50 protein-coding genes and 1 tRNA gene are annotated in these 57,220 nt (G+C 45.9%); 27 read left to right on the top strand and 24 right to left on the bottom strand.

Annotated elements, in window-relative coordinates; translation table 11 throughout:
• Positions 1–584: 584 nt before the first annotated feature.
• A complete protein-coding gene (locus QUB25_RS23240) occupies positions 585–1,421 on the top strand; it encodes an SDR family NAD(P)-dependent oxidoreductase (RefSeq protein ID WP_333186575.1) in 837 nt (278 codons plus the stop codon).
• A 587-nt stretch (positions 1,422–2,008) separates the two neighbouring features.
• Here QUB25_RS23240 and glgA read toward each other — a convergent pair.
• Positions 2,009–3,484 (bottom strand): glycogen synthase GlgA, encoded by a 1,476-nt coding sequence (glgA, locus tag QUB25_RS23235; protein WP_333186572.1) that lies wholly within the window; start codon positions 3,482–3,484, stop codon positions 2,009–2,011.
• A 541-nt stretch (positions 3,485–4,025) separates the two neighbouring features.
• On the opposite strand from glgA, the gene QUB25_RS23230 reads away from it, so the two are divergent.
• The 3 genes from QUB25_RS23230 to QUB25_RS23220 are packed head-to-tail and all read left to right on the top strand — an operon-like array spanning position 4,026 to position 8,199.
• A complete protein-coding gene (locus QUB25_RS23230) occupies positions 4,026–4,706 on the top strand; it encodes a sigma-70 family RNA polymerase sigma factor (RefSeq protein WP_333062488.1) in 681 nt (226 codons plus the stop codon).
• A 51-nt stretch (positions 4,707–4,757) separates the two neighbouring features.
• On the top strand, positions 4,758–5,750 hold the full coding sequence (locus QUB25_RS23225) for a DUF1822 family protein (protein ID WP_333186568.1): 993 nt from the start codon (positions 4,758–4,760) through the stop codon (positions 5,748–5,750).
• A gap of 58 nt (positions 5,751–5,808) precedes the next feature.
• Entirely contained in the window at positions 5,809–8,199 is a 2,391-nt protein-coding gene (locus tag QUB25_RS23220; RefSeq protein ID WP_333186565.1) for a CHASE2 domain-containing protein, read from the top strand.
• Positions 8,200–8,688: 489 nt separating this feature from the next.
• Here QUB25_RS23220 and QUB25_RS23215 read toward each other — a convergent pair whose 3' ends face one another.
• The 6 genes from QUB25_RS23215 to QUB25_RS23190 all read right to left on the bottom strand — a co-directional run bounded on the left by QUB25_RS23215 (position 8,689) and on the right by QUB25_RS23190 (position 16,704).
• Positions 8,689–9,441, bottom strand: coding sequence for a hypothetical protein (locus QUB25_RS23215; protein WP_333186562.1), 753 nt, complete (start codon positions 9,439–9,441; stop codon positions 8,689–8,691).
• 274 nt (positions 9,442–9,715) lie between these two features.
• Entirely contained in the window at positions 9,716–10,444 is a 729-nt protein-coding gene (locus tag QUB25_RS23210) for a response regulator transcription factor (protein ID WP_333186559.1), read from the bottom strand.
• A 234-nt stretch (positions 10,445–10,678) separates the two neighbouring features.
• Positions 10,679–11,407 carry a response regulator transcription factor gene (locus QUB25_RS23205; RefSeq protein ID WP_333186557.1) on the bottom strand — a complete coding sequence of 243 codons (729 nt, stop codon included), beginning with the start codon at positions 11,405–11,407 and terminating at the stop codon, positions 10,679–10,681.
• Between the two features lie 277 nt (positions 11,408–11,684).
• Positions 11,685–14,867 carry a CHAT domain-containing protein gene (locus QUB25_RS23200; RefSeq protein ID WP_333186554.1) on the bottom strand — a complete coding sequence of 1,061 codons (3,183 nt, stop codon included), beginning with the start codon at positions 14,865–14,867 and terminating at the stop codon, positions 11,685–11,687.
• Between the two features lie 124 nt (positions 14,868–14,991).
• Positions 14,992–15,798, bottom strand: a complete 807-nt coding sequence (locus tag QUB25_RS23195) for a DUF928 domain-containing protein (RefSeq protein WP_333186552.1) — start codon at positions 15,796–15,798, stop codon at positions 14,992–14,994.
• A 177-nt stretch (positions 15,799–15,975) separates the two neighbouring features.
• The gene (locus QUB25_RS23190) at positions 15,976–16,704 is read right to left on the bottom strand and encodes an AIM24 family protein (RefSeq protein ID WP_333074682.1); all 729 of its coding nucleotides are present in this window, start codon (positions 16,702–16,704) and stop codon (positions 15,976–15,978) included.
• A 180-nt stretch (positions 16,705–16,884) separates the two neighbouring features.
• On the opposite strand from QUB25_RS23190, the gene QUB25_RS23185 reads away from it, so the two are divergent.
• Positions 16,885–18,372, top strand: coding sequence for a glycosyl hydrolase family 57 (locus tag QUB25_RS23185; protein ID WP_333186549.1), 1,488 nt, complete (start codon positions 16,885–16,887; stop codon positions 18,370–18,372).
• Between the two features lie 147 nt (positions 18,373–18,519).
• Here QUB25_RS23185 and QUB25_RS23180 read toward each other — a convergent pair whose 3' ends face one another.
• Together QUB25_RS23180 and QUB25_RS23175 are read right to left on the bottom strand one after the other, a co-directional pair.
• Complete coding sequence (locus QUB25_RS23180; protein WP_006633230.1) at positions 18,520–18,819, bottom strand: hypothetical protein; 300 nt, start codon at positions 18,817–18,819, stop codon at positions 18,520–18,522.
• Positions 18,820–18,868: 49 nt separating this feature from the next.
• Positions 18,869–19,480 (bottom strand): DNA-3-methyladenine glycosylase, encoded by a 612-nt coding sequence (locus QUB25_RS23175; protein ID WP_333186547.1) that lies wholly within the window; start codon positions 19,478–19,480, stop codon positions 18,869–18,871.
• Positions 19,481–19,500: 20 nt separating this feature from the next.
• Here QUB25_RS23175 and QUB25_RS23170 point away from each other — a divergent pair, with 20 nt between their 5' ends.
• Positions 19,501–19,623 carry a hypothetical protein gene (locus QUB25_RS23170; RefSeq protein WP_006633228.1) on the top strand — a complete coding sequence of 41 codons (123 nt, stop codon included), beginning with the start codon at positions 19,501–19,503 and terminating at the stop codon, positions 19,621–19,623.
• A 99-nt stretch (positions 19,624–19,722) separates the two neighbouring features.
• Here QUB25_RS23170 and QUB25_RS23165 read toward each other — a convergent pair whose 3' ends face one another.
• Positions 19,723–20,241: a pentapeptide repeat-containing protein gene (locus QUB25_RS23165; RefSeq protein WP_333186545.1), complete on the bottom strand. Its 519-nt coding sequence runs from the start codon at positions 20,239–20,241 to the stop codon at positions 19,723–19,725.
• 512 nt (positions 20,242–20,753) lie between these two features.
• Between QUB25_RS23165 and QUB25_RS23160 the strand changes: the two genes are divergently transcribed.
• Positions 20,754–21,257, top strand: a complete 504-nt coding sequence (locus tag QUB25_RS23160) for a hypothetical protein (RefSeq protein ID WP_333186542.1) — start codon at positions 20,754–20,756, stop codon at positions 21,255–21,257.
• Between the two features lie 108 nt (positions 21,258–21,365).
• Positions 21,366–21,806, top strand: a complete 441-nt coding sequence (locus QUB25_RS23155) for a translation initiation factor (RefSeq protein WP_333186539.1) — start codon at positions 21,366–21,368, stop codon at positions 21,804–21,806.
• A gap of 88 nt (positions 21,807–21,894) precedes the next feature.
• Here the strand turns inward: QUB25_RS23155 and QUB25_RS23150 are convergent.
• Positions 21,895–21,979, bottom strand: a tRNA-Ser gene (locus QUB25_RS23150).
• A 34-nt stretch (positions 21,980–22,013) separates the two neighbouring features.
• The gene (locus QUB25_RS23145) at positions 22,014–22,931 is read right to left on the bottom strand and encodes a TIGR04168 family protein (RefSeq protein ID WP_333186536.1); all 918 of its coding nucleotides are present in this window, start codon (positions 22,929–22,931) and stop codon (positions 22,014–22,016) included.
• A 211-nt stretch (positions 22,932–23,142) separates the two neighbouring features.
• On the opposite strand from QUB25_RS23145, the gene nadA reads away from it, so the two are divergent.
• The 8 genes from nadA (at position 23,143) to QUB25_RS23105 (ending at position 29,646) form a co-directional block, all read left to right on the top strand.
• Positions 23,143–24,111: a quinolinate synthase NadA gene (nadA, locus tag QUB25_RS23140; protein ID WP_333186532.1), complete on the top strand. Its 969-nt coding sequence runs from the start codon at positions 23,143–23,145 to the stop codon at positions 24,109–24,111.
• A gap of 169 nt (positions 24,112–24,280) precedes the next feature.
• Positions 24,281–24,898, top strand: coding sequence for a TIGR04282 family arsenosugar biosynthesis glycosyltransferase (locus QUB25_RS23135; protein ID WP_333062465.1), 618 nt, complete (start codon positions 24,281–24,283; stop codon positions 24,896–24,898).
• A 412-nt stretch (positions 24,899–25,310) separates the two neighbouring features.
• The gene (locus QUB25_RS23130; RefSeq protein WP_333186529.1) at positions 25,311–26,027 is read left to right on the top strand and encodes a TIGR04283 family arsenosugar biosynthesis glycosyltransferase; all 717 of its coding nucleotides are present in this window, start codon (positions 25,311–25,313) and stop codon (positions 26,025–26,027) included.
• 113 nt (positions 26,028–26,140) lie between these two features.
• Positions 26,141–26,650 (top strand): photosystem I reaction center protein subunit XI, encoded by a 510-nt coding sequence (locus QUB25_RS23125; RefSeq protein WP_333062462.1) that lies wholly within the window; start codon positions 26,141–26,143, stop codon positions 26,648–26,650.
• 57 nt (positions 26,651–26,707) lie between these two features.
• On the top strand, positions 26,708–26,824 hold the full coding sequence (locus tag QUB25_RS23120; protein ID WP_293127047.1) for a photosystem I reaction center subunit VIII: 117 nt from the start codon (positions 26,708–26,710) through the stop codon (positions 26,822–26,824).
• 284 nt (positions 26,825–27,108) lie between these two features.
• Entirely contained in the window at positions 27,109–27,717 is a 609-nt protein-coding gene (locus QUB25_RS23115) for a hypothetical protein (RefSeq protein WP_445251979.1), read from the top strand.
• Between the two features lie 137 nt (positions 27,718–27,854).
• Positions 27,855–28,742: a hypothetical protein gene (locus QUB25_RS23110; protein ID WP_333186525.1), complete on the top strand. Its 888-nt coding sequence runs from the start codon at positions 27,855–27,857 to the stop codon at positions 28,740–28,742.
• A 187-nt stretch (positions 28,743–28,929) separates the two neighbouring features.
• Positions 28,930–29,646: a DUF2996 domain-containing protein gene (locus tag QUB25_RS23105; protein ID WP_333186522.1), complete on the top strand. Its 717-nt coding sequence runs from the start codon at positions 28,930–28,932 to the stop codon at positions 29,644–29,646.
• A 159-nt stretch (positions 29,647–29,805) separates the two neighbouring features.
• Here QUB25_RS23105 and QUB25_RS23100 read toward each other — a convergent pair whose 3' ends face one another.
• Positions 29,806–30,627 (bottom strand): alpha/beta fold hydrolase, encoded by an 822-nt coding sequence (locus QUB25_RS23100; RefSeq protein ID WP_333062456.1) that lies wholly within the window; start codon positions 30,625–30,627, stop codon positions 29,806–29,808.
• Positions 30,628–30,726: 99 nt separating this feature from the next.
• Positions 30,727–31,452 carry a lysophospholipid acyltransferase family protein gene (locus QUB25_RS23095; protein WP_333186519.1) on the bottom strand — a complete coding sequence of 242 codons (726 nt, stop codon included), beginning with the start codon at positions 31,450–31,452 and terminating at the stop codon, positions 30,727–30,729.
• Positions 31,453–31,869: 417 nt separating this feature from the next.
• Between QUB25_RS23095 and QUB25_RS23090 the strand changes: the two genes are divergently transcribed.
• Complete coding sequence (locus QUB25_RS23090; RefSeq protein ID WP_190741078.1) at positions 31,870–32,184, top strand: hypothetical protein; 315 nt, start codon at positions 31,870–31,872, stop codon at positions 32,182–32,184.
• A gap of 129 nt (positions 32,185–32,313) precedes the next feature.
• Positions 32,314–34,041, top strand: a complete 1,728-nt coding sequence (locus QUB25_RS23085) for a succinate dehydrogenase/fumarate reductase flavoprotein subunit (protein WP_333186516.1) — start codon at positions 32,314–32,316, stop codon at positions 34,039–34,041.
• A 146-nt stretch (positions 34,042–34,187) separates the two neighbouring features.
• On the opposite strand, the gene QUB25_RS23080 is transcribed toward QUB25_RS23085, so the two are convergent.
• The 5 genes from QUB25_RS23080 to QUB25_RS23060 all read right to left on the bottom strand — a co-directional run bounded on the left by QUB25_RS23080 (position 34,188) and on the right by QUB25_RS23060 (position 40,791).
• Positions 34,188–37,694, bottom strand: a complete 3,507-nt coding sequence (locus QUB25_RS23080) for an AAA-like domain-containing protein (RefSeq protein ID WP_333186512.1) — start codon at positions 37,692–37,694, stop codon at positions 34,188–34,190.
• Entirely contained in the window at positions 37,691–38,737 is a 1,047-nt protein-coding gene (locus QUB25_RS23075) for an AAA-like domain-containing protein (protein WP_333186510.1), read from the bottom strand. Before QUB25_RS23075 ends, QUB25_RS23080 begins: the two co-directional genes overlap by 4 nt.
• 32 nt (positions 38,738–38,769) lie before the next feature.
• Entirely contained in the window at positions 38,770–39,270 is a 501-nt protein-coding gene (locus tag QUB25_RS23070; protein ID WP_333186507.1) for a hypothetical protein, read from the bottom strand.
• A 65-nt stretch (positions 39,271–39,335) separates the two neighbouring features.
• Positions 39,336–39,512: a hypothetical protein gene (locus QUB25_RS23065; RefSeq protein ID WP_333186504.1), complete on the bottom strand. Its 177-nt coding sequence runs from the start codon at positions 39,510–39,512 to the stop codon at positions 39,336–39,338.
• A gap of 370 nt (positions 39,513–39,882) precedes the next feature.
• The gene (locus QUB25_RS23060) at positions 39,883–40,791 is read right to left on the bottom strand and encodes a tetratricopeptide repeat protein (protein WP_333074708.1); all 909 of its coding nucleotides are present in this window, start codon (positions 40,789–40,791) and stop codon (positions 39,883–39,885) included.
• A gap of 582 nt (positions 40,792–41,373) precedes the next feature.
• On the opposite strand from QUB25_RS23060, the gene QUB25_RS23055 reads away from it, so the two are divergent.
• Positions 41,374–42,621, top strand: coding sequence for a hypothetical protein (locus QUB25_RS23055; protein WP_333186501.1), 1,248 nt, complete (start codon positions 41,374–41,376; stop codon positions 42,619–42,621).
• 731 nt (positions 42,622–43,352) lie between these two features.
• Here QUB25_RS23055 and QUB25_RS23050 read toward each other — a convergent pair.
• Both QUB25_RS23050 and QUB25_RS23045 read right to left on the bottom strand, forming a co-directional pair.
• Positions 43,353–43,580, bottom strand: a complete 228-nt coding sequence (locus QUB25_RS23050) for a hypothetical protein (RefSeq protein ID WP_333186500.1) — start codon at positions 43,578–43,580, stop codon at positions 43,353–43,355.
• 17 nt (positions 43,581–43,597) lie between these two features.
• Complete coding sequence (locus QUB25_RS23045; RefSeq protein WP_333186498.1) at positions 43,598–48,508, bottom strand: CHAT domain-containing protein; 4,911 nt, start codon at positions 48,506–48,508, stop codon at positions 43,598–43,600.
• Positions 48,509–48,589: 81 nt separating this feature from the next.
• On the opposite strand from QUB25_RS23045, the gene rnhA reads away from it, so the two are divergent.
• The 5 genes from rnhA to blaOXA all read left to right on the top strand — a co-directional run bounded on the left by rnhA (position 48,590) and on the right by blaOXA (position 52,579).
• Positions 48,590–49,495 (top strand): ribonuclease HI, encoded by a 906-nt coding sequence (gene rnhA / locus QUB25_RS23040; protein WP_333186494.1) that lies wholly within the window; start codon positions 48,590–48,592, stop codon positions 49,493–49,495.
• Between the two features lie 246 nt (positions 49,496–49,741).
• Positions 49,742–50,530, top strand: a complete 789-nt coding sequence (locus QUB25_RS23035; RefSeq protein WP_333186491.1) for a HipA family kinase — start codon at positions 49,742–49,744, stop codon at positions 50,528–50,530.
• The gene (locus QUB25_RS23030) at positions 50,508–50,972 is read left to right on the top strand and encodes a DUF3037 domain-containing protein (protein ID WP_333186488.1); all 465 of its coding nucleotides are present in this window, start codon (positions 50,508–50,510) and stop codon (positions 50,970–50,972) included. Before QUB25_RS23035 ends, QUB25_RS23030 begins: the two co-directional genes overlap by 23 nt.
• Before the next feature lie 175 nt (positions 50,973–51,147).
• Positions 51,148–51,561, top strand: coding sequence for an MAPEG family protein (locus QUB25_RS23025; protein ID WP_333186485.1), 414 nt, complete (start codon positions 51,148–51,150; stop codon positions 51,559–51,561).
• Between the two features lie 145 nt (positions 51,562–51,706).
• Entirely contained in the window at positions 51,707–52,579 is an 873-nt protein-coding gene (blaOXA, locus tag QUB25_RS23020; RefSeq protein ID WP_333186482.1) for a class D beta-lactamase, read from the top strand.
• A 230-nt stretch (positions 52,580–52,809) separates the two neighbouring features.
• On the opposite strand, the gene tnpC is transcribed toward blaOXA, so the two are convergent.
• A complete protein-coding gene (gene tnpC, locus QUB25_RS23015; RefSeq protein WP_333186479.1) occupies positions 52,810–53,778 on the bottom strand; it encodes an IS66 family transposase in 969 nt (322 codons plus the stop codon).
• Between the two features lie 516 nt (positions 53,779–54,294).
• Positions 54,295–54,840 (bottom strand): dual specificity protein phosphatase family protein, encoded by a 546-nt coding sequence (locus QUB25_RS23010; RefSeq protein WP_333186476.1) that lies wholly within the window; start codon positions 54,838–54,840, stop codon positions 54,295–54,297.
• 76 nt (positions 54,841–54,916) lie between these two features.
• Here QUB25_RS23010 and QUB25_RS23005 point away from each other — a divergent pair, with 76 nt between their 5' ends.
• Genes QUB25_RS23005 through QUB25_RS22995 form a run of 3 tightly spaced genes read left to right on the top strand, consistent with a single transcriptional unit; the run spans position 54,917 to position 56,552 of the window.
• Positions 54,917–55,276, top strand: a complete 360-nt coding sequence (locus tag QUB25_RS23005; RefSeq protein WP_333186474.1) for an IS630 transposase-related protein — start codon at positions 54,917–54,919, stop codon at positions 55,274–55,276.
• Between the two features lie 52 nt (positions 55,277–55,328).
• Positions 55,329–55,862, top strand: a complete 534-nt coding sequence (locus QUB25_RS23000) for a transposase (RefSeq protein ID WP_333186471.1) — start codon at positions 55,329–55,331, stop codon at positions 55,860–55,862.
• A gap of 51 nt (positions 55,863–55,913) precedes the next feature.
• A complete protein-coding gene (locus QUB25_RS22995) occupies positions 55,914–56,552 on the top strand; it encodes a pentapeptide repeat-containing protein (RefSeq protein ID WP_333186468.1) in 639 nt (212 codons plus the stop codon).
• Between the two features lie 86 nt (positions 56,553–56,638).
• On the opposite strand, the gene QUB25_RS22990 is transcribed toward QUB25_RS22995, so the two are convergent.
• The gene (locus tag QUB25_RS22990; RefSeq protein ID WP_333186576.1) at positions 56,639–56,935 is read right to left on the bottom strand and encodes a DUF4915 domain-containing protein; all 297 of its coding nucleotides are present in this window, start codon (positions 56,933–56,935) and stop codon (positions 56,639–56,641) included.
• Positions 56,936–57,220 lie beyond the last annotated feature (285 nt).

The raw sequence follows: 57,220 nt of genomic DNA, 5'->3' as shown, positions 1-57,220 counted from the left end.
TTTTCTTTCTTATGTTTGGGTACTAATTTACAACACAGACACCTACTAACTGTAGCACTACTTTAGGAAATTGGTATTAGTGGTCGAGAATCGACTGCCTTGGCAATCTGAAGCGTATCAATTTAACTCCTGGACGTGTTGCCCAATCAATGTTGTCGATTTTAGTTGACATTGGTACTCCGGCTCAACTGCCTAAACATAGGGGAAAATCACCTGGTTGGGAAAAAGGAAAGGCACGTACTAAAGCACCGTACTATCCCACTGTTAAAAAACGGGTTTCTCGAGGCAAAAAATCTTCAAAATTACCTGTTTAATCTTCTACCTCTTGAGTTGTTGAGTAACAGCTTGCCTTCTAGTGAAAGGCAGCTACTTTTAGCTGCGACCATTGTTTAGTCTAAACTCCAGGAGTAATGAAAGATAGTTATAATCCAATACGGTTCAGTTAGTGCTAAAAAACCGATCGTGCGTAGGTTGGGTTGAGAAACGAACCCTCCGTTTCACTCCACCTAACATTTTCGTACAATTTTCCTTAACTGAACCGTCTTGAGTTATAATCGCTTTAAAGTCAGAAACATAAACTAAATATGAATCAAGAAAAATATTTAAAAAATCGTGTAGCTCTGGTGACAGGAGGAGCGTCAGGAATGGGTAAGGCGATCGCTTTAGCTTTTGCCCAAGCAGGTGCTAATGTAGTAATAGGTTCACTTTTAGCAAGTAATAATAGCTCAAAACCTGAAGAATTAGTTTATTTACCCGGTGCTGAGGAATTAGAAACTACAAAAAAGGAAATTGAGGAGCTAGGAGTTAGAGCGATAGCCACTAATCTTGATGTGTGTTCAATGGAGTCTGTACAGGCGTTTTACGATGTAACCATCAAAACATTCGGCAAAATAGATATTCTGGCTAATGCTGCGGGAATTAGTGCGGAGCAGACAATATGCGGTCATTCCGATCGGCTTTGGCAGAAAGTTATAGATGTTAATCTCAATGGGGTCTATCGCACCATCAAGCTTTGTCTGCCTGGTATGATCGAGCAACGATGGGGACGAATTATTAATATTGCTTCCACCGCAGCTTCAGTAGGTTCTCCATCTAATGGTGCTTATTGTGCTGCAAAAGCAGGAGTAGTAGGCTTGACTCGTTGTGTAGCCTTAGAAGGTGCTGCATATGGGGTATCTTGCAATGCGATTAGTCCTGGTTGGGTGGAAACCAAATTTGGTAAAAGTTGGATGACACATATTGCTGAAACAGTAGAGGAGCAAAATCCAGAGCAATACATTCAACAAACAAAAGAGACTAATCCTCAAAAGAGAATGATTCAACCTCAAGAAATTGGAGCGTTAGCTGCTTTTTTGTGCAGGGAAGAAGCTTTTGGGATAACGATGCAGGAGCTAACAGTATCAGCAGGAGCGCTTTGGTAACGACTCTTGTTTTAACTCTGATAATTAAGCAAACTGTAAATTTCAAGATAACTGCGTGCATATTGTACAACTCTTTGGGTCTGCCTGCCACCGCTATCTCAGGACTGACGCAACTGGCAGATGGTGATGAGAGCGAGCGCCAACCATGTCAAAATCAAACGGATTTGCACGATCCACCGACAAGCCGTGATCGCCATTACACCTTACCTTCAGCCACATAGGGAACCGACAAGTTGACAACCCTGCTCACACCCACATTCGGCACCCTGAACTGTCACATTACGAATTTTCGGAGTTTAGCGAAAGTGAACTGGCAATCACCAGTTCAATTACCCACTTGTGTATATAAAAAGTGACCCTTTTGGTTCACAAAATTCCGCAAAAACCGATTGTGGCAGTGGAGGGTGCGGAAATTGAGTTAAAGCATCTCGCGCTCCCAAAAACAAAGCAAGAGCCAACTCATGGCGATTCTCGTCACCGCCATGTATCCACTGTCAGACTTCTCGACCAGGTTCAACGGCCACCAAGACGCGGGCTAGCTGTGCACACCCTACAGTTAGTAACTTGTACACTGCTAGCCCTACTGATTATTTGTGTCGAATTAGCTCGTAAATTTCCACATAGTCTTTAGCTGGATATTTCCACGAATTGTCACAATTCATGCCTTGAAGCATGAGTTTTTCAAATTCATCATGATAGTCATACCACAATCCGATCGCCCGATCGAGCGCCGACTGTAAAGCCGAGTAGTCGGTTTGGTAAAACACGTAACCGTTGCGTTCTTCCGGGAGGTGGCGGGTGTCGTAATCTCGATCGAACACAGTATTCACCAAACCGCCCACTCCCCGCACCACAGGAACAGTACCGTACCTCAACCCGATCATCTGAGTCAGCCCGCAGGGTTCGTAATTACTGGGAACCACAATCATATCCCCACCGGCGTAAATTAAGTGCGACAGTTCCTCATTAAAACCTAGTTCTAAATGGCAGTCTGGATTGTCATTTAAAAACTGTCTTTCGTGCTGGAAATGCGCGTTAATTCCCGCTTCCGTCGCGGAACCCAAAAGCACGAATTGCGCTCCCTTACTCAGAGAGTAATAAATTGCATGGTGGACGAGATGAACACCTTTTTGGTCGTCCAAACGACCGATAAAGGTAATAATAGGCTTGTCAGCATCGCGCAGTAACAGCCGATCGCGCAAAGCTTTTTTAGTTTTGGCTTTTCCTGCCAAATCATCCTTAGTGTAGTGGTGCGGAATATAGCGATCGGTCTCGGGATTCCACACATCATAATCAATGCCGTTGAGCACCCCGCGAAACTTCTCTTGATACAAGTGCAAAGTGTGACCCAAACCGTAGCCAAACTCGCCGAGGTGAGCTTCCCAAGCGTGGTGCGGCGAAACCGTGGTGACAAAGTTCGAGTAAACAATGCCGCCTTTCATAAAGTTGATAGCAAAAGGGTTAAAGTTATCTCGGAGGCGATCGTAATCAAAATAATAATCCGGTCTGTGCAAACCCGTTGCTTGCAAAATATCGCTACCTCCCATGCCTTGATGTTTGAAATTGTGAATGGTATAGCAGACTCGCTGATATTCCATCCAATTGTATTTGTATATTTCAAACAGCAGGACTGGAACCAAACCAGTTTGCCAATCGTGACAGTGAATCACATCGGGACGCTTGTTGCTTCTGAGCAAAAATTCCAAAGCGGCTTTGCTGAAAAATGCAAACCGCATATTGTCGTCATTGCAGCCGTAATAACAGCCGCGATTAAAAAAGTTATCTTGAGAGCGAGGTTCGATGAAAAAACACAACTGCCCGTGCACCCAGCCGCACAAGACATCGCAGAGGATTTCGCCGCCGTACCAGGGCACAGCCAGATCCCGGTAGGCTTCGTGAAGTCCCCAAATGTGGTCGTACCTCATGCAGTCGTACTTCGGTAGAATAATCTCGACGCAGTGGCCGGAATTCTGCAACTCCCGGCTCAAGCCGTAAACTACGTCGCCCAAACCTCCTGCTTTGATAACGGGGGCGCACTCCGAGGCAATTTGTACTATGTACATTTTTTTTTCTCGCTCCTGGATGAATCAAAAAAATATTTTCTTAACTTGACAAAGTATATGAGTTCTCGGCAAATAAGCAAGTCGGCCATTGGGAATACAGGGAAATACGCACAGGTAGGGGATGTTAGGGCAGATTCGGGCGATCGGTGATATCGTTTCGGCTCAGATCTGAATTATTTAAACCGCAGACGAGGCATAGAACGCATCCGTGGGTTCAATCTCAAATCGATTTAATACCTCATTTGCTGGCATTTGTCAACTAAATATTTTAAAAATTTTTGCCTAATTTGCGCGAAATTTTATCGCACGATGCTGATAACTGATTGGCACAGAGCACCTGTTCGGCTGCCAAACATCCACAGGACTTACGCATTCAAGGGGGGTGTTACAAGGGTTTGAGATTCTTCATTTCACTTGCCAATGACACAATTACCTTGAAATGCGTCCAGGACTAATCAAATCAGGGATTCTATCTTGGAATTTAAACCAGCAAATGCCGTGTCCAGCATTCATCCAGAGACTCTTAAGGAGGCGCTCGCCGATGCCCGACACCAACGGTAAGGAAAACAATTTAAACCAACAACTGCAACAGCTAGTTGCTGAAGCCTGTTCGCATCCGCCCAAAAGCTTGATGCGGCGGGAAAAACTCAGCGAGATAGTGAGGCTGATTGTAAAATCCGGCAAACTTTGGCAAGAAGACACGCCTCATTACAACGATGCTTTACAGCAAACTTGGGTGTATTTTTGTCGCAATGTTTGCGAAGCGAACACCGCAAACAAACCTTACGATCGCAATCTGGGCAGCGTCATTACTTGGCTGGACAAATATCTCAAGATGCGGCTGAAAGACTTCACTATCGAACGAACGCAGGAAAAAGTTAGACGTGATTTACCGTTGATGTCAGAAGACTCAGCAGAAATTAACCTGATCAATAATATCGAAAACCCGCCGACTTATTCTGACAGTCCGCTAGCCATCCTAGAAGAGACAAAAAAATGGGTGCGGGCAGATCCGGAGGGGGAATTGAGAAGCGTTCACCTTAAAGAACGCCCCGATGTCACTTGCCAAATCTTAATTCTGAGGCGTCTTCCCCCGGAGACTCCCTGGAAAAACATTGCTCTTGAATTTAACTTGCCGCCGTCAACCGCCCCCAATTTTTATAAAAGAGAATGTCTGCCCCGCTTGCGAAATTTTGCCAAAAATCAAGGATATCTGGAATAAAGGCAGGACAAATCCTGTCCTAAAAAAAATCTGTCAAACAGGAAAACCGTGATGAATAACAGCACCGAAAATATCAGAGAAAAATCTATTACCCTGTCCATTACAGCCGCCGCCCTGCGGGTGGCACAGAAGTTTTCAAATCTTGACGGAGTGACATCCCCGGAAAAAAAAGAGCAAGTTTATTTCAACACTTTAGCTGTATGTGCAGTGAAAGATTACATGGAAATGATGGACATTCCCACCGACTTGAATGCCAGCGACAGTTGGAACGCGGCCATGCGCCTTTACACCGATGCAGCAGACTTGAAGTTAACTCAACTAGGTCATTTGGAATGCCGACCTCTGAAGTCTGGCAAGTTTTGTTACATTCCGCTGGAAATACCGGACGATCGCATTGGTTTAGTAGCAGTTGAAATCGATATAAAGCGACAAAAAGCTACTTTGTTGGGATTTATGAAAACTGCAAACGCTGGCGATTTAGCTATTGATAAATTGCAAAGTTTCGACAAACTTCTTCAACATTTGGATTGTCTGGAACGCCGCCAAAAAACAGTAAAAGTGCACCAGTGGCTGCACAATATTTTTGAGGCTGGTTGGCAGTCTATAGAAGATATTTTAGTGCCAAAAGAACCTCATTTAGTTTTTCGTTACAGCAGCGCAGTCGTGCGGGGCAAGATAATCCATCTGACAGCAGATACCTCGGAAAAAGCATCCGCAACCATCGATGCTTTTCAAGAAAAACCTAATTTCTGGAGGGGTGTAATAGAACCAGCCCCAGCGGTAGCTTTGCTGGTGGCGATCGAACCAACAACCGATACTGAAACTAATATTAAAGTACAGGTGCATCCCGCCGGCGGGGCAGACAGTTTGCCGCTCAATCTGACTCTGAAAGTCACCGACTGCGAGGGAAAAACTGTCATGGAAGCTTGCGCCGGCAGCGGTAACGGCTACATGACTCTAGAATTTGCCGCCGATCGCGGAGAATGTTTCAGCGTTGTGGTAAAACTGAAAGAACTCTGTTTTGCAGAGAATTTTGCCGCCTAAAGTGGCTCGCTTGCCATAAGTTGTTCAGCATGGAAATTGAACCTTTCGGGCGGGCAGGATGCCCAGCCCACAAGAATTTAATCGCGCCGTGACTGTAAAATTTAGATGCGCCTCGGCTTATCAGTTGTTAGCCATGCCGAAATTAGTTGTTTTGAAGCTAGATGATAACTTGATAAAAGGGGTGCGAGTTTCTCTGGAAATCGGCGCGGAAGGAGCTCGCCCCGCAGTGGAAATCCAAGCCTTCCTGCCTCCGAAACCAGAAATAGCGGAACACTACGATCGCTGGCAGTCAACCTACCGCAGTTTGGGAGATTTTCGCATTAAGCCGATCGAAATTAGCATTATGGGCTCTCGTGCAGAACAGTTGTCCAAATGCCGCTTGTTGCGGGAACAGTTAAGCCAGCAAATCAATAGCTGGCTCAACTCCGAACCGTTTCGCAAACTCAAAGAAACATTGCTCGAACAATTAATGCCGTCGGACACGATTCGATTTTTAATCAAAACTGATGACATCCATTTGCGGCGGCTGCCTTGGTACTGTTGGGATATTTTTGAGCGCTACCCGAAAGCCGAAATTGCTTTGAGTCGCGCAACTTCTATAAAACCGGCTATCGCCAACAGAAATCCCGCTAAAGGCCGCGTAAAAATTTTAGCAATTTTGGGGAACAGTCAAAAAATTGATATTGAGCAAGATCGAATTATACTTGCAGGATTGCCCTCAGCAGAAGTTACTTTTTTAGTAGAACCAAGTCGCCGCAAAATCGGCGATCAGCTTTGGGAAAAAAGCTGGGATATCTTATTTTTTGCAGGACACAGTTCTACCCACAGCGACGGCCGCTCGGGTAAATTTTATATTAATCAAACTGAGAGTTTAACAGTAGAAGAACTGAAACACGGTTTCAAGCTAGCGGTTAGCAGCGGCTTGCAGTTAGCCATTTTGAATTCCTGCGATGGATTGGGAATAGCGCGACAGCTTGAAGATTTGGGCATCCCGCAAACGATCGTAATGCGGGAACCGGTGTCCGATCGAGCGGCCCAAGATTTTTTAAAGTATTTTCTCCAAGCTTTTTGCACCGGGGAATCTTTGTATGTGGCAGTGCGTCTCGCGAGGCAAAGATTGGCAGAATTAGCGTCAGAAATTCCCGGCGCGGATTGGCTGCCGATAATTTGTCAAAATCCGGCATCCCAGCCGCCAACTTGGCAAGAGTTGCTGCACAAACCCGAGCAGGAAACTGTCAGCAATCCGCCATCTTTATCTCGGCTCCGCCGCTTTCAGATCGGGCTGTTGGCGATCGCAACTGCTGCTGTTTCTGTCATGGGAGCGCGATCGCTGGGCTTGCTCCAGATATGGGAATTACAAGCTTTTGACCAACTGATGCGGCTGCGGCCTGCAGAAAGCTCAGACTCGCGTTTGCTGGTGGTGGAAGCCACGGAAATGGATATCAACAAATACGGCTTTCCACTGCCGGATGCGACGATCGCAAAAGCAGTGGGAAAATTGGCACAGTATGGCGCGCAAACGATCGCCCTGGATATCTTCCGCGATCGCCCTTTACAACCCGGTTATGCAGCATTAGCCGCTCGCTTTCAGGGCGATCGAAATTTAATTGGTTTGTGCAGCGTCAAAGAAATCGGCAAACCCAACAAATACGGCATCAAACCGCCGCCCGCACTGCCAAAAGAGCGCCTCGGGTTCAGCGATGTGGTGACAGATGCCGACGGCATTCTCCGCCGCCACTTGCTGTTTATGCAGCCGCACAGCAGCGATCCTTGTACTACAGAGCACTCTTTGAGCGCGAGGGCTGCCCTCCATTACCTAGCAGCAAAAGGCATCCAACCGGAATCTCTTCCCAGAGATAAGATAAGGCTGGGTAATGCAGTTTTTGCACCGATTCACGGCAGTACAGGCGCTTATCAAAACTTGGACGATCGCGGTTTTCAAATAATACTCAATTACCGACAACCAAAAAATTTTGTTCACCGAGTCATGCTGACCGAACTGTTAGAAGAAAAAGTCAATCCCAATTTGATAAAAGACCGAATTATCTTTATTGGCGTGACGGCGCCGATTTCCAATCCAGATTATTTTTTGACGCCCTACAGTGCGGGAGAATCGCCTTCCCAGAAAATGCCGGGGGTGTTAATTCAATCGCAAATGTCGAGTCAAATTATCACCGCTGCTTTGGATGGGCGCCCGCTGCTGCAAATTGCTCCTGAATGGGCCCAAATGCTGTGGATTGTGGGTTGGGCAGCAGTTGGTAGCGCGATCGCAATTCTCAGCCGACGCAGGCTGCACGTGGTGTCGGGGGCGATCGCATCTACGGGGATTTCGTGCGGGGTTTGCTGGTTTTTGCTAATCGGGGGCTGGTGGGTGCCTTTGGTACCCTCAGCTTTGGCAATGGTAGCAGCGGGTGTAATTGCGATCGTTTTTACTTTTCGGTCGAAATGACAATAGGAATTGGCAATCGTTAGATGACATCGCCAACCAATAATCTCAAGCCATTCGAGAGATGTAGAGGTGGAGCATTTGGGCGACAATTCCTGTTTCCCACCTTTGATTTTATGCCCAAATGCTTCACGCTCCCCAGACTATTCACTTAGAAACTAAGTAGGTAGGCAAGATTAAACCGAATAATGTAACACTATGTAAACAGGTTTAAGTTAGCCAGTAGAGAGCATTTGGAGACTTTGCCCTCGTTTACATAGGGGCGTTTTTTGGCGCCGACTTACTTAGAAGAGATTTTGGTGAAAAACCCGGTTTCTGCGTAAGTCCGCAACCTTGAGAAATCGGGTCGATCGCGAGGCAGCATCTCATATTTGTAAAAACACTTCTTCTGGCTCCTTCCTTCTTCCTCTTTCCTCCTAGCTCCTAGCTCCTGGCTCCCAACTCCAATTTCTAGCTTGGCGGCAAAAGTGAAATCCTCCCGATCGCGATCGGCTATTTTTGGTTATTTTGCTGCTGCAGATAGTTGTTAATCGCTTTAGCGATTTTTGCTTGCTGGTATGGGTTCATCGTGCGGGGTAGGGAGATGCGAGAGCCTCCACAAACTAACAGTCTAACTTCGTACCAAATGTCATGATCCCGATCTTTTGTTCGCTCAACTTCCACGCCATAAATGTCGCACAGAGAGTATTCCATTACTTTACGTGCCAACAAACCCCGCTGTTTAACAGTCAAGGTGTTTAAAGTTTCATCGAAGCTGTAAGTTTCATTATTTCTCAAGACGATCACTGCGATTCCTGCGAGCAAAAATATGCCTCCTGTCCATCCCAACCAGCGATCGTCTTGGCTGAAGCGCAGCAAGCGATCTTTGGCATTTTTAACAAAAAAATTGATGTCAGAAGCCACAGCGTCTTGGGTTTTCCAATTAGTGGAGTTAGCAGTGAAAGGAACATTGCCAACAGAAGTCAAAAGTACAACTCTGGTTTTATAGCCGCATCTTTCAACTTTAGCTCCCTGCAAAGAAGCAAGCTCAATTTCTTTGATGTTCGACCCCAGTAAATTCGATCGCACAATCTGGCAATTTCCTTGTTTTGCCTGCAATCGCTGGCAGCTCAGGGTTGCTGCATGATAGTCAAAAGTCAGCGATATCAGTCCAACTGCCATGAATAAACAACTAGGGAGCCAAAAATCAAATATGCTTTGAGTCTGAATTATTAATTCACTTGCTGTTTGCTGGATTATTTTCATTTATCTCACCCTTTTATTCCAAAAATCAGGCTAAGTAGGTAGGCGCTGTAAAACACAATTATGTAAGCGATTGTAAAGTATCCAAATACCCTAAGCGTGCCTAAGTTAGCCCTGTTTACATACGGTTACATAGCTGTGTTTAAGGGAGCATCTCACTTTTGCAGCCAAGCTAGAAATTGGAGTTGGGAGTCAAAAGCCAGGAGGAAAGAGGAAGAAGGCAGGAGCCAGAAAAAGTGTTTTTACAAATATGAGATGCTCCCGTGTTTAATCCCGCTTACCTACTTACCTTGTTATTGCGATCGATCGGAGCGAAAGTGTAACCGTATCCGTGAGTAGCTTGAATAAAATTCGGAACAGCCGAATCGACTTTAGCCAGTTTCCTGCGAATCATACGGATATACACGTCCACCACTTGCTCGTCTCGTGCGTCATTGCATTTCCATCCCCAAACTTTTTCGATTAGCTGTTGGCGGCTCCAGGTTTTACCTGGATAAGTTGCCAAAAAATACAAGAGTTGATATTCTAAGGCCGTCAGAGCTAAAGTTTTCTCTTTTAATCTCACCTCCCTACTCATTAAATCTATCGCTAGTTCACCGAAGACAAGATTGCGCGGACTGACGGTTTTCATCTCCCTCAACAAGATTTCTATTTTAAGTGCCAAGTCCTCAAGACTGAACGGTTGGCCGATAAAATCATCAACACCTGCTTTTATGATTTTAATTCGAGCTTCTTCGCCTGTAACGCTGCTGAAAATCACGAGTAAAAAAACATTCTTCCGTTTCTGCATTTCTTTGCAAAGTTTAATGCCGATATTATCTGGCAAATTCCCATCCAAGATTACGAGGACTGGGTTGAATTCCTCAAAGATTTCTAAAGCTGTTTTTCCGTCTGCTGCAGATTGTACTTGATATGTCTCATTCTGATAGCCGTCGATGAAATTACGGACGGGGGCGTCATTCTCTACAACCAAAATTTTGGAAGTTTGATCGGTAGATATCGTCATAAATTTTGACTCTCTTGTTAATGGTTCAAACTTTAGAAAATCGAGTAGGTATGCTGTCTTTTGATTAGCCCCTCGATCTCCTATAGCGCGTGTTTTCTTTCCCCGTAGATGCCCCCTTAGCTTGCCCCTACTCAACCCCTACTCCCTTTAAAAAGGCGAGTATGGGGTGGGACAATAGCGAATTAACTGGTTCGCGCGCTCTATCTAGGAACCAGTCGTAATTATGATGATTGTTCAATTACCAACAACCCTGTCCCTGCGAGCGATCGGAGCGAAAGTGTAACCGTATCCCCGAACAGTTTGAATAAAATTCGGAACAGCGGCATCAACTTTAGCCATTTTCCTGCGAATTTGGCCGATATGCACGTCCACCACTCGCTCTTCTGCTCCATAATTGGATTTCCACCCCCAAACTTTTTCGATTAGCTGTTGGCGGCTGCAAGCTTTACCCGAATGAGTTGCCAAAAAACACAATATTTCAAATTCTAAGGTTGTCAGCGTTAGAAGTTGCTCCTTCAATCTCACCTCCCTACTCAGTAAATCGATCGCTAATTGGCCGAAGACAAGGTTGGGCGGGGTGACGGATCTCGCCCGCCTCAACAAGACTTCTACTCTAACTGCCAATTCTTCTAGACAGAAGGGTTTGCAGATAAAATCATCAGCACCTGCCTTCATGATTTTAATTCGATCTTCTTGGGCGGTGCGGCTGCTGAGAATCGCGACTAAAACATTAGTGCGCTTCTGCATTTCTTGGCAAAGCTTATAGCCGCTAATATCGGGTAAATTCCAATCCAAAATCACCAGGACTGGGTTAAATTCTTCAAAAATTTCGAGAGCAGTTTGGCCGTCGGCAGCAAATTGTACTTGATATGTTTGATTCAGAAAGCGGTAGATGAGAGTGCGGATAGAGTCGTCGTCTTCGACAACCAGAATTTTGGCTTTTCGATCGGCAGATATTGTCATAATTTTTGACTTTATTGTTAAGGGTGCAAAGTTAGGAAAGCGAGCAAGTGTATGAAAACAGTCTTTATTGTTTAGTCCGCTAGGAGTGGACTAAAGTTTGTGCAGTAGGGGCAATCCCCCCGCGGTTGCCTGGATTTCGATCGCAAGCGTGACTTTTGTGAAGAAATTAAATCGACACATGACTTATCGCTCCTAGCGCGATCGAGTTTATGTGGAGCTTTCAGCGAAAAAACTAATTTTTTCGCTGTTTTGGCAATTTTTTACAAAATTTAATCAATTATGTTTCGCCGATCAGTGTGAAAGCCGCCCAATCTCTGGGATTTGGATGCTGCTGCATTGTCTCCAGCATGGCGTTTCGCAAGGCTTGAGCTTTGTTGCCCGTTCGATCGAGATTTTGATAAAATTTCACCATCAAATCGGCTGTAGGAGCATCCGGCACCGCCCACAAAGACACAATGACACTGGGCGTACCAGCCGAAATTAAAGCGCGAGACAAACCGATAACGCCGTCGCCGGTAATCCGCCCCATGCCGGTATTGCACGCGCTCAAAACTACCAAATCCGCGTTGAGGTGCAGATCCAAAATTTCCTCAGCAGTCAGCAAACCGCTATCGGTGCGATCGGGTGCAAGGGCGATCGCGCTGCCGAGCCCGCGAATGTTATCGAGCAATCCGTGGGTGGCAAAATGGACGATGCGGGCGTTTGGCAAGCGCTGAAGTACAGCCGCTTTGGTAGCCGAATTGCCCGTCAGGGCTTGAGTTTGGAACAATTGGGCGATCGCGTTAGCTTCGGTTTCTGAATGCGGCAAAGCAGATAACCGCTGCAGGGGTTTTCCCGCTACAAGAGAAACTTCGGGCATAGTCGGATTTCCTACTATTAGAATGTCCCAAGCTAAATCGGAAATCTCTTGCCGTTTTTGGCGGGTTAATTCCAGAATTTGAATCGAAGGAGCGGTCAGGATAGTATGTTTTTCAATTAAGAATTTACCCGCAGCATCTTGCAAGGCCGGAAAGGGAACGAAAAACAGTTCGCCTTGAGGAATAAAGATAATCCTGGCTTGTGGATCTGTCGGCAACAAATCAGCAATCGGTTCAATTAGCAGTTGATGGAGTTTTTGCAAGCGCGGGTGATTGGTGCGACTCGATTGCACTTTTGCTGTTACATCAATTGCAGGTCGGGGAATAGTCAATCCTGCGGGCCAAGAGGATTGCCAGAGCGAGAGAATGCTGTGTGTTTCATCAACAGATATGACTTGCCAAGGTTCCCAATTAGGGGCATCGTCGTGGAGTTTAACTAAATCGCCTGGGCCAATTTTTAGAGTGGGATTGAAGTCGCGATTCCTGATGCCGATCGCCTCGCGAGAGTCGGAAACCAAGTCTTTGAGCGGAGTATGTTGATAATTGAGGTCAACTTGGCGAAAGGCAATTTCGCCCGTCGGCTGGATTACCCAAATAAACAGTTCTTCTAAAAAAGAAATCGAATATTCGATAAAAGTGGCATTTTGTGCTTTGGCAATTTCTTTAATTCGATCGATATTAGGTGGCTTAATATTGGGTATCGCATATAACTTTGCAGATAACCGAACACTCAGTAACTCTACAAAAGCCCGCGCGCGGGATCGCTCCGAAATTTCCAGCGCATGTTCGGTTTTTGACTGGGAAATCAGAACTTTTTCTAAGTGGCGATAAGTTCTTGCTTGGGTTTCAAAAATAGATACTTTAAAGTTATCGTGGTTGCCCAATTTTCCCCGAAGTGATTCCCAAATTTGAATCGCATCGCGGAGGAATGTTTCAGCTTCAGCAAACTGTCCAGAGTCAAAAAAAGCGAGTCCTAAATTGTTGAGAGTTGCGCCTTCTGATGCCATTTCGCCGATCGATCGCGCGATTTCTAAACTCTGCTGGCTGTATTCGATCGCCCGTTGGCACTGCCCCAAACAGCGGTAAGCATTGCCAAGATTTCGCCAGGAAGTCGCTTGTCCAGAGCGATCGCCGATTTCCTTCTGAATATCTAAAGACTGCTGGTAGTATTCGATCGCCCGCAAGTAATTCCCCAAATTACTGTAAGCATTGCCCAGAGTCACCAAGGAATTCGCTTCCCCATAACGGTTATTGATTTTCTTGTCAAGATTCAGGGATTTCTGAGAGTATTCGATCGCCCGTTGATTTTGCCCTAGGGAAACATATGTACGGCCCAAAGCGTTCAAGGATTCCGCTTCTCTATACCCAGAGTTAAGTTTTAGGACTATATCTAGAGACTGCTGCTGGCACTCGCTCGCCCGCTGGTATTCGCCCAGGGAATGATATGCACTCCCCAAATCGCGCCAGGAACTAGCTTCTCCATGAGAGTTGCCGGTTTCTCGCTGAATATTTAAGCACTGCTGGTGGCAATCAATTGCTTGCAAGTATTCCCCCAGGACATCGTAAATATTGCCCAAAGAGTGTAAAGAAGCAGCTTCCCCATCGCGGTTGCCAATGTCTCGCTGCATATTTAGGCACTGCTGATGATAATCAATTGCTTGGGAGTATTCCCCCAGGACATCGTAAATACTGCCTAGACTGTTCAGAGAATTTGCTTCTGCGTAGCGGTTGCCAGTGTCTCTATGAATATTTAGCGACTGCTGATAGTATGCGATCGCCTGCGAGTATATTTCCCGGAAACTCTTAGCGCTGTTCCAGAAGGAATCTTTCTGGCGGCGTACTCTTGCTGCTCTGTTAATAATTTTAACACTACTTTTATCACGAAGAGAAAACTGAATCGATCGGTAAATCAACAGTACATCTGCTGCCGACAGCGCCTGTTTGTAGAGCCGAATATCTCCAATGTTGCCCAGAAAAATGCCCCCTAAATCGTCCGATCGCCTGCCAATAGTTAAGGGAATACTATGGCTGAGGGAACCCTGTTGATATGTTGGGTTGAACCGGAAACCTACTTCCTTGCCATCGACATACCAGCGCCCTCCATCCGCTCGATCGCGATCCACAACAACCGCAACGTGATGCCATTGGTTGTTGCTGACAACGGGCAAAGATGGAATATCTTTTTCTCGCCGGTTGTAATAATAGTTTACCCAACTGCTGCCATCCGCTATTTGAAGGTTAATTTGGCCTTTATAAATAAAGAAAGACCAGCCCCGTAAACGGCCAGAATCTTCTTGAATACGCTGATCGATAATCTTGGAAATACCAAAATCTCCCGTGCGAATCCACGCACAAATAGAAAAGTCTTCTTTGCCTATCTCCAGTAAAGGAGTAACTGGGAAAGTAACGCAACCTCCAGTTAGCAGCAGGCTTTCGTGCGACCCGGTTTCTAATGGTTCAACAGCACGGGAAACACTGTCAATTAGGCGTGCCGGAGGGAGATCCGGGCGATTGCTCGCCAAGTTGCCTGCTTCATCAAATGACCAATGGGCGATTGGCTCTGTATTGAAAGTATCGTAGACGCTTAATATCGGGTATTTCATCGCTTAGTTGACTTAATTTTTGTGGAACAGGCTTTCCGGCCTGTTCCTGATGGGCGAGATCTCCTGCCCAACCCCTACTCTCCACAAAAAAAACTTACTCTTTGTGGAACAGGCATCTTACCTGTTAAAGTGGTGAAACTATCCCGTGCAAGCGGACAAACGGATGCTGCAATAAAGCCTCCCAGTCAGCATCCAAAGTCGCCAGAGAAGATATTTTCTCAAATCCAGATAACTCTGCTAGCGCTTCATACCGCAAATCATTTTCAGCATAAATTAGCAGCCTCTCCTCTAAAGTAGCTGCGTGTAATTGGCTCAACAGTTTGCCGCGCAGTGCAACTAATTCTGTGAGAGTTTCGTACCACAAACCGTGTTTAGCAAGCAGAAAAACGCGCTCCCTTAGAGATGCTTTTTCTAGCTGAACCAAAATTTCTGGTTTCATTGCCACCCGCTCAACCCACCCTTGGCGGGAGATTTTTCCGCAGAAAAAACACCACTGATACTTCTTGCCAATTTCCAGAGGAGGTGAATTTTCCGGCAAGGAAAAACTGGCAATTCCCGCTGCTTTTTCTAGCTCAAAAACTGTTCGGAAAACTACCTCTTGCTGTTCGTCCCGCAGCACAAACTCAAAGGGAATGTCATCGGGCAATGAAGTCGGCAAGTACAGCCAAAAAGTCGGATGTGCGATCGCTGTCAACCCTAAATTTGTAGCGGGAATCAAAGCTAAGAAGTTGTGAGGATCGCGGCTGCCTGCGTCTTTGCGATCGCCTGGTGCGCCGCGCGCGGGCGGATCGTAGGCGAGTACCTGTGGCAGCAAATTCGGTTCCCCCGATGATGAATCAGCGAGCATCGCTGCCAATCCAGGTTGAACCATTGTTAAAGCAACAAGCACATTAAGCGTTGCCTGCTGTAGGAGCAGTTTTGTTACATTCATAAAATATCCGCCAAGTAGAGGTGTAAAATCTCAGTTCGATCCAACTGCACCCTGAAAATAATCTTGCCAGATTTTTTATGCTAGCGTCTATAGTTTCGCGTAATTTTTTTAGTATATTTGCCCAATAAAATTCCGCGATCCCTGCTCCAGCAACCTCTACTTTAAAAATGAAACAACTCAACCTAAACCCATAGCATCATTTTCACATACTAATAATTTACCTTTCCCCTGATAATACCAAACATAACCCTCTCCACCCCCTTTCCCAAAATGACCTAATTTTCGATAATCTTCTTCAATCCCCTTGGTATATCCTTTAACCAAATCGCAATCAGCTATCAAAGTTTCACCTTGTCTGAGTTCGACAATCTTACCCGGTGAATTTGTAGCTGCTACAACAGTAGCTTTTTGCTCGCGCAAAGCTGTAACAGCAATCCTCCACCTACCGTCATTAGAAGCAGCCACTTGTCGGAATTTCAGTTTTTTAGCACCGATAACTACATTGTCCGAACAAAACTGAAATATACCGTCATCAAACTCCCACTGCTCCGCATCCGAAAGCTCGATCTGCGTATAATGCAGAAAATGCCCTTTTTGTCTCGGTTCCAGTTTTACAGTACCAGTCCCTTGATATACGGGAGCGTTGTAGTCCATTTCCGTTGTCAAAGATACCCACATATCTTTCAAACGGTTATCCGTTTTATAAACACCGGAAGTCAATTTTCCCATACACCAATGCAGCGCACCTTTTTGAATTATCACTCCCGAATTATTCAAGTTAATTTCCGCTTGCTGAACGAGGGGAATATTCTTAGTAGGATGGTAAAACTTATTGGTTTCAGGATTGATGTTATTTTGGATGTACCACAAATCCGTTGGTTCCAAAACCTTGATTTCGTATTTCATAATTTACCTCGCCTATTTACGTGAAATGTGTTAAACATTTGACCCGTGATTTGGAGATTCCGCGCTCCCGGACTTATCCTGTGAAATTTATCTTTTGCAGACATCCTCTGCTACTGTTAAATTATCAAGCTATATTAGCAATAGCAGACAGCGCCCCTCCACAATTGTTGAGAAAAATTTATGCCTGCGATCGCACAATCTCCCAATTTACAAGAAATCACCTCAGGATTGCCCAATATTTCCGGCTCCGAAGCAGAAATCCGTGCCGCAGCCAATAGCAACGAACCAATCTTTCTACCTACCACAAATCTCCGCCTCGAAAACATTCAAGCCGGATTCGCCTGCGCCCTCCATATGCACCAACCCACAATTCCTGCCGGTGCAAACGGCGAACTGATCTGCAATCTCCAGCATATGTTTGAACATCCCAACCAAGGAGATAACCACAATGCCGGAGTCTTTGCTTGGTGCTATTCTCGCATGGGAGAATTCATCCCCCAACTGATTGCTGAAGGCTGCAACCCGCGAATTATGCTCGACTATTCGGGTAACTTATTGTGGGGATTGCGCCAAATGGGGCGGGACGATATCTTTGATAATCTTAAGCGCATCACCTGCGAACCTCAATATCAACCCCACGTAGAATGGCTGGGGACAATGTGGAGTCACGCCGTTATTCCCTCAACTCCCATTCCCGACATCAAACTTCAAATTCAAGCATGGCAACATCATTTTGCGGCAATTTTTGGCTTGGATGCCCTGAAGCGTGTTAAAGGGTTTTCGCCCCCAGAAATGCACTTTCCCAATCACCCAGATACACTGTACGAATACATCAAAGCTTTGAAAGAATGCGGCTACCGCTGGCTGATGGTGCAGGAACATTCTGTAGAAAATCCCGACGGTTCGGGATTGTCGCAAGACCAAAAATATATTCCCAACCGTTTAGTAGCCCGCAATTCTCACGGCGAAACAATCAGCATCACGGCTTTGATTAAAACCCAAGGTTCAGATACGAAATTGGTGGGTCAAATGCAGCCGTATTACGAAGCGAAAGGACGCAATAAACAGCAAATTGGCAATGTCACAGTTCCTTCTTTAGTTACTCAAATTGCCGACGGCGAAAATGGCGGCGTCATGATGAATGAATTTCCCAGCGCCTTTGTCAAAGCTTGGCACGAAAACCGCGAACAAGGCGGCGGAAAATCCGGCGTTGTCGGTTTAAACGGCACTGAATATTTGGAGATAATTGAAGCGGCGGGAGTTAATCCTGAAGATTATCCTGTTTGTCAGGGAATTAACCAGCACAAAATCTGGCACCTAGTCAATCCTGATAATGCGACGCCGGAAAAAGTGGAAAGTGCGATCGCTCAACTCAAGCAAACCGACCATAATTTTCACATGGACGGTGCTTCTTGGACTAACGATTTGAGTTGGGTGAAAGGTTACGAAAATGTCTTGGAACCGATGAATCTACTCAGCGCTGCATTTCACAAAAAATACGACCCGCTGTTGCAGCAAGATGCTTCAGTTACCAAGCAATTTGAATATCAGCAAGCTTTGCTTTACAATTTGTTGGTGCAAACAAGCTGTTTCCGCTATTGGGGACAGGGAACTTGGACTGATTACGCGCGCGAACTTTACAACCGAGGCGCTGCTTTAATGAAGTAGGAGAATTTATCGTAGGGTGCCTCGGAAACAAACTGTTTGAGCCTCCTCAAATATCAGCGCTGAGGCACACTACATTTAGAAAACTTTATTGATAAAGAAAGAGAGGACTAAAGTCCTCACTACAAACACAGACTTACCAATTACTGTCTACATTTCCTGCATCAACCGCAAATAATTCTGCCGCATCTGTGTCATATTTTCCATCATTCTATTAGCCATATCTTTCTCCACATCGCTCATTTGTTGCCAAAATAAAGCCGATCGCCTCGCCATAATTGCTTCTTCCCACAGCATCTCCAAAAGTTGCGCCGCCATTGGATTTTCAGCATCGATAATCCCGCACAATTGCTCGAATGCCCGGTTGGCTTCGGTGTGAGTGCTAACATCCTGAACCAGGCTTAGGCATTTTTTGAGTTGTACGATCGGATTTTCAGAAGAGTAAGCCATAATTTCACTAAGATAAGCGACAAAATTTACACTGATACCTTTGACATTACTAGAGTTGTGACACAGCGGTAGAGTTCCCTACATACCACCGCCAAGGCAAATCAATTCCTTGAGAAATCCCGATCCGCGTAGTTTGCACAAAATTTATTGTACCCTCCTCCACAGCTTGCTGAAAGTGCTCGCTCCGGTGTTCCAACCGCAGCGGTTGGCCTGCACCCAAGGGAAAACCGCTTAAAGTTCGATCGATATCAAGCACCTTACACAGTTTCCCAGGCCCGGCGGCGAGGCGCGATCGCTTCTTATCGGGAATTCCAGCGTACCCCTTGAGAACCGCATCTACCTGCAAAGCTCGAATCAGCACAGCACTAGCAACTCCCTCTACATCGGTCACAACATTAAAACAGTGATACATCCCGTAGATTAAGTAAACGTAGCTCATACCCGCAGGCCCGAACATCACCTCATTGCGAGAAGTGCGCTGTCGGTAAGCGTGACAAGCGGGGTCTCCCGGGCCGTAAGCTTCGGTTTCGACAATAATTCCCCGAATCGTCTCGCCGTCAGGAAACTGCCGCACCAGAGTACAGCCCAGCAAATCTGGCGCTACGCTGGTAGATGGCCGCGCCAGCCAAAAAGATTCTACAATCTGAGTATTTGCACTCACTCAACAACAGCAGGTAAATTATGGACGTTAAGTTAGTTTTAGCAGTCTTGACAGCAGTTTTCACCGTTTGCTGTCTGTTCTTCGGTACAAAAAACGGATTCTACGATACTGACAAGTATCACGGTAACGGTTCTGCTCACTAATTTTAAGCGTGCAGTTAGTTGCTTAAAAAACCGCCGCCTGACTGACAGGCGGCGGTTTTCTTTCGATTTAATCGATTTAAACAGTATTTGCTAGTCTTACTAAGGATGAATTGTGCCATCTGGCATTTGAGCTTCTTGCAAGCTAGCATTTGAGAAATCCGCGCATCCCATCAGGTTGAAACGCATTGTCGCTCCTCGATCCGTTGCTTTCATATTGAAACCCACTACTGCATTTTCTGGGTTATTCTGTTGTGGAACAGCGCTGACATTAAAATCCATATTTGCTTCTTTTTCATTAGCCTCAAGGTTGAAAGTGATGCCGGCACAGCCCAAATCAGCTCCCGTGAGGTTGGCTCTATTTAAGTTGGCATTTTTGAGGTTGGCATTAGTCAACTTGGCTCCTGATAAGTTAGCACCTTCTAGATTAGCTCCCTGCAAGTTGACTCCTTGCAAGTCTAATCCTTTTAGGTTGGCATTGCTGAAATTGCATTCGGGACACTGTTTTGTTTGCAGCAATTCCTTGACTTGGTTTTGTTGATTTAAAAAAGTTAGATATTTTACCGCAGTAAATACAACTGCGATGGACAATCCAGCAGTCAATAAATTATTTAATTTCATAAATATCCGAAAAGCTTCGGCGGCTTTCTCTGGCTGTTAATAGATTTCTACCAGAGTGCGATCGACCTCTCCACAATTCCCACACTAAAATTGCAGGCATCTCCCACAAGCAATCTGGCGAAATTAAACACCGCCGGACTTATACATCCCGCCTCCTTTCCCCCGCCAGTGCTGCTTTGAGCATGGCACTCGCCCCCTCCGTTTGCTTCACTTTGCTTTGAGCAGTCCACAAACGGAATTTATTGTTACCCGGAGCCGCGCATTTGCATATACCTGCGGACAGAAATCAAAGAAACTTTATTTATATCCCTGGAATGAGTAAATCTTCGAGAGATTACAGCATGATTAAATAGAAACGCAATACCGTACCTGCGCTGTTAAGTTCTCAGCAACTACTTGTGTCAAAATTGCTTTGAGAAATTAATTTACTCTAAAAACTGTTAGCAGCAGCTCAGGTTCCTAAACCTCGCCAGAATACACCCTACCTATAATCCCGACAATTCGGAGCGGTAATGAACACAATCAAACCCGAACCCCAAAGATCGCGCTTCATGGCTCTGCTGCTGACAACGCTGTTGACCTTTCCCTTTGTGAGTGCTTGCGGTTCTGACGAGCGAACTTACGCTCCCCCGCCTCCTGTTGACAACACTCGCGCTGGAGGAGTGCAAACTAATCCCCGCCCCACTCCTTCCCCACAAGCGAAAAAAGGACTGAGCAATGCTCAAAAAGTAGGGATTACTTTAGCAGGAGCAGCCGCCCTTTACTACATCTACAATCAGTACAAAAATAAACAAGAAAAGGGGCCGCAGGGAAAACATTACCTTTCCAAAAACGGTCGCGTTTACTACCGCGATGCCCAGAATCGCGCGGTCTGGGTAACGCCTCCGCCTGAAGGAATTAAAGTTCCGGAGTCCGAAGCAGCGCGTTACCGCGAATTCCAGGGGTACAACAACCAAACTACCGGTCGAGACCTTACTACCCTGCCGGAAGCTACAGCTCCTGTTCCGGCACAGTAGCCTAACCATTTGAGATTTTAGATTGCAGGTTCCGTGACTTTCAATTAAATCTCGGATTCCCAATCTAAAACAGCAGTTTTTCACAACATAAAAAAGAGGAACTTTATCATGGTAGACGGATTTTTGCGGAAGTTAAAAGATGCGATCGTCGGACCAGACGGCGAGCAAGTCGATGCTGATGGCTATTACGAAGATGCCTCAAATCCCGGACAGTACGGCAACGTGACTCCAGCGAGCGAAGACCCCTACGGCGACCCGGCTGAGTACGGAGAGTACGGCAACCTTACTCCAGCCAGCGAAGACCCCTACGGCGATCCGGCTGAGTACGGAGAGTACGGCAACCTGACCCCGGCAAGCCAAGACCCCTACGGCGACCCCGCAGACGACGCCGGTACCGACTACGCACAGTTCGGCAACGTGACTCCAGCGAGCGAAGACCCCTACGGCGACCCGGCAGACTACGTAGCGGATGCTGGAATGTTCGGCAATGTGATCCCGGCGAGCGAAGACCCCTACGGCGACCCGGCGGATGAAGAAGGCTTTAGTTAAGTAAGTTAGCTAGAAAAATTACCTGGTAAGCAACCGCACCCCTGTAGGGGTGTTTTTTTTGCCAGTTCTTTTTGCTAGTTCTCAAAAACGGAGAGGGTGGGATTTGAACCCACGGAACCTTGCGGTTCACCTGATTTCAAGTCAGGCGCATTCGACCACTCTGCCACCTCTCCTGGCGCATAAATTTTATCATACCAGCAAATGTCTCTAACTACAAATAGCCGCAGATTCAGTGCGCCGATAAAGAATTTGTTCTCTTTCTACCGCGCAATCTTCGCCTACCCATACCAGAGACACTTCCGACACTGCTCCATTTTCCAGCAGGACAATCGAGAAATTCCGCAATTTCGAGCACTCTCTCTCCACAATTCGCGGTACGCAGGCCGCATTCAAATAAACTGTACCCTCCGCACTCACCTCCAGCGACTTCCGCAACTCCTGCTTCGTGTGCCGCAGTTTGTGGTGCATATGACCAAAAGTTACCAGCGGTATGTGCTTTCCTGTGGTACGAGTTCGATCGATCGCCTCCGCAAAATCCGGGTCGCCCCAATCCCCTCCCAGCGGCTTCCAATCTCGCCCACAGGGGTCTTCAGGAGCCTCTCCCAGCCCCGTCGGCCCCGTGTGACCCAAAAAAATCACATTTTCGCAGTGCGCCTCCGCGGCAGCTTCTGCAATGCGTCGGGCTGACTCTTCAAAACTCTCTACGTCAAACCATTCCGAGTAAAAATCCCCGTACTTCCACTCCGAGCCTCCCCAAGTAAACGGGCGGCTTCCCACGACAGTTACGCCCAATTCTGGAAAATCACGCTTCCCGTAACCGACGTGAGCTTCTCCCATTAAATCTAACTGCTGTTTTACCCAATTTTCTTGAGTGCGATCGTAAGGGCACTGACTGCGGCCCCACTCTGTCGCCGTGTACCAAGCGTCGTGGTTCCCAAACACCGCTGCTTTCGGAAGGTCCAATTGGGCGATCGCCCTCACCACCTCCACCGACTCATTACCAAAATCCCCCACAAACAGCACCAAATCAACGCCCAGATGCTTCAGGGCCTCGCCGTCTTCAGGTTCCCAGTGATCGTGAACGTCCCCCACCACCGCAATTTTGATAGATTTAGCTTTATTCATGTGATTTGTCATGTGCGATCGATCCCTAGCCCGTTCTTACTCAGCATAGGAAACAGCGACCAATTTTTGCACTCTCCCGCAGCATATTTTGGATTGGAGATTTGAGATTTTAGATTGGCTCCACTGAACAGCCAGCACTTTTTGGTGAATTCAACTATAATTCAAAATACACTTTAGCTGTCTTCGCCACCTTCCCCGGAATATTCTAACTGTGTTTACCACCGCACCTGCTCCGAACTTTACTCAAACCCGACTGCCCCACGACTTGTTTGCAGCCATTAACGCCCTCAAACAAGAGTTAAACGCCGTCATTCTCGCCCACTATTACCAAGACTCCGAGATTCAGGACATCGCAGACTTCATTGGCGACTCCCTAGAACTTGCCCGCAAAGCAGCCAACACCAGCGCCGATGTCATAGTTTTTGCCGGAGTTCATTTCATGGCCGAAACCGCAAAAATTCTCAATCCCGACAAATTAGTATTGTTGCCAGACTTAAATGCTGGGTGTTCCCTTGCCGACAGTTGCCCTCCCGAAGCCTTTGCAGCTTTCAAAGCCGCTAGACCAGGACATTTAGTAATTTCCTACATTAATTGTACCGCCGCAATTAAGGCAATGAGCGATATAATTTGCACCAGTTCTAACGCGGTTAAAATTGTCAACCAAATTCCGGAAAATCAGCCGATAATTTTTGGGCCAGATCGCAATCTCGGCCGCTACGTAATGGAACAAACTGGTAGAAAGATGGAGATTTGGCAAGGAGCCTGCATCGTCCACGAAAACTTCTCAGAAAAAAAGATAATTCAACTCAAAATCGAAAATCCCGAAGCCGAAATAATTGCCCACCCAGAATGCGAACCTCCCGTGCTGCGCCACGCTAATTACATAGGTTCCACCACTGCTTTGCTCAAATATTCTCAAGCTAGTTCCAGCCAAGCTTTTATTGTTGCGACTGAACCGGGAATCATTCACCAAATGCAAAAGCAAGCTCCGCACAAACGCTTTATTCCCGCTCCTTCAACCAATAATAACTGTGCTTGCAACGAATGCCCGCACATGAGATTAAATACCTTGGAAAAATTATATCTCTCCCTAAAAAATCAAACCCCCGAAATTACCATGCCCCTAGATATTCAACTAGCAGCCTTGCAGCCCATCCAACGAATGCTAGAAATGAGCTAACCGGTGGATATTTTTAAGTAAATCTATTGTAGGCTGGGTTGGGCACAGCTATTCAATTAAGTCATCGCCTAACCCACCAACATCGAGTGGCACTCTGTCAATCAGTTGTCCACTCTTTCTCTTCTCTTCCTCTGGGGTGCCTACCTTTAAAACTCATGAACCACGATAAATGATGTCCGAAAAACTGATTGTTTTCACCCGCTATCCCGAACCGGGAACAACCAAAACTCGACTTATTCCGGTGCTGGGAAAAGCAGGTGCTGCCAACCTTCACCGCTTGATGGCCCAACGGACGATCGCCTGCGCTCTCTCTCTTGAAAAATCCCGCGGGTTATCGGTAGAAATTCACCGATCCGGCGGCAGCCAACAACTGATGCAAGACTGGTTGGGAAGTGATATTATTTGTCAAAATCAAATAGACGGAGATTTGGGCGCAAGAATGAAAGCAGCGTTTGAAAAATCTTTTAATTCAGGGGTGGAAAAAACTGCAATAATCGGTACAGATTGTCCTGATTTGAAAGCAGAAATCATGGCTCAAGCTTTTGAGGAACTGAGCCAGCACGATTTAGTTTTAGGTCCCGCAAAAGACGGAGGTTATTATCTGATCGGGTTGCGGCGATCGATACCGGAATTATTCGGTGGCATTCACTGGGGAACCAGTCAAGTATTTGCTTGTACGAGGGCGATAGCCCAAAAGCTAGACCTCAATATTGCTTATCTTCCCACTCTTGCAGATATCGATCGACCAGAAGATCTCCTCGGTTTAGATATTAATATTTTGAAATAACTAAACTGTATTTAATTTATTTTTATTATTATAAATTGTCATATTTCATTAGATAAAACTACTTGATTAGTAAACCACAATGTCATACAATAGTAATTGTATTTGTCTAACCTAATGCTGAATCTCATTAGCAGTTAGACAGCGCTTGGGACAATAGTCCCAGGCGCGAGAAGCAGCCAAAAATTACCAACAAAATTAGCAACTAACAGATCAGATTTGTACAAAAGCCGCCCTGCCACAGGAAAGCCCAATGTAGGCGCGGGCCCGGTGTAAAAAATGAGCAACTAATAGCTGGGTTTTTTACCAAACTCTCCCACCTTAAGACCAAATGTAGGGGCGAGCCCGGGGTCAAAAAGGGGCAAAATCAGCTTTGTACAAAACCCGCTCTTTCTCACGGGCTGCTTAATTCTGTATGTCGCCAGAAAATCCCAATATCAAAATTTCCATTATCATTCCAGTCTTAAACGAAGCACCTACAATTGCCTCAGTCATCTCCACCGCCCTTGAGGCCCAAAATGCCGAAATAATTGTCGCCGACGGTGGCAGCACCGACGGTACTACAGATATAGCAAAATCTTTGGGCGTCCGAGTTATCTCCACCGCCCCAGGCCGGGCCACCCAAATGAATGCAGGTGCTGCTGCTGCTACTGGAGAGATCCTGCTGTTTCTCCACGCAGACACTCTTTTGCCTCCCGGGTACGACTCAAGCGCGCGTCGGCTACTAGCTAACGCGTCTGCAGTAGCGGGGGCCTTTGAACTCAAGATTGACGCCCGCAGTCTCAGCCTCCGGTTGGTAGAAACAGGGGTAAACTGGCGATCGAACTTTTTGCAAATGCCCTACGGCGACCAAGCTATTTTCCTTCACGCAGTTACCTTTGACAAAATCGGGGGTTTTCCCGACTTGCCCCTCATGGAAGACTTTGAATTCGTGCGTCGGTTGAAAAAACAAGGCCACATCGAAATAGTACCCCAGGCAGTGCTGACATCCGCCCGTCGCTGGCAGCAGCTTGGGGTGATCAAAACCACTGCCATTAATCAAATAGTAATCATCGCTTATTTCCTGGGAGTGTCGCCCGATCGACTCGCTTTCTGGTATAAGAGGCAAAAGAAAAATTCTTCCAAAAACTAAAGAATAGTGAACTTTTCTAAAGCTCGCCGTTAATTATGTAAATAGGAAACACGTCCCTGCGTAAAATATGACTTGAACGCCTCAACTTTTTAAACTGCGAGGACAAACAGAATATGGCCGATCCCAGAGATGCAGAGCTTATTAAACCCTTTAACGGCGACCCCTTCACGGGTCATCTAGCCACCCCCATCAGTGCTTCTGATTTCACAAAAGCATTTATTGGGAACTTGCCCGCCTACCGCAAAGGACTCTCGCCCCTAATTCGAGGTCTGGAAGTTGGTTTGGCACACGGTTATTTCCTCGTCGGCCCCCAAATCGTCTTCGGGCCCCTGCGGGATTATCCAGAAGCAGCTAATCTCGGAGGATTATATACAGCCCTCGTCTTAGTTCTGCTTGGCACACTAGGTATGTCTGCTTACGGTTTAGTCTCTTTCAAACAAGACAACACCAGCTACCCTAGCGCTAATCCTATGACCCCCGATGCCCTCAGAAATGCTGAGGGGTGGAGCCAGTTTACCGGTGGTTTCTTCATTGGCGGGATGGGCGGCGTCTTTGTTGCCTACTTCTTACTCGAAAACTTTAACGGCATCGATGCCATTTTCCGGGGTTTAGTCAACAATTAGACTCCACTCCCAAATATCCCTGTTGGAACACACTAACTTTAGTTTGGAGAATTTGATATGACAGGTTCCTACGCTGCTTCTTTCTTGCCTTGGATTTTGATTCCGCTAATTACCTGGCTGATGCCGGTTGTGGTAATGGGTTTGTTGTTTATCTACATTGAAAGCGACGCCTGATCGTTACCCCTAAAGTAGGGCCTAAGTTGGAAAGCCGAAGTAAGATGATTGACGAACAATTGCTCTGACATTTCTAGATAAATCTAGGGAAAATCAGCAAAATATTGTTTTGAGATTGCTGGCTATCCGAAAACTTAGTTTCTTTACCCCCATCCCCAGAATTTATCTGTGGAGCAATCTTTCAGTTTTCTTCCTTCAGAACTCGTAATTGCAAAAAAATCCTCTGTCGGCAGGCAGAGGATTTTTTTGCAAAGAAGACAAATTATCGGCTCAGAACACACAAATTGCCAAATTCTAAGCCACAATTGTTATGGAAACCTACTAATGAGGAGACAGCGATGCAATTTTTCCCCGCACGCCGCATCTTAGCTCCATTCCTGATCTCGGTACTGCTGTTAGTGACCGCCTGCGGTCAAACCCAAGCCCCATCACGCTGGGACAAAGCTCAGCAGGAAAGCACCCAAAAACCTGGTAAAGCCAAGCAGACAACTGCTGATAAATCAAGTGCTAGTAATCAAAACCTGCCCAAGAAGGCAGTTGCAGGCGGTAAGTTAAATAAATACTTTCCGGCTTCTGGCGGTGGATTCGATCGCGTTTTTGCTCAAGAAAAATCTGGTTTTGCTGAAGCTAAGTTGAACAAAGACGGTAAAAATGTCGCGGTGCTCTCGATTAGCGACATCGCCGGCAACCCCAGCGCAGGTGCAAAATTTAAGCAAAGTACCAAGCAAATCAGTGGCTATCCCGCCGTTAATCAGGGTGCTAATGGTACCGCTGTTTTAGTGGCAAATCGCTATCAGGTGAAAGTTCAATCACGCAGTCCCTCTTTTACCGCGAGCGAGCGCGAAGCTTGGCTGTCAAAATTTAACCTCGGCGGTCTCGCCCGCCTCAAGTAGCAATCTCTTTTGTCACACTCCGCGCCCGACTCCTGTCTGGCGCTATCAAAACTAAGTTGACACAAAAATAGTGTGAAGTTTTTGCCATCTGCCAAAAGTAATATCTTTGATTTTCGTTCCAGCAAAAGGAGTTTTTTGTGAGCAAAACAGTCTTTGAATTAGTCGATCAACTGCCTCAAGACAACATGACTGTCAAAGCCCTGCGAGCGCTTGACTTTGTGGTTCCCGGTGAGTGGAACAATTTAGTTGGCTTTGAAAATACCATTCGCACCGTTACTGGCGAAACTGACGAAGAACTGATCCAGCAAATTGGCGAGCGCGCCATCTACCTCTACAACGATAAATCAGAGGGCTACCAGCGCGCTCTCTGGCTCTACCAAACTATTGACAACGCCGACAAGGCTTTGGGCAGTGCCGCCCTCGCTAATAAGGTTGCGGAAAATGTCTCGTTTTTATCGTTCCTCGGCAATATCACTCCCAAGGCAGAAAAAGCTCAAACGATCGACCTTTCTTTGAAGTTAGTCACTGAGTTGCTCGCGTTTTGCCAAATCAACGGCATTCCCGGCGACAGCATCGGCGATTTTGCCGCTTCCTTGGGCGACTACGGTGGCGAATCCCTGATGCGGATGGCTGCTTTGGTTTGTTTTGACGGTTTGATTCCTTTGGGGCCAGACTTTATCATGGCAACTCAGTCTTGGATTCAAAAGCTCTCTCCTAGCGATTTGCAATCCAATCCGTCATTTAATGCGATCGGCGGCATGATTCCTGGGGGCTCTCCTGCAGGCCAACTCGGCTTTATCGGCGAAAGCTTTAACTCGGTTTCTGGCTGGATGAGCTCTTTTGTGAGCGATCGGGGTTTGACTCCCCAAAACGTACTCGGCAACTTGCAGAATTTTGTAGACGTTTCTGCCGACAAGGTGGACTACGTGGGCGCATTCCTCGACATGACTACCAACTACTACGAACACACCGGTATTCAAACTCTTGCCCGCCGTTTGATTGAACGAGCTGTCGCTGAGATTTAGAATAACCAAAGGAGTTGTGATATTGGCCGGCGATCGCCCTCTGAGAGTGTTTTGAGTTCAAATTTTTTGGAACGAGCAATTCTCTCTCGGTTGGTTTTCGATAAAAAGTGTGCGCGATCGCAAAAGTCGATCGCCCCCACCTGTACTCACAACTCCTTTTACCGATCACTTTTAAAAGGAAGCGTTAATGCCAGAAGAACCGCAAAACCCTACCGCTGGAGAATCGGAAACTCCCAGTGCTTCGATCGAGAACGCCCCGAGTTCCGACGAACCCGAGACAAGCGACTTTCCCAGCACTGACAAGCCTCAGCCGACTGCTAAAAAGCCCGCAGCCAAGAAAGAACCGAAAAATCCTACCGCTGGCGAATCGGAAACTCCCAGTGCTGCGATCGAGAACGCCCCGAGTTCCGACGAACCAGAGACAACCGACTTACCCAGCACTGACAAGCCTCAGCCTGCTGCTAAAAAGCCCGCAGCTAAGGCCGAAGGCGACAAGCCCCCAGCTAAAGCTAAAAAGGAAAAAGCACCTGCTGTTGAAGACAAGCCCTTTGCGGAATTTATTCAACAAGATTATTTGCCCGCTTTGCAAACTGCTTTGACTAAGCAGGGCGTTAAGGATTTAGAGGTGAGTTTGGCAAAGCAAAAACTCCCAGTTGCGGGTTTGAGTTCCGCCGGGGATTGCTGGCAGGTAATTGGGAAATTCCAAGAAGGTCAGCGCCAATTTAACATATATTTTCCTCAAGAAAATATTCAAAGTCAAAGGGCGTTTTCCTGCGCTGAAAATAATACCAAAACTAGCACTTTAGAGCCTTTTTTGATAGATGAGCGCAAGGTAACACTAGACCTCATGGTGTTTGGCGTCGTCCAGCGGCTTAACGCTCAAAAATGGCTAAATCTTAATTAGCCAGTAGTCATTAGTTATTAGTCCTTAGTGGCGGGTCTTCGGACACTTACTAATGAGTGTCAGGGCGGGTTAATTGTAATATAAACTTTACCCCTCGCCCAATTTCTAATTTTGCCCTGACTAACTCAGAAGTGAGAAGTCATAGCTAATGACTATTGACTAATGACTATTGACTAAGGACAGATTTTCTTCGGATTTTGTCAAAAAATTGCGAGCTTGCATTATCCCGTAAAGATTAACATCTGTTTCTAACAAACAAGCATGACCGCTGTTAGCCAGCAGCACCATTTCAGCATTGGGAATTACCTTGACTAAAAGCTTCGCTTCTACTAAGGAAGGCAGCAGCCGATCGGCACCGCTAGCAATTACTAAGGTCGGCTGTTTGATGCCGCGCAACTGATTTTCGTCAACATTAAACGATCGCACTAACGCCAATCTCCACACAGACGTGTTTTGCGGTACTGCTTGCATCGCTTCTAGCAAAGCGCGGCGATCGTCGCGCCCAATCTTTCCTAATGATGCTAATATCGGCAATAAACCGATTACCGAGAGCGGATAAAGGTTGGCCGGCAGCCACTGAGTCAGGTACGATCCCCACTGCACCCAAGGCTGCTGTCGAAACGAAGAAGCTGGATTGACTAAGATTAATCGATCGCACAATTGGGGAGCTTCTAACATCACTTTCATCGCTAAACACCCCCCAAATGACTCGCCGCACAGATAAACCGGCCGCTTCGGCTTTCCGGCTTGCTTTTCGGCTTCAATTAAGGCAATTGTTTCCCCAACCAGTACATCCCAACTAGGCGTATCGTCCGCAGGTAAAGTTAAGCAACGAATGTCGAAATGATTGGCTAATTTAGGAATTTGGGAGCGCAGCAGCAAACCGCCCCCGTCCATACCGGGCAAAAATACAAATAAAGGGCGATCGAGTTTCGGGGGTTTGGGGGTTAGGAAACGAACCTTATTGTTAGCATTTGCCATGATTCAAGTCAATCGATTTTAGATTTTAGATTTTAGATTTTAGATTGGAAATCTGACACCAGTCCACAGTCAACAGCCAACAGTCAACAGTCAACAAACTTACAAACAACGTCGTTGGAGTAATTCTGCAATTTCTCCCTGACAGTGGTCTGTGAGTTCAGCCACAACTGCTTTGGCTTTTTTGCCTTGATATTGCTGCTGTCTCTCGGCAGTAATCCAGTAAGGCTGGCCGATTAAAACATTAACTCGCTGATAAATTATCACAGGATGCCACCCAGAGCGATCGAACAGCGGTTCCGAAGGATCAAACAAACTCAACAACTTGAGCGGTACACCCGATCGTACCGAGTGTTCCTCAAAAGAACTAATCGCCACCGGCAAAACCGCCAAATCCCGCACCGGCGCCCGCAAAGCCAAATGAGCAAATCCGCGCTGAAACTTCCCCACAGTATTGGGCCCAGTCACCTTCACCATCGGTTCTGCACCTTCTGGAAACACCCCCACCATCTCCCCGCTTTGCAGCAGCGCTGTCGCTTGAGAGAAAAAATGCTGCTGTCGGTGCTCGGGTGCTTCCAAGGGGAAAGCGCCGAAAGTCGTGACAACTTCCCTCATCAGCGGAACTTGACCCATGTAATGATGACAAGCAAAGCGGATCGATCGACCCAAAGCCGCTGTCAGCAGCACAGGATCTAAGAAACTGCGGTGATTGCTCACCACCAGCACCGGACTCTCTTGGGGAATCCGGTCTTCGCGGAACACAAACGTCTGCGTTCCCAAACCAGCCAGGAAACAGCGCGAAATCAGCAATTTGCTCTCTGAAGACATGGGCGAAAAGACAGGTGCGACGCTATAAAGGTTGATTCCATTCCCACGCAGCTTAACATTACTTTACCAAGGCAGGGCTCCCTCAAAAAGTAGACTTTCCCCTGATGCCTTGGTTTGGTAATCCAGGACGCACCGCTGGTAATCACGTTGGTTTTTTCGCGCGTTTACTTCTAGTCAGCCCACCAAAACCCTAAAAAACGAGGTTTCTAAGCCTCGGAGTGCGATCGCCAAGTGTTTCGGCAGAAATCCCCCCTCAGAAGCAAAAATTTATCAAGTGTTGTCGCAACTTATTAAAGAATGTTTACAACAACCCCAAAACCAAGTTGCGGCAGCTAAACTTAGAAATTTACAGTGGGCATTGACGCACTGTCAAAGTATTTTTGGACAAGTCGTAATAGCAATCTCGCGAGGCATCAAATGAATAACATCCAAAACTATCGCCTTAGATGTACGCTCACCTTTGGCGACATTTACGGTCAAATCATTGTTTGGCTGATAGTCATCTTCCTAAGTCTAGCGTCGGCACTGGCCTTGTGGAGTAGCGCCCGCCAAATCTTCGCCTTGGCTACCGTCGGCTTGATTTTAGTGCTGTCTCTGCCCTTTTTGCTGTTTGCTTTCGTTACAACTCTGCTAAATAACATTGAAGTGCTTGCTGTAGAACCCGGTACGGAACCTCAACCTTCTGCAACGGGAAATCAGTCGCTTCAGAATCCTGCCGAAAGCGCCGGCTAGTCCAATTTGAAATTTTAACTTTGGATTTTCCATTCAAATCAAAAGTTAAAAAACTTCCTGCTCTTTTGGTAGGAAGTTTTTTTTTGCGTCACGATAAGTTGAGCAGAACACTCAAAATAATTAAAAAAAATGCTAGAACACGACGTAATCATTGTAGGCGGCGGTTTAGCAGGTTGCCGCGCCGCAGTAGAAATTGCGCGGACTGACCCCAGTTTAAAGGTAGCTGTCGTCGCCAAAACTCACCCGATTCGATCGCACTCCGTCGCAGCCCAAGGTGGCATGGCCTCCAGCCTGCAAAATGTCGATCCCGAAGACAGTTGGAAAGCCCACGCCTTCGACACAGTAAAAGGTTCAGACTATTTAGCCGACCAAGACGCGGTAGAAATCCTCACCCGCGAAGCACCCGGTGTAATCATAGATTTAGAACACATGGGAGTCCTCTTCTCCCGCCTCCCAGACGGCAGAATTGCCCAGCGCGCTTTCGGCGGACATTCCCACCGCCGCACCTGCTACGCCGCCGACAAAACCGGTCACGCCATCCTCCACGAATTAGTCAACAATCTGCGCCGTTACGGGGTTCACATCTATCAGGAGTGGTATGTTACGCGCCTGATTTTGGAAGAAGGCCAAGCCAAGGGGGTAGTTATGTACCGCCTGCTAGACGGTCAAATTGAGGTTGTCCGTGCTAAGGCGGTGATGTTTGCCACGGGCGGTTACGGCCGAGTTTACAATACCACGTCGAACGATTACGCCTCGACGGGAGACGGTTTGGCGATGACGGCTTTAGCTGGATTGCCGCTGGAAGATATGGAATTTGTACAGTTTCACCCGACGGGTTTGTATCCCGTGGGAGTGTTGATTTCCGAGGCTGTGCGGGGCGAAGGCGCTTATTTGATTAATTCAGAGGGCGATCGATTTATGGCGAATTATGCCCCGTCGCGGATGGAATTAGCGCCTAGAGATATCACTTCGCGCTCAATTTCCATAGAAATTCGCGCCGGTCGAGGAATTAATGTTGATGGTAGTGCAGGCGGCCCCTTTATCTACCTCGATTTGCGGCACATGGGGCGCGAAAAAATTATGAGCAAAATTCCTTTTGCTTGGGAAGAAGCCCACCGTTTGTTAGGAATTGATGCCGTAAATCAGCCGATGCCCGTGCGCCCTACCGTTCACTATTCAATGGGGGGAATTCCTACTAATGTTAGCGGGCAAGTTCGCAGCAGTCCTGAGGGTTTGGTAGACGGTTTCTTTGCAGCGGGCGAAGCAGCTTGCGTGTCAGTTCACGGCGCCAATCGTTTGGGCAGCAATTCGCTTTTAGAATGCGTCGTTTACGGCAAAGTTACTGGCGCAACAATAGCACAATTCGTACAAAATCGCAAGTTACCGACCGTAGACGAACAGCGTTATATTACGGAAGTAAAAGAGCAAATTCAGGCCCTTTTAGAACGTCCAGGAAAATACCGAATCAATAAAGTGCGGCAGCAGTATCAAGATACTATGACTGAGTATTGTGGCGTATTTCGTAGCGCCGAATTGATGCAGGAAGGTTTAAAGAAGTTGGAGGATTTAGAGCGACAATATGAGGAGGTTTACTTAGACGATAAAGGTAAATTGTGGAATACGGAAATTGTGGAAGCTTTGGAGTTGCGGAGTTTGATAATTGTCGGGAAAATAATTTTAACTTCTGCTTTGAACCGTCAGGAAAGTCGGGGAGCTCATTCGCGGGAAGATTTTACTGAGCGCGATGACAGCAATTTCTTGAAGCATACAATGGCGTATTATTCGCCGGCGGGGATTGATTTGGCTTATATGCCGGTGGCGATTACGATGTTTGAGCCGCAGGAGAGGAAGTATTAAGTTGTTGGGTGGGCGATGCCCACCTTATTTTATTGTTTAGTATCCTAATACAGTAAAAAATCCCAAATCAGATTAACTGTTAGCCAACTGGAGAACTTAATCAAGAAACTCATTAAAGGGCGAGCGCACCTTTTCTCATCAAAGTTCTAGTTCGTCGATTCAGCCTTAACTTTCACAATCACATTATCGAAGTATACCGCGATCGCATTTTTCTCGCTTCTGGTTGAAATGACTCCAATTTTTCCTGATTTGTAAGAGTCATCTTCAAACATCCCAACTCTTTGATTATTAATCCATCCAATCACCCTTTTCCCATCGCATACAATCCTCAATCGATTCAAATTGTTACCTTGTTTGATTGTGGTAGAATACTTCCAGCCAAGTTTATGTTCCCACTTGTTAGTTGATGATAATTTTCCCAGCGCAAAGTTTCCATTGCCTTTAATTAGCAAATAATAATAATTGTCCACTATTCGAGGTTGATTCTGAGAGTTATATCGAGCTATTATTCCAAATTCTAAGTTATCAGAACCCTTGACTTTTTTGGCATCAGCAGAAAAATCAAAGTTAGCAATTTTATTTTCTTTAATATCCCATATGGATAAGCTGCGACGATTTATTTCATCTTCACTCGTTTGATGAAATAGTCCCCCATTTTTTATCTTTGCGGAGGGTGGAATTTTCCAGGTTGATGGAGATTTAAAATCTTCTCTAAGTAAAACTTTAGGAAAAAATTCTGTGTTGGGTGTCAGCTCCCATGTCAAATATGATGTCAAGGCAAGTATTGCAGCTAGGGTGATGATAATTTTATATACCTTAGATAGATCGGAATATTGTTTGATAGTTTTTAGACCTTGAATTATTCCGAAAGACGCACCTGTGAGTCCACCTAAGAGCAACCAAGCAATTTCTGGTTGCTTGATATTAATTAATGTTAGTGAATATGCAGCTAGATCTCCAAGTACAATAAAACTAGCTCCCCACCATGCCAAGATGTTGAGCAAAAAATTTAGGGTAACTCCTATGAACACCCAAATCAGTAATAATGCGACAACCACTTTTATGAATACAAAAAATTTCAAAACTCTTCTGCGGTTTATTGTCTGGTAAGGTTGATAACTATAGGAAAATTGATTATTTCTTTGATTACTATTGCTATAATTTTCTTTTAATTTATTTAGGGGCTGTAACAAAAATTCTACGATCAATCTTAATTGTTCTTGAAAAGGGTTAAGATGCTCTTGCAAGAGAAATTTCAAAGCTAAAAGAGTACCCAAAATCATTAGGCACCCAAATATCGAACAGACTAACTGAACTTCGGGTATCCCCATTAGGCTCAAAGGGGAAACTACTTGTAAAACAGAAGATCTACTGACTTCAAGCGGGTATGACAAAATCCAATTATCACCTAAACCTACTGATAAAAATTGGCCCAAAATTAAGCGAATACAATAAAGACATAATCCTGTAGGAATACCATTCCTAACCGTAAACCAGACAAGGGTTCCCCAGTTTATGGGTTTCCTAAAGGAAACAGGTATTTGAAACTCTCCTGTATTTGTTGTTAGTAATATTTGAGCATGGTAGTGACCAGCTTCTAGAGTAGTTGTATTTAAGGTCAAGGTTAATTCTAAGGATGAACTTTCAAAGCTGTTCGGTGTTAGTTCAAGTTGAGCCATATCAGTTGAAGCATTTCCCTTAAGTATTCCCCCACCAGTGGTAATTTTCAATAAGGTAGGAATGGAATGTATGCCATCTGCAATGACTCCCAAGTCTAGTTTCCTTGGTTCTATATTGACAGGAAGTTCTTTTACCTCATAGTGGACAGGAATTTTGCAGGGTTCCTCAACGCCTTCTAGGCGAAACACTATATAACAATAGTAATTGCCAGGTTCTACCTCTAGTGTATTCAATTCAATATCTAATTTGCCAGTAGAAGAATCGAATTTTTCTGGTACGCTCACACCTCGACTATTCCCCTCAATATTTACATTTCCCCAAGCAAATCCCCGCCCTTTATTGATAATTTTCAATGGATATGTTTGGTGATAGCCAAGTGGTATATCACCAAGGTCTAATTCATTTGGTAAGATAACAATTTTTGGAGATGGATCGTGTCCTATATCTTCACACATAACCCGCACAAACATCTCTAAACCTCTACGCTTTTCGCCCTCATATAAATTGACAATTTTACGAGACACGTTTGCTAAATTTGTCTTTCCTAAACGTGCTACCAGCCAGCGTTCTACATACCCGCTAAATAAGTAATCTGTTGCTTCATCAGGATATTTATCAAATAAATCAATTAAATCAAAAATTGAGGATGCTTCTCCATATTTAAATTTAAAATTATGTGGCTTGAGAGCTTCGGCAAATTCTCGCCTCTCAATATCTAAACTCGCAGTTAAAAACCGACTGTCTTCACTACTCAAATTTTTGCCTGCTGCCCATTTTTGGGCATCTTGTAGCGCCTGCCCCCGTAACAAGCATGAATCACTCTGACAGTTCGATGCCAGCCAATCTTGTATAGCTTTTTTGTAAAAATCTGGGCGGAGATACGCTAATTCATTGCTAACCCATCCCTGACTGAAAACTTGCCTGTAAATTCGGTTGTAAACTTCTAATCTACCCTGTCGCTTGACTACCAACCCTGTCAGCCGGAGTTCCATGTGGTCTGGACTATCATCAGTTAGAATCCCTTTTTGCTGGCACAAGATTTGTTGATATAGGCCCAGCAAATAACCAGCACGCTGCTCATTTGTCAAAAGGCGATCGCGTATTGTCCTCAAATGCTCTGGCTCATCTTGTGATTCCCAATTTTTGATAATGCGCGATCGCACCAATTTTTCAATATTCAATACCTCATGGCTAAGCCGAATTATTTTACAAATTTTTTGAGTAAGAAACGGTTGTCCACCAGTCCATTTCAATACTTCTTTCAATACTTCTTTTGGATTGCTGACTTTTCCCACCAATCCTTGGGCTAATGGCTCGGCTTCATCTGCCTCAAAGCCGTTGAGTTCAATCTCTCGACCAACATTAAACGGTGTGCGCTTTTTGTCTTTAATCAAATCTGAGGGAGTAGCCACCCCCAATAGCGTGAAGGTAATACGCTTGTATTGTGGTCGATCGGCACGCTGGTTATAGCAGTATCGGATTAAAGCAAAAAAATCGTCAGTTGGAAAACTCAGGCTACGAACGCTATCGATTTCATCCACAAAAATCACGATGGGTTTAGAAATATTGACCAGCAGCACTTCTTCTATAAACTCACTCAATCGATCCACAGCGGTGAGATGGTCGCGATCTCGCCACCATTTTCGCAGCTCAAACTTTTCTGAAAGCTCAAAACTACTTACTAAACTCCGAACTAAACCTGCATACCACATGTCTGGTGTACCGTTTTGGCTGCCAATACCCGTCAAGTCAATCGCAGCACAGGCAATTCCGTCGGCTTGCAGCGATCGCATCGTTTGCACCCGCAGGCTAGATTTACCCATCTGCCGTGAATTCAAGACATAACAGAATTCTCCCGCCTTCAACGCTTGGTACAAGTTTCGATCTGCCTGTCGCCTGACATAAGTGGGAGAATCAGCAGGTAAATTGCCTCCGACTTGGTATTCATAAGCTGGTTGAGGTACTGGATTCATGGATTAATCCTCAAGCGATCGCAAAAATACTGGCGATACAATTCATACAGAGGCAGGACATCATTACCTTTCATTTTAACTAGCCCCATAGGGAGTAACTTAGATGCTTGTCGTGTATCTATCCGTACTGGGGAGTTCTCTGCCACTACTCGCTTCATAGCAGCCAGCAGTTCTTGATTTTCCTCCAAATTCAACAAATGACGACGCAGATGATCGCTGTACAAACCTTCTTCGGTAGGAGCAATTTGCAAGAGTTGTTCCAGTGTCATCTCACGCCGTGCAATTCTATATAAAGCCATCCGTACTAGATAAGGATGCCCGCCCACCATCGCCATCAGTTTCTCGACTTGCTTGCTCGTCCACTTGAGTCCGTGTCGCCCTACTAAATCTTGAATCTGTGACTTATTTAGCTGTGGTAATTCAATAGGTAAACCTACATTAAACGGCGACTGATTGGCGTTCAAAGTATAAACATCTTGATGCACAATGACCAACCGCAGTTTTTTCCAAATTGCCTCATTCTTGCCACGCTCGTGCCAAGATCGCAGCAAGGGCAAAAAGTCATTAGCGATCGGTGGATGTGAGAAAATCCAATCCAGTTCATCCAATCCCAAAACCAGAGGGTGCTTGATTTGGGGCAGAAGATACTCCTCGAAATAAGCCGTGCAGTTCTCCTTGCTGCCAAAAATGTCATCCCAGTAATCTGCTAACTTGTTGGATAGTTTCAGCCTCCGTCCCACGTTGGCACAGAACCACCGCAAGAACGGATCTAGGTTAGCAAACACATTTCCATCGGCTTGTCGAAAATCAATCAACACTGCTTGATAGCCTTGCTCGGTTCCACAGTGGAGTATTCGTGCCATTAACGAGGTTTTGCCCATTTGGCGTGGGGCTTTAACTCGGATTAATGCCCCTGCTTTCACAATTTCTTTATAGCAGTCAGATTCGATGCGAAGATGAGCAACATAAAAGGCAGAATCTAGAGCCACTTGCCCTGTTGGTGATTCTAGTTCTGGAACTACAGCCCCTTGAAATGCGGACAAACCCCGATACGGGCCATCTATATCGGGGCTACCTACTTTTTTTCAGGAGTATCCCTAAAGACTCGTTGAATCGGCTGCCAAACTTTTCTTAAAGAATTTTCCGTATCCAGTTCCACCTCATAAGCTAGAATTCCAGGAATCAGAGGTACAGCAAACTTTACTTTAGCAGCAGCAGGTGTTCCGGGTTCGTTTAGCTTGTCTCTAATTTCTCGCAACAATCGCATCAGTTCATCGGGATACTTGGTCACGGGTTGGTTCTCAATATGTTCAACTTCTCCGACAACTTCGACGATGGCATTGTGTGCATCGACTTCTTCTACTGTACAGAAGCCTGCTTCTTGAGCCAGAAGATCCCAATACTCAGCCTCACCCTGGCGAATTTCGGGTATAAGTTCTTCCCGGATTCTTTGCTTTATCGCAGTTTTGGCAAAGATGTCGTCAGTCATGGCAAGGCGCTTTTTCGCACTATTAAGAGTTTCATATAGCAACTCTAATTGTTTTTCTATTTCAGCTAACTTTCGGCTTGGTGGCATTTGAGCTTAACTCCTGTGATATTCAATAAAAGTCTCATTCATAAATCAAATAAAATTGCCAGATGTCATTCTTGAGAATTCTGGCTAACTTCCTCCCCAGATAAACTTAACGCCTCCGCCACCTTTTCCACACTCAAACCCATTCCCAACAACCGGGGAATTGCATCCCTTATTGCCTGAAAGTAAGCTTGTCGTGCGTGTTCTGCACTCTCGGATCTTTCCCGCTGTTGTGCCCCTGGCAATCTGTCTAATTGAGTTCTTTCATCGCAATCAACAGGAAATTACCTTCCTCGTCCCACCAGCGCAGCCACAGCATGGTTTGATTTTGATAACTGCCTGTAATGCTAGTAGTCATAATTCCCTCCGAGGTCTTACATAATTGGTAATTAGTAATTGGTAATCGGTAACAGGACGCTGGGCGCTAGAGCTTAGAAACCCGGTTTCGACCGGTATATGTCGTCGCTCAACCAAGATTTCTCGTAGAAACCGGGTTTCTTTTCCTAAGTCCTGCGTAATCAAGAAGAAAGCGAGTAATTTTGAGTTTAAATTATTAAGTTTTTAACTTAATAATTTTTCACTGACAACTCAACACTCTTTCACTTAAAACTTTCCTTAAGGTTTCGGTAGCGCACCTTCTGGACTAGGAGAAGCAGCCGGTTCGGGAGTCGTCGTAGCCGCAGGAGAAGGCGAAGGAGTGCCACTAGCTAACTGATTAATTTGGTCTTTATAGTTAGGAGGAGCTAACTCAGTAGCTCGATCGAACAGCGTTTTTGACTCATCTGTTTTGCCCTGTTCCTTCAGCACGATCGCCTTTCCTAAAGTGGGGCGAAAATCTTTGGGATTAGCCTTAGCAGATTCGTCGTAAATTGCGATCGCTTCCTCGTAGCGCTTCTGCACAGCATAAACCTGTCCTAAAATCAACTGCACTGAAGTTACATCAACACTTTCCGGTTTCGCCAGATTGGCAGCCGGAGCAGCCTTCAGCGTATCTTGCAGCAGTCCGATCGCAGCTTCCGGCCGCTGCTGCACCAGCAGCAAATTCACCAACCCCTGCAAAGCCTTAATTTCCCCAGGCTTAGACGCTAAAATTGACCTGTAAGCTTGAGCAGCGCCTTCGCGATCGCCCGTGCGTTCCTTAGCCTGAGCCAGCAAAATTCCGTATTCAGTAGTCTCAGGATTCAGCGAAGCCAACTTTTCCAAAGGAGCGATCGCATCTTTAATGTCCCCCACTCCTTGCCCGATCAACTCCAGCCGCACCTGCAACAATCCCCGCAAAGCCGTTACGTTGTCAGGTTCCCGCTGCAAAACCAATTCGTATCCCCTAGCCTGAGCTTGCAGCAACTCTGATTGCTTCTCGCCTGACTGCGCCGTCTGAGTAGGTGTTGGAGTTGACGTACTTTGGGCTTGGCTGGCCTTGAGAATACTGTCCAAAATGGGAACCAAAGAAAATCCCAAAAAAGCGATGAGCGACAGCACCACCACCACAGTAATCAACCCACGACGCTTATTTGCTTTTTCCATAATTCAACTATCCCAGCTTAAAATCTACTATTTTCTAAGAATTAACGCATCGCCCGGGGGCGTCTGCCATTTAACTAGATCCATGCAACCATAAAAGTTCTTAACTTCAAAGTCCCAACGGACAAAGCAGCCTTTTACTTGCAGCTAATATGGTAACAGACCCACAACTCCATGCTAGCTAAACAATTTTGGACACTCAGACCCCCAGCCCCAAGGACTGCGGTGTCTGTCCAATTTAGTCTGGTCAAGCTAAAAATTACCGAAAATATGGCGGATCAGGCCGTTAGGTAATTGGATTAAGTAAAATAGGCAAGCTGAATATCCTAAATGCTATTAGCCAGCAACTCCAACTCGGCGCGATCGCAGGATCGAGCGGTCAGCAACTCCCAAAGTCCTTGCTCGCAAGGATTTTAGCAGCCAGCTCACCGATCGGCACTCGTAGCGTTGAAAGTTGGCGTTGACGGGTCACAACCAGACCTCCGGGCGCAAGCCCCAAGTCTGGTGCTAGTAGTTTTTAAAGCAGTTTCTTCAGTTTATTCCTAATTTCCCTTAAGGGATGTGTCTCCGCTGCAAGGAGTTTTTATGAACCCCTCTCCCAACCGGTCTTCCAAATCGTCCAAATCTACTTCTACTCGCAAGGCTCAGCCAAGCGAACAGGCCGTCAATCCGCCTACAGATACAGATTCCATTCCTGAGACACCAGACGAAAGTTCGGTACCTTCGGCGTCGGCTGCACCTGTTGACCAAAATCAACCGGCAACGCCAACAGACGCCCCAGCGTCCAAGGATAAGCTGCAACGACCACGCTACAGTTCTGCCCTCGACAAGGACAAAACAAAGCCACAAGACCAGCCCAGCAATGCTCCTGCACCCCCGGCGCCAGCAGCGTCTTCGGCACCTGTCAGCGATACTCCAGCCCTAGCAGTCGCACCGCCCGCAAACGCCGAGCCACCCGCTAACGAAAGTCCGGCCGATGAGGACATACCCTCCGTCATGCGCCAACATCCCATTCCCCCCCCCAGCGAACCCCGACAGTACCGAGCTGTTGGTTTGGTGCGGGGCCGCTACACGCAATCTGAAGAGCAATTCACCCGGGGTATGCTGATAGCTGCTGACGGAACTGCGATTGACGCAGTTTTGCTGGGTAGAGTCATGAGTTTAGTCAAAAATCACCTGGATCTGGAACAAGAACACCTGTGGGTGGTCTATCCCCGCACCAGGCAAGAAGACGGGAACTTGCACGCCCAGATTATGGGAGTTTGGGAGCCGGAAACGCTCAAGAAACCTCCCGAACCGTCCTCTGATGAGGAAAATCAGGAAGCAGCGGAGATTGAGGCTAGTGGCGAAGCATCGACCGCATCTTTGCCTCCCTCGGAACCTGATGTTGAAGATGGCTATTTTTCGATTAGAGGTGAGGTGATTTACCAATCCCAAGACGAAGAAAAGTATGTCATCGTCAAAATCAAGCAAGCTCCCCGCAAGAATGACGACAAGATGAAGTTTTTTAAACTGAAACTCAAGGGAGATTTAGCAACAAAAGCGATCGGGTTTTTTTGGGATTTCCACGTCAAATTGAAAGCTGACAGTCTGATGATTGAGCAAGCCAATAATATTGGCGCCCTGCCGATTAAAAAGCGGAAATTCCCCCCGGGCAGCAAGCCGCCCGGTGGTTTCAAAGGAGGAGGGAAGCGTCCGTTTACTCCTAAGCCCCGCGGTGAAGGTGCTCCTGTAGGCCGTCCTAACATCAAGTCCGCAGCAGCAGCACCACCGCCTGTCCCGAAGGAACCTCTTCCTAAGCCGATTAAGAAGCCTAAGCCGATCGAGCAATAAAAAATAGTGAAAGTAAAAATGCAATATTAAAGGTTAAAAAACTTTTAATATTGCATTTTTACCCGAAGTGTTGACGACCCCTTGATCGGAGCAAAAAAATAGATAAGCTAATCTTGTAAACCGCTGATTTTAATCATTAAAAATGAGTTCCTTAAACCAGTGAAAGAGCTAATTTTTTATACATAAAAATCTGTAAATAGCGTAATTCATCTAGCAGCTTATCACCGATTACAGACAGATGGAACATCCACTAATTGAAAAAGCAAGTAATAAATCAAATAAGCATAGATTGGTATCCGAATCCGTTGATATGATTAGTGATTAAACGAGACAACTTTAAGTGCTTTTTCAGAAATATTCATAGCAACTCAATTTGCCATCGTCTTTGATGAAATTATCGGATTTCTTCCTTACTATATCCCAGGTTTCCTGATTCAGGTAAATTGGTCACAAATCTAAATTATGTCCCGATCTATAAATATGAAAAAGTCACCAATCTTACTTGGACTGCTCGTTCACCTTTCCAAACTTCATAAGTTCCATTTTCCTTGATATTGAGACTAGAATTATTTTTAATTTTCAACATACAATATAAATTTTATTTTTTAAGTAATGCTTTAACTCGTTCAGAACTTGAAAATCCTCTATCCATTACAGCGACTCCCTTCTGGGGCAGGGCTGTTTCATTCTCAGGAAAATCGGGATTTTGACTCTTGTAGTGCCAAGAATGTCTACCTCCCCACAGACGACTTCACAGGCGTTTGAGACATAGGGGCTGCCCCTACAAGAGAATGAAACAGCCCTGCCCTGAAGAGGCATTCTCGCCCCGTCAAGCGATCGTGTGGTGGTGGACTCAGCATCAAAAATAGTGAAAAGGGCGATCGCACTGGGAACTTACTGGCTTGCGGGCGATCGACTTTTCCCGAAATATCATTGATATCCAACCAATAACAAATCACTAATCACTAATCACCAATCACCAAGGACTCCCAATCATCACAAAAGCCGACCAATAATAAGGATGCGACAACTTCAAATCCGCAAACCCTTGCAGCGAAGCCGGCAACTCCACCCCCTCACCCCGACTCAAACCCCGCAATCTGCCGCCCTCCAAACGCACATCTCCCCGCAACATCGCAATTTGCGCTTGTCGCAGCGCCGCCCCCTTAATTCGCGCCGTCTTCAACTGCTGGTAAAACTCACTCATCAATCCCAAAGTACCTTCATCACTCACGTACCATAAACTTCCCAAAGCCGTTTGCACTCCCGCTTGCAGCGCCAACCCCCCAAAACCCAACTCCGCTTGTGCATCTCCCACCGCAGTCCGACAAGCACTTAAAACTAACATATTCACCTGCGGATCATTCAATCTCAAATCCCGCAATTGATCCAGTCGCAGCCGACTATTCCACAACTGAATAAAAGAATTATTTGGTGTTCCAGGTCGAAATTCGCCATGAGTAGCTAAGTGAATAACCCCAAAAGGTCGGCTTTGATGCTGTCGCTTCAAATTATCCAAAGTGAAACCCTCATTTAGAAAACTAACTCCCGGCCACTCTCTAGAAATAGCAGCTATTTCAGCAGGAACTGCTGGCAAAGGATTCAACTCGGAAAATTCCGAGGCCCCCATTGCTAAAACTTGAGAATTTCTGAGATCGACGTAGCGAGTATCTGTTAAATTAATGCTGGGCATCAGGCTGAGATTGTACTTTTCCACCAAAAATTGCTGTCCGTCGTGCAAAGCAGCAAAGGGCATACCTCTCAAACCTCGATCGACAACAAAGGAAATAGTATCCGTTTCGCAGTTTTTCAAACTGTCCTCTAAAGGCGCAATCATCCACTTATAAAGCTGTTGCGAAGATGGTAGATAACTCGTAGTAGCCCGCACCCCCGGTTTGGTAATCTCACCTCTGAACTCATTTACAACTTTCAGCAGTTCTTCCCGGTTCGCTGACGGCACGCTTTTGTGCACCGCTTCACCGCAAGAATTTATTAACACTAAGTTTAATTTTTCCCGCTGCGAGAACAGATAAATTAAGCTGGGTTTTGTGCCGGTTTGTGCACCCACGGATGCTAACTTTTTTTTAATTTCCTCTGGGGATACCAACTCGTCGCTGATGTTGATGCCTAAATATTCTCCGAATTCTTGGCTGAAAGATTTGTCCAGCAGAGACAAAGCTTCCGATATTTTGCCGGTTTCCAAATTCCGGCCGATATCGCCGCGAAATGCTGACTGAATAACTGAATCTCTGATATTTGAATTGATGAAATTTCTCAGTTCTCTGGGAGAGTGCATTCTTTCGGGCGGCATCCTTTCTCCGGGTTTTCCTATATCTCGCGATATTCTGTTTTGGTTCTGCCGCTGTTCGCGACTAAAGGGTTGGTTGCGATCTGGAAAAAGTGCTCTCCCTCTATCTAATGGGAATCTATCCGTTGGCGATGGTGAAGGAGTTGGATTTGGTGAAGGAGTTGGATTTGGTGAAGGAGTTGGGGTTGGATTTGGTGAAGGAGTTGGGGTTGGATTTGGTGAAGGAGTTGGAGTTGGGGTTGGAGTTGGAGTTGGGGTTGGAGTTGGGGTTGGAGTTGGAGTTGGAGTTGGAGTTGGAGTTGGAGTTGGAGTTGGAGTTGGGGTTGGAGTTGGAGTTGGCGGAATAATATTGACAGCGCCATCGATCGGCGCAGCACTACCGTTAATTCTCGCATCTCCTTCCACAAAAGGTATCGGCGGGTTCCTATCGCCGCCGCCGTGGCGGATCGCAACCGATCCGGCCCGATCGCCCCTAACAGTCGAGATGCTAACTGGAGTGCCGTTTTGGTTGTTGAAAGTATCAGTTACTCGAACAAAATTGGGAGTTTCTATATTAACGTTACCGCCCGGAGCATTTATGGATGAAACACTGATATCATTTTGGGCATTAAGAGTGACTGTCGGAGTTCGCTCGAACCCAATCGAATTAACATTTATTCGCTCAATTCTGATTTCGTTTCCGGCTAAAATCCTCACTATTCCTGAAGCATCTATATTGCCAGTGCTAACAGTTCCCCTGCTGCTAGTGACATCAACTGCAACTCCCTGCAAATCTCGTGAATTCACATCGAGCGGCGCTATTAAATTGACATTTCCTGTTGTAGCGTCTGTATTGCCAATATCAATACTTCCCGTATTGCTAGTTACATTAACTCCAACTCCCCGCAAATTTCTTGAATTTACATTGCCAGAAGTTGTCAAACTTACATTTCCTGTTGTGGCGTCGGTATTGCCAATATTAATACTTCCCGTATTGCTAGTTACATTAACTCCAACTCCCCGTAAATCTCCTGAATTCACATCAAGCGGCGCTATTAAATTGACAGTATTTTCTGTTGCTGTGGCGCGTCCACTCTCAATAATTCCCGAAGTGCTATTTACATTAACTTTTGTTCCCAGCAAATCCCCTACCTTTACATTTCCTGAACCTCTTATATTAATATTCCCAATAGATGTAGTATTACCGATCGCAATATTTCCCCGATCGCTATTGATATCGACTGAAGCCCCCAGCAAACTCTGTGCATTTAAGTTGCTGGTTGCTCTCAAAGCAATCCTAGCCGCCGGAGCATTGATGGAATCAACGCTAATATTAGTTAGGGCATCCAGATTGACTGTAGGGATAATGGGATTAACTGGATTTGTGGCGACAGGATTAACAGTTATTATCCCTGTATTGATTTGCTGTCCTGCTACAATTCTGACATCTCCAGAAGTAGCGATCGCCCCCGTAGCGACACTCCCCGTACTGCTGCTAGCATTGACAGTCGCAGCGGTGAGATTGCCGACCGTTAAGTCCCTAAAAGCTGTCAAATTGATATTCTCAGTTGCTGTAATATTGACAGGTGTAGTATTAGGCACAATGATATTGGCATCAGTCAAAACCCCCAAGGCCCCGGAGTTACTGGTAATATCAACATTAGAGCCCTGCAAAGTCCCAAAATTCACATTGCCAAAAGCTCTGAGTTCGATCGCCCCCGAAGTCCCAGTATCGATCGACCCTGTTACTATATTACCCCGAACAGTATTCAGACTAATACTGCCGTTGATATCAGCACGAGAAATGTCACTTGTCAATATAATATTGTCATTAGCTTGAATATTAATTGTCGAACTAGACGTTAATCTGCCCCCAACAATCACTCCTGCTTCCCTGCTTTCGAGACTAATTTGACCGCCATTAATATCTCTAGTTGCGATACTTCCCGGCGCTGACAAAATCACCGGCCCGCCAGCCGAAATATTTTCAACATAAATCAAATTATTCGACAAAATAGACGCAGGAGTAAATATTGCATCGTCACCTAAAGGATTAGGTTGTTCATTATCACCCGGAGTATCCGTAGGAGAATTAGGAACATTAGGAGAATTTGCCAGATTTTGCACTCCCGCCCGCAGAATTAAGGCCGGACTGCTGGTTAAAATAGCAATATCTGGATCGCCACTCACATTTTCCCTACCCAACGCAATATCGGGGCCAGTAATTGTAATTTCCTCACCAACAATGCTCCCCTTCGCCTCGACTTTCAGCGAAACTCCGGTATAATCACCAAAGAAAACATCTCCTTCCGAACTGATAATCGGGTCAAATAAACTCACGAAATTTCCCGGCATTCCTGACAAATTCCGCACAGAGAAATTGCCACCAGAAACAAAGTGGGAATCCCCCGAAATAATGCCGTTGCTAACCAAACTCAAGTTGCCGCCGCTTTGGAATTGCGGGGGAAGAGATAAGCCGCCGATCGCATTTTGAGTGAGAATATCAATAGTGCGAGATCCCTGAATGTATAAATTCCCCCCAGCCTGCGCCAAAAAAGGATTCTGGGCGCTGTCCCTTACCCGCACCGCATCCCCACCCAGCAAACTCAAATCCCCCGTAGTTTGCAGCCTAGCGCCTGCTAACGTGAGATTTTCCGCAGCCGATAAATTCGCACTTCCCGCATTCAACTGCGGCAGCCCAGACACATTAGCAGCAATCGCCACATCGCCAGAATTCACCTGCAAACCAGAACCCACAAGCCGCACAGAACCGTCATCCGCAACCGCAACACCCGCCGCCTGATTTTGCCCAGTACCTGTCAGCAACTGCGGCAAAGAAACAGGATTCAAAGTCTGTGGAGAATTACCAAAATTTCCGCCAGTTGCTATTTCCAAACTCAACAAATGCCCCGGTTGACTAATGCGGAGAACATTTCCGCCCCCAACAGCAGCAACAGTAATTTGCCCGCCCGGGGCCGACAACTGCCCGGTACTAACAACCGTACCGCCAAGCAAAGCCAAATTTTGCCCCGGAGTCACCGCTAAATTGCCAGCATTAACAATACTTCCCGGTACACCCGCACTAAGATAAAAAGCATTTGGCGTACCCACCAAGGCGCTAAAATTATTTGTACCCGCAGCATTAAACAAATTTGAACCAAAACCGACACCATTCGCAGTAGTTGCAGTAAAAGCGGCCGGCACATTCAAACTCGCGTTCGGGCCAAACACAATCCCCGCAGGATTAATTAGAAAAAGATTAGAATTGCCCCCCGTGACAGTAATTAAACCGTTAATTAGCGAAGCGTCCCCGCCAGCAATTCGAGCTAATATATTTTGAATAGCCGAATTAGTCAGAAAATTAGCAATTTGACCCTCATTCAAGCCAAACTGCCCAAAACTGTGAAAAAGATTGGCGCCGTCTCCCGACAAACTGCCGCCGTTGATATCATAGCGGTTGCCGCTGGGGGTGACAACAGTACCCGTACCGTCAGCCGCAGGCACTATGGGCTGTGCTTGCGCGAAAGTATTAAAAATTAACAAAGAAAACGGACAAATAAATAGCGCAACCTTTTTAATCTTTAAGTTGGCATTTTTCATAGCAGCAAGTAAAACTATCTCAATTGCCTTAATTATCGCACTTGCAAACAAGTTACCTCTAAATAACAAATTAATTCGCTGATGACAACTCCCAAAATCAAAAGCCTCTACACCGACGGCGCTTGTTCCGGCAACCCAGGCCCAGGTGGCTGGGGTGCAGTAGTTTGCTTCGCCGACGGCAACTGTCACGAGCTCGGGGGTGGAGACCCCCAAACTACTAACAACCGCATGGAAATGCAGGCGGCCGTCGCTGCGCTGGAATTTTTTGCCAATTCCGGTCAAACCGAACCCGTCACCGTTTACACCGACAGCGAATACGTTAAAAACGGCATCACTAAATGGATTCAAGGCTGGAAAAATAAAGGCTGGAAAACCTCAACGGGCAAAGATGTTGTCAACCAAGACCTTTGGCACCGGCTAGACAAGCTGAATTCCCGGCACATCAAGTGGGAACACGTCCGCGGTCACTCCGGCGACTTCTACAACGACAGATGCGATGAAATCGCCCGCAGCTTCTCGCACAATCTCACTCCCGAACTGCAACAGCAGAAACCAACGGGAGACGAGGCCGGGGCGGGCACGGGGGCACCGCCCCTACACTTGGAAAACACAATTGTTTCGGAAGAAACGGACGCAACTGGTAACAAAACGATAGAATCCTATGTCATAACTTCTGACCTTCCGATCTCCAACTCTACCATGATGGATTCAACTGCCGATACCCTGGAGAACTTGCCCCGCGAGGTGAGGGTTCAAGACCTCCGCAATCTGATCGAAACGTTGCACATCGCCGACGAGGTTGCGACGAAAGGCTACTTGATTACCAGTTCTGAACTGGCTGATTTGATGGATGTCAATGCCAGCGCTGTCACCAGTCGTGGAGACAACTGGGTTTGGCGGAATTGGGTAGTTTCGCGGGTGCGGCGCGAAGGCAACCAAATTCTCTGGCAATTAGAGAGAATCGACCACGTTAGTACAACTGATTAGTGGTTAGTCATGAGTTATTAGTTGATTAATAACTGATGACTAATGACTGTCTCAAAGCAAGATTTGGCAAAATTCCGTAGGGACACAACAATGTTGTGTCCTTTTAGTCATCAGTTTAGTAAACAGACTACTTAACATCAGTCCCAGTTAAAAGAAAGAATCCAACTGTCTGTCAGCCCGTACTCCAAACCCTCATAAAATCAGTGATTTTGCATCTAAAATCTCAAATAGAAAATCTAAAATAGCATGAGTATCACCTTGCGAACAGTCACTGCTACCAGATATGTCACTCCCTTACGCGAGGGCGGGTCGCTACCCGCGATCGTCGAAGCAGATGATGATGGTTTGTACGTGCTCAAATTTCGCGGTGCGGGTCAGGGAGCCAAATCTCTGATCGCGGAGCTAGTGGCGGGAGAGATTGCTCGCGCCTCCGGGCTCCCAGTCCCCGAACTCGTCTTTGTTGAACTCGATCCCGAGCTGGCTCGCACTGAGCCTGACCCGGAAATTCAAGACTTGATCCGAGCAAGTGCTGGTCTCAACCTCGCCCTCGACTATCTCCCGGGCTCGATCACTTTTGACCCGATAGCGGGGAAGTCTGAGGCGGATTTGGCCTCAGAAATCGTCTGGTTCGATGCTTTTGTGACCAACATCGATCGCACGCCGCGCAATGCAAATATGCTGGTATGGCACCGCCGGCTTTGGCTGATCGATCACGGTGCAGCCCTCTACTTCCACCACACCTGGAAAGATTATCTCTCGCGCAGCCGCGATCGTTTTCCGCCAATCAAAGACCACGTTCTACTGCGTTTTGCCAGTACGCTGGAAGCGGCAAATTCAAAGATGACTCAAACGCTAACCCCGGACATCATTCGCAACATTGTTAAACTAATTCCTGATACTTGGCTGGTGGGAGATTCTCCTTTCAGCGATAGCAACCAACAGCGGAATGCTTATATCGAGTACCTGCTAAATCGGCTAGAATCACCACATATTTTTTTGGAGGAAGCGATTAGTGCCCGATCGATTTCTTTATGATTATGCCATTATCCGCGTCGTTCCCAAAGTCGAGCGCGAGGAGTTTATCAACGTGGGGGCGATCGTTTCCTGCGGTACGAAAAAATTCCTCGAAGCCCGTATCGAAATTGATGAACAGCGCTTGATGGCGATCGACTCAACGTTGGATTTGGAAATGATTCGCAATCACCTAGCAGTCATTCCCATCATTTGTGCAGGCGGCAAGGAATCTGGCGCGATCGGTCAACTTCCCCACAGAGATCGCTTTCACTGGCTCGTAGCACCCCGCAGTACGATCGTTCAGACATCGCGGGTACACACTGGTTTTTGCCAGAATCTACCGGGTGCGATCGAACACTTGCTCGATACAATGGTGCGATCGTCTTGCCGAAAACCATCTGTAAACGCTCGGTTGCTAGCGGCTGGAATTGACACTCACGAGATGCGATCGCACTCTAGTTAGCGTCAGCTTGTCGGTGAGATGCTGCTTTGAGCTTGGTGAGCGATCTATCCATTTCGGAAAACAGCCAGAATAGAAGCATCCTCAAGCTGTTTTAGCTAAAAATGAGAACGCCAGAACAAGAGTCTTGACCGATAACTTTTCTAAAGTGTTAGCAGCAGTTTCGCAAGGTAGAAAGATGATGCAAATTGAACAGACCAATATGACTTTCCCTCTCTGGGGTTTAGCAATTTTCATCCTGTGGACGATCGCGGTCGTTATCTTGTTGCTAGCAGTGAGGATTCGGCATCTATCTGCGGGTGGCTCAGTAAAAGATTTCGGCACACAAAACGACGACAGCTTGCTTTGGCGACTATTTCGAGTACAATCCAACTTGATAGAAAACCTGCCTTTGTATTTGGGAGTTGTTTTTCTTCTAACAGTTAGGGGTGTTTCAGGAACAGCAGTAGATTTGCTGATTGTTGTGTACATTGTATTTCGGCTGGTACATTCAGCGATTCACATCGCTGGCCTCGATCCAAAGTTTCGGTTGTTCAGCTTAGTAATTCAGTTAAGCTGTTTGGTCGCGTTAACTATTATGGCAGTTTTGTAGGTGAGAAATTACGCGGCACATATATAGTAGGGTGCGTCAGGGGCAAATCTTAATTGTTTCTTACACAGCGTAAGTCAGACGCACCTTACAAGTCGATCGCCCCTGTGACATTACTGCCTGTGATTTGGCTAAATTATCGAAGTTTATGAACCGAATATATCGTGCGATCGCTGTTATTTTAATTGTATTAGGCTGCATTACTTTTGTTTTACTTCAGCCACCGCAATCAGCCTTAACCGTGCCACCTCCAGCGCAAGAATCTCCGCCTCGCGGAGGAGATGTTGCGGAGACAATGAATTTTAGACGGCACTTTCAAGAACTAGGAGTGGAAGGATCGATCGCAATTTACGACTTGAATAGCGATCGGCTTTATCAACACAACCCGCAGCGTAACGCCACAGCTTTTTTACCTGCATCTACATTTAAGATTCTCAACTCTCTGATTTCCTTAGAAACAGGGGTAATTTCAGATGAGCTTGCCGTTCTAACTTGGGATGGAATTCAAAGGCAAATTCCCGCATGGAATCGAGACTTGAATATGAGAGAAGCCATAAAACTTTCCGCCGTTTGGTTTTACCAAGTTCTCGCCCGCCGACTCGGACACGAACAAATGCAAAAATGGGTAGCTAAAGTCGGTTATGGCAACCAAAAAATCGGTAACAAAGACGATATTGACAAATTCTGGTTAGAGGGAGAACTGCGAATCACACCCAACGAGCAAATTCAATTTCTCCGCCGTCTGTACAAAAATGACTTACCCTTCTCCGAGCGATCGCTGTCTTTGGTGAAAGACATCATAATTGTTGAACAAACTCCCGATTACACAATTAGGGCAAAAACAGGCTGGGCCAGCTTTGGAGAACAAACAAAGCCTCAAATTGGCTGGTATGTAGGTTATTTAGAGAAGAATAAAAATGTTTACTTTTTTGCTACAAACATTGACATCCGCAACAATAATGACGCACCTGCAAGAATCGAGTTAACCCGCCGTTGCTTCAAGGATCTTGCGCTGCTGTAACTGCGTTATTTGTTCTCTTATATTGGCAAAAACGCTAGCGGTTAGGCTAACGGTGGCAGCCAAAACAGCCATTTATTCGATGCCTGAGTTCGATCGTAGGAAGCCGAGTCTTTTAAATCTTTTAGGACTTACGCAATTGGCACATATAGCAATCCTTGCAGGAGTCGTAAACTTTTTACTCCACCCCAACCCTCCCCTTACCAAGGGGAGGGAGTAAGAAACGTAATTGCTCAACTCGGGGAAAAAAGGGAGCCATCAATAGAGAGAGCTTGTTGAATGGATTGATAAGCAGCTAAACCCTGTCGCTTCCCAGTATTGACAACTGAACGAACGGCAGCAAACAAATCTCGGCCCCATTCCGAACGGAAGCCATTGGTAACACGACGAAATATCACGCTCATCCGAATCGCCTGTTCACTCTGATTATTCGTGGGCGGAATTGTCGCATCTTCCAAAAATAGAAATAAATTGTTAATCAGCCCACCATAGCATTTTCGTAACCGGATACCATCCTTATGTTCTAGCTCTAAATTTAAAATCCTGGTTAATCTTTCCTGTAAATTTTCTCGATATCGCTTCAGCCTCGTATCGTCCATTTTTTCTCGTCGTCGATGGATGATAAAAGCCCTTAATAATAACCTCTTCATCCCTGGGGCAAAAATCCTGTCCCCAACATCAATCGCATATTGGCAATCCCGCAATTGATGAGCCAAACACACTTGCCATTGTGGTGCTGGGTGATTTTTTTGATCGCTAAATAAATCAGACACCCAGATATCGGGACGATGTTCTCCTAGAACTTCGTTAATTACTCCACTGGCTCGACTGGGGCGAATAACGTGTAAGCAAACATCCTGGTTCTGAAACACCCACTCCCACTGATTCTGTCCCTTAACTCCCGCACTCGTTTCATCTGAACAAATTAATTTTGCCCGCCGCAACCGTTGTAGTATTTGACTTACTTGGTCGTCTAAACTGGTTTTGACTTTTGCCAACAGGTTTGCGATTGCTCCTTCTGATATCTTTAGTCCAAAGACGGAGCCAAATATCGACGACAGCCGTTCGTAGCTGATGGCATGAGTGTAACGAAGATATGTGACGCGAGCTTTGAATTGAACTGCCAAACGGTGTACCTGGTTCCATTCCCAATGGTACAGGTGCAACATATTCGGTCTGACAGCAGGCACACTGACCACCATAACGTTCTATTCGGGTGACAATGGGGCGAATTAGGGGTAGTTCGATTTTTTCGTAGACGGATTGCAATTTTTGGGCAGCAGTGGTGACTTTCTCTCCACACTGGGGGCAGTTTTTGAGTTGGGCGATGATTGTTTGGTCGGGCTCAGGATGTAGCTGTCTTCCCCCTCCTGCTCTTCCTCGGCTTCTTTGTCTTTTTATCCCCTCAATTTTCGATGGCTGAATGTTTGGCTTGAATCATGAGGACGGTGGAGTGCTGGAATTTTTGCTAGTTTTTTTGGGAGATGGACCTAGTTTTGGTTGGTCTGTGGTTGCTAACGCTCCGGTTAGTTTTTTGATTTTCTCCCATAGCTCTACTATCAAGGCTTCTTTTGCCTCGTTCGATAGCTGTTTTAGGTCGGGGAGTTTTTCCATTCCTTTATCTAATGTCTATCTTGTCTTCTTGTCAAGGGGGTTGAGCAATTACTAAGAAACTCACAAATGATGGGAGGATTGCTATATATATAGTTGGTATAGTGCTATGTATCATTCTTCGCAGTAAGGCGACAATCATCTAAGAGAGCATTAAGTTCTTCAACGACTAGCCAGGGGTTTCGACCTTTCAAACAAGCTACGATCGCTGCTTCATAGGGATTCCTGCCAGTTTTTCTTACTGCTGCGATCGCCTGTTTGTTAGACAATCTCCGCCTGCTGACCAACCAAGCAGCCAAAACCTGTCCTGTACGTCCGATCCCCCCAGAACAGTGAACTACCACCCGTTCGCCTTTGCTATCTGCCGATTCCAAGAACGGCAATATTTGATCGATTAAAATATCGCGATCGACCAATTCAAAATCTGCGATCGGCGCCCAGCAAACTCGATCGCACCCAAATATTTTCCTATATGTTCCCAGTAAGTCACTGTAGCGGATGAGTTGCGTCTGAGCAAGCAAGCAGCAAACTTGCTTGATATTATGCCGCTGCATAAATTCAATCCACCGAGCAATTTCTGCATCGCGGTATCCTGGTCTGGCTGCACCAAACACAATTAATTCATTCTCTGAAGCCGCAGCGAATTTGTGCATAGTGTTTTCAATATTTTTACCTACAGCAGATTCCATGTATATATGATACACTGTATTGAGTACATAAGCGAAAAAAATGAAACCTTATTCGAGCGAATTTCGTGAGAAAATAGTTAAAAGTTATGAACAAGGTGATACATCAATTAGGAAAGTAGCCACCAGATTTGATGTGAGTAAAGGGTTTGTTCAAAAAATTTTAAAACAAAAACAAACGACTGGTCATGTTCAACCCAGAAAACAGGGTGGAAGCCTTAAAAGCGTGTTACACTCGCGCACAACTGAATTGACCCAGATGGTAGAAAAATATCCGGATAGCACGTTGTCAGAATACTGTGAATATTGGCTTATGAACTACAAGGAAGCTATCAGCCCTAGCATGATGTGTCGCGAACTAAAAAAACAAAATTTGACCCGAAAAAAAAACTATACGCAGTAGCCAGTCTGCCACTGAAAGAGTGCAAAAATTGAGGTGTGAATATTGGGAGAAAGTGAAAAATATTGACCCTGACAACCTCGTTTTTTTGGATAAAATGGGCGTTTTATTGGGTTTAACACGAACCCATGCACGTTCAAGATGTGGTAGTAGAGTCTACGACTTAAAACCATTTTATCGGGGTGCAAAAACCACAGTTGTCGGAGCAATAAGTTTAAAAAAAGTAGTAGGAATAATGACCCTAGATGGGTCGATAAATGGCAAGGCATTTTCCGTTTTCATTGAACATTTTTTAGTACCCAATTTATGGAAAGGTGCAGTAGTTGTTATGGATAATCTCCCAGCCCATAAGCTGGCGGCGATTGAACCCTTGATTGAATCTGCTGGCGCCACTGTCCTCAATTTATCACCCTATTCTCCGGACTTTAATCCGATAGAATTATGGTGGTCACAACTGAAAGCTTTTTTACGTCAGTTCTCGCCGACCACTACTAAGATGGTTGATGTTTTACTGGCTACTGCGCTTGATTTGGTGAATACTAAGCACTTCAAAAACTGGTTTACAAACTGCTGCTACTGTACTTCATAAACGTGGAATCCGCTGTATAATTAAGAAAGACGCACAAATCCTGAATCTACAGTGAAAAACAACAGCTCGATCGGTTTAATGAACTGGCTGCAACCCAAACCAGAAACTGTTTTGTTATGCGACTCAAGTGCAGCAGCTTCTGAGATGGCATTCATGCTCAACGGTGAGTGGGATGGGTGCAATAGTTTGGTGCTCTCTAAATGCGACAAGGTAGCAATTGAAGCAGCCGCCCGTTTGCTGGAGACATCGTGGTGCTACCAAAATACTTGCGAACCCATTTTAATTCGGCTGGAAGTTGACGAATTGCTGCGCCGTTATGCGGTTGGAGACAGGTTTTTTATTAATGCTAACTTGCGATGCGCGCAATTGAGCGAACTTTGCTTGGCAAAAATTGATTTGAGTTATGCTAAATTAAATTTAGCTAACCTCAGCGGCACTAATTTAAGCAAAGCAAACTTAATGGCAGCACAGATCCCAGCAGCCAATTTGAGTGGCAGCAATTTGAGTAAATCGCAACTTGTGAGGGCGAATTTATCAGGAACCAATTTATCTGATGCTAATCTCAAAGGTGCTGATTTGAGTTATGCAGATTTAAGCAATGTTTGCTTAAGAGGTACCGATTTAAGAGGTGCTAATTTAGCGAGAACAGACTTAAGAGAAACAAGCTTAGAAGGGGCGATTTTTGAGTAAGACCAATCCCGCTTAAATACTTTCTCTCACACCCTCTGCGTACATCCTGTCAACACTTATCTGCGTTAATCCGCCACCATCTGCCGTTAAAGTTCCAAAGTAATTAATTGAGCAATTTCATCCGTTTTAAAACCCAACGCCATCGGCTTTTGTACTTGAGGAATCACTTGTAAATCATAGAGTTTTGTGACAATTCTTTCAAACCGCAACCAGTGAACGATCGCCCCATTCGTCAAATCAATCACCATCATACCACAGCGAGCCTCAGCATCCTTGACGAGCAACAACTCATCCAATTCTAAACCGCTAAAAATGTTGTCACATCCACGAGGTTTCGAGAGTCCAACAATTGCCCACTGTTGCCAAAAAGCTAGTCCTCGGATCTATCCCGGACAAAACGTAATTGCCTCAAATTTTCCTGTGTCTAATATCATTTTTTTAAAGATGTGATAGACTTGTGTAAAAAGTAAAATACATCTCCTAAAAATAAAATAAAGAGTAGGGAGAAATGGTAAAATAGCTTTTTTTCGGGGCTGAGTATGAGTTCGCTACTAGAATACATCACTAAAAACCCACAAGAGGCTAAACGGCTTATACCAATTTCCTAAAGTTCTGCTACAGATAAGGCATCTAAAATGAATTGCCATCCCGTCAAAGAAGCAATGACT

This window comes from Microcoleus sp. B3-D7, assembly GCF_036705305.1.
GTDB lineage: Bacteria > Cyanobacteriota > Cyanobacteriia > Cyanobacteriales > Microcoleaceae > Microcoleus.
This window is presented reverse-complemented; position numbering and strand designations above follow the sequence as displayed.

Excerpts from the sequence above, each read along its gene's own strand:
- QUB25_RS23035 (WP_333186491.1), top strand. The coding sequence starts at position 49,742 with ATGAGTATCACCTTGCGAACAGTCACTGCTACCAGATATGTCACTCCC.
- QUB25_RS23170 (WP_006633228.1), top strand. The coding sequence starts at position 19,501 with ATGGACGTTAAGTTAGTTTTAGCAGTCTTGACAGCAGTTTTCACCGTT.
- QUB25_RS23045 (WP_333186498.1), bottom strand. The coding sequence starts at position 48,508 with ATGAAAAATGCCAACTTAAAGATTAAAAAGGTTGCGCTATTTATTTGT.
- QUB25_RS23200 (WP_333186554.1), bottom strand. The coding sequence starts at position 14,867 with ATGAAATACCCGATATTAAGCGTCTACGATACTTTCAATACAGAGCCA.
- QUB25_RS23165 (WP_333186545.1), bottom strand. The coding sequence starts at position 20,241 with ATGAAATTAAATAATTTATTGACTGCTGGATTGTCCATCGCAGTTGTA.
- blaOXA (WP_333186482.1), top strand. The coding sequence starts at position 51,707 with ATGAACCGAATATATCGTGCGATCGCTGTTATTTTAATTGTATTAGGC.
- QUB25_RS23025 (WP_333186485.1), top strand. The coding sequence starts at position 51,148 with ATGATGCAAATTGAACAGACCAATATGACTTTCCCTCTCTGGGGTTTA.
- QUB25_RS23125 (WP_333062462.1), top strand. The coding sequence starts at position 26,141 with ATGGCCGATCCCAGAGATGCAGAGCTTATTAAACCCTTTAACGGCGAC.
- QUB25_RS23100 (WP_333062456.1), bottom strand. The coding sequence starts at position 30,627 with ATGGCAAATGCTAACAATAAGGTTCGTTTCCTAACCCCCAAACCCCCG.
- QUB25_RS23090 (WP_190741078.1), top strand. The coding sequence starts at position 31,870 with ATGAATAACATCCAAAACTATCGCCTTAGATGTACGCTCACCTTTGGC.
- QUB25_RS23155 (WP_333186539.1), top strand. The coding sequence starts at position 21,366 with ATGGTAGACGGATTTTTGCGGAAGTTAAAAGATGCGATCGTCGGACCA.
- QUB25_RS23225 (WP_333186568.1), top strand. The coding sequence starts at position 4,758 with ATGAATAACAGCACCGAAAATATCAGAGAAAAATCTATTACCCTGTCC.
- QUB25_RS23180 (WP_006633230.1), bottom strand. The coding sequence starts at position 18,819 with ATGGCTTACTCTTCTGAAAATCCGATCGTACAACTCAAAAAATGCCTA.
- QUB25_RS23190 (WP_333074682.1), bottom strand. The coding sequence starts at position 16,704 with ATGAAATACGAAATCAAGGTTTTGGAACCAACGGATTTGTGGTACATC.
- QUB25_RS23130 (WP_333186529.1), top strand. The coding sequence starts at position 25,311 with ATGTCGCCAGAAAATCCCAATATCAAAATTTCCATTATCATTCCAGTC.
- QUB25_RS23085 (WP_333186516.1), top strand. The coding sequence starts at position 32,314 with ATGCTAGAACACGACGTAATCATTGTAGGCGGCGGTTTAGCAGGTTGC.
- QUB25_RS23210 (WP_333186559.1), bottom strand. The coding sequence starts at position 10,444 with ATGACGATATCTACCGATCAAACTTCCAAAATTTTGGTTGTAGAGAAT.
- QUB25_RS23105 (WP_333186522.1), top strand. The coding sequence starts at position 28,930 with ATGCCAGAAGAACCGCAAAACCCTACCGCTGGAGAATCGGAAACTCCC.
- rnhA (WP_333186494.1), top strand. The coding sequence starts at position 48,590 with ATGACAACTCCCAAAATCAAAAGCCTCTACACCGACGGCGCTTGTTCC.
- QUB25_RS23205 (WP_333186557.1), bottom strand. The coding sequence starts at position 11,407 with ATGACAATATCTGCCGATCGAAAAGCCAAAATTCTGGTTGTCGAAGAC.
- QUB25_RS23010 (WP_333186476.1), bottom strand. The coding sequence starts at position 54,840 with ATGCACAAATTCGCTGCGGCTTCAGAGAATGAATTAATTGTGTTTGGT.
- glgA (WP_333186572.1), bottom strand. The coding sequence starts at position 3,484 with ATGTACATAGTACAAATTGCCTCGGAGTGCGCCCCCGTTATCAAAGCA.
- QUB25_RS23240 (WP_333186575.1), top strand. The coding sequence starts at position 585 with ATGAATCAAGAAAAATATTTAAAAAATCGTGTAGCTCTGGTGACAGGA.
- QUB25_RS23230 (WP_333062488.1), top strand. The coding sequence starts at position 4,026 with ATGCCCGACACCAACGGTAAGGAAAACAATTTAAACCAACAACTGCAA.
- QUB25_RS23005 (WP_333186474.1), top strand. The coding sequence starts at position 54,917 with ATGAAACCTTATTCGAGCGAATTTCGTGAGAAAATAGTTAAAAGTTAT.
- QUB25_RS23120 (WP_293127047.1), top strand. The coding sequence starts at position 26,708 with ATGACAGGTTCCTACGCTGCTTCTTTCTTGCCTTGGATTTTGATTCCG.
- QUB25_RS23185 (WP_333186549.1), top strand. The coding sequence starts at position 16,885 with ATGCCTGCGATCGCACAATCTCCCAATTTACAAGAAATCACCTCAGGA.
- QUB25_RS23080 (WP_333186512.1), bottom strand. The coding sequence starts at position 37,694 with ATGAATCCAGTACCTCAACCAGCTTATGAATACCAAGTCGGAGGCAAT.
- tnpC (WP_333186479.1), bottom strand. The coding sequence starts at position 53,778 with ATGGTGGTCAGTGTGCCTGCTGTCAGACCGAATATGTTGCACCTGTAC.
- QUB25_RS23055 (WP_333186501.1), top strand. The coding sequence starts at position 41,374 with ATGAACCCCTCTCCCAACCGGTCTTCCAAATCGTCCAAATCTACTTCT.
- QUB25_RS23135 (WP_333062465.1), top strand. The coding sequence starts at position 24,281 with ATGATGTCCGAAAAACTGATTGTTTTCACCCGCTATCCCGAACCGGGA.
- QUB25_RS23215 (WP_333186562.1), bottom strand. The coding sequence starts at position 9,441 with ATGAAAATAATCCAGCAAACAGCAAGTGAATTAATAATTCAGACTCAA.
- QUB25_RS23095 (WP_333186519.1), bottom strand. The coding sequence starts at position 31,452 with ATGTCTTCAGAGAGCAAATTGCTGATTTCGCGCTGTTTCCTGGCTGGT.
- QUB25_RS23145 (WP_333186536.1), bottom strand. The coding sequence starts at position 22,931 with ATGAATAAAGCTAAATCTATCAAAATTGCGGTGGTGGGGGACGTTCAC.
- QUB25_RS23070 (WP_333186507.1), bottom strand. The coding sequence starts at position 39,270 with ATGCCACCAAGCCGAAAGTTAGCTGAAATAGAAAAACAATTAGAGTTG.
- QUB25_RS23220 (WP_333186565.1), top strand. The coding sequence starts at position 5,809 with ATGCCCAGCCCACAAGAATTTAATCGCGCCGTGACTGTAAAATTTAGA.
- QUB25_RS23060 (WP_333074708.1), bottom strand. The coding sequence starts at position 40,791 with ATGGAAAAAGCAAATAAGCGTCGTGGGTTGATTACTGTGGTGGTGGTG.
- QUB25_RS23195 (WP_333186552.1), bottom strand. The coding sequence starts at position 15,798 with ATGAATGTAACAAAACTGCTCCTACAGCAGGCAACGCTTAATGTGCTT.
- QUB25_RS23160 (WP_333186542.1), top strand. The coding sequence starts at position 20,754 with ATGAACACAATCAAACCCGAACCCCAAAGATCGCGCTTCATGGCTCTG.